The sequence below is a fragment of the Trichococcus alkaliphilus genome, assembly GCF_003008695.1.
Lineage (GTDB): Bacteria > Bacillota > Bacilli > Lactobacillales > Aerococcaceae > Trichococcus > Trichococcus alkaliphilus.
In genome coordinates, this window is sequence record NZ_PXZT01000002.1 from 171,675 (window position 1) to 229,345 (window position 57,671).

A 57,671-nucleotide genomic window follows, 5' to 3' on the forward strand; every position below is an offset into this window, starting at 1 on the left:
ATGAATGCACCAAAATTTGTAATCCCTGTAACTTTTCCCGATACTTTATTCCCAACTTCAATTGACATAAAAAAAAAGTTCCTCCTTCATTTTTGCTCAACTAATTATAACACGGATTATGCAGAAAAAAATAGAATCTTTATTCATCGCTGTATTCATGAATCCAAATCTGCCGCATTCTCTTGTTTCTCGGCCATTTTTGTTTGATTATCTTCAGGCAAACTGAAGATGATCTCGCCATCTTTGCTCAAATAATATTTACCGCGCGCCAATTTGGCGATGTATTCATCATCCTGCAACAATTTGACTTCATAGGTCAATTGCGTATTTTCGTCCTCAGCCTGCTTTTTCTCTGTTTGGGCCAAAGCGATGGCAGCATCCAGATTACGGATTTCCAGCCAGTTTCCGACTGTTTTCCACAGACAAGGCACAATCAAGGCAGCGCCGAAGAAAAAAATCAGGGACAATCTTCTCATATGGGCTTTCTTTTCCCTCTGAAATATACGTTTCTGACTGTGCTGCGCCTTCGTAAACTCATTTTGCATCACGGTTACGTTGTCAGCTGTCCTTTTCTTCGTCTTTTCCTTCACTCTGATCGCCTCCTTGAAAACTTCCACACCCGCATTATCTCCGAATAGTTTTACTCATGTAAAAGTATAGAAGAAACAGCGCGGATTGTCCATGGCCTTTCGCTTCATCAGAAGCGATTTTCTTCCGTTCTGGGTGCAACCGTTTCGCTGATGAGGGTATACATTTCCTGCGCCTCATCCTTTTTGGTCGTTTCCACAATTTTGTCGACGCGCACGACGACGGTTTTGTTCCCGAATTGCAGCGTCATTTCATCTCCGGCTTTGATAGTCGAACTCGATTTTGCTTGCTTGCCGTTGATCAGGATGCGCCCTTTGTCCGCCACTTCCTTGGCTACTGATCTGCGTTTGATCAAGCGGGATACTTTCAAAAATTTATCTAGTCTCATCGGAATTCCCCTTTTCTTTTGCTTTTATCGCTTGCCACATCTTATCGATTTCCTCGATCGTATCAGCCTTCACCCCGTCAAAAACATGCGGATGGCGTCTGCGCAATTTTTTGTTCAATGTTTCCAGGATATCCTCCATCGTGAAAAAACCTTCCCGCTCGCCGAATGAGGCATGATAGAACACTTGGAGCAGAATATCGCCCAACTCTTCGATCAGGTTATCGATGTCATCGTTCTGGATCGCTTCGGCCACTTCTTCGCATTCTTCCTTCAGATAGGGCAACAGACTTTCGTGCGTCTGCGATTGCACCCAAACATCTTTTTCTACGATGGCATCCATGTAGGCTTGGGTCAACTCAAAGCTTTTGGTGCGCTCATCTTTCTCAAGCGGCGGAACATACAAAGAAAGCAAGTTATGCACGCCCTCAAGCCTGTCCATCTCGTACAGCGGGCACCAGGTCACTTTCTGCATCTTTGTCCCTGCCGCATCGACCAAAGCCACTTGGTGCTCATCCGGATATTTCTCCATCAGCTTCAATTTAACATCACTGGCCACAAATTCATTGAAAACCTGCATGATAATCAGGTGATTGCCTAAGCTCAGCTGGTCCTGGTGGAAGGACAACCCATCCAACAATTGGAAACCCTCGATCGGATCGATGGCCACCGCCTGAAAGAAGTCGTCGATGAAACTCTTCCCTCCGACGATTTCCACTTCGATCCCCGCCTCGTTCTGCATCAGATGCTTGACGGAATCCTCCGCAACCAACGGGTGTCCCGGCACTGCATAAATCAGATCCTGCGTTTTTGCTTTTTCCAATAACTGATCTGCGATCTGACGGTATACGTCATCAAAATTGTCCTTCGATTCATATATGTCATCAAAACTTTCAAACTGCACGCCTGCAGCCTTCAGATTCTCAACGACAGGATGCTCCTTGGTCCGCAGATGGACGAATTCAGCTGCCAGCAAGCGACTGTATACGCCATACGGCAATTGTTCCAAATCACCGGCTCCAAGCCCCATTATTTCAATTTTACCCATATATTTCTCCTTCTGGAAATCTTCCCTATTTTAAGTCGCTTGTTTTATCCGGCAATTTGCGCAGCAGTTTTTTTCCGAACGGAATACTTATCCACTCCCGCAAAGTAAAGAGCCTCACTTTTAGAATATACCATAAGAATACGCCCACACCAGCACAAACCGTCACTGCAGCTATCACAGAATCCGTCAGCCGGTCTCCATCCGTGAAGAGATACCTTTCCAGACCGACCCGCAACGCCCCTACTGTAACAAAGAGGACAACGCAGCCAACCATAAGTTTGAGGAAAAAGCGATCCCTGAACCAGACTTCCCGCAAGGCGCGTTCACTGTTCAGCCAAAGCACAAACAGCATGGCAGCCAGACCAGCTATCAAGGCGATGCTTGCCCCCATCGTACCCAACGGTTCCACCAAAAGCATATTGCCGAAGAACTTGACCGCAAGACCCGCTGCCAGGGCAATCAAGGAAATCTTGTATTGACCCAGACTTTGCAGGATGGAATGATAGGCGGTCATGATAGAAGCCGCAAAAATGGCCAAAATATACACGGACAAAACCGCGATGCCTTCCCGGTCCCCGAAGAGCATGTTGTTGACGTTCGGCAAAATAGCCAGCAGCCCCGTCACCGCGGCTGCTGAAAAGACACTTGTCATCCGCAGCAAAGATAAGGCGGATCGGGTGAATTCGCCTAGGCGATCTTGTGCATGCGCTTGGCTCATCATCGGAATGAAGCTGGCCGAAAACCCGGTCCCCACAACCATGCCCAACTGCACAAGCGGTTGGCCACGGTCATAGATGCCCTTGACATTTTTTGCCAATTCGCTGGCTGTACCGCCATCCAGCAAGCCGTTGTAGAGCGTAAACGAATCGATCAGTTGGAACAGCACCAGGATCGCGCTGAGCAGGCAAATCGTCGCCCCTTCAGTCGCATAACGGCGGACTAGGCTTCCCCATTGTACGGCGGGCGCCTCTTGTTTTGACTGTCGATCATTAAGTGGTGTCGAATCATGATTTCGTCTTTCTTTGTAATAGGCAACCAACAGGATCAGGCTGCCCAGGACCGCACCGACAGTAGCGCCGCTCATGGCATTTGCGCCCATCGCATAAAGGTCGCCTTTTGTTTTCGTGTACAGATAAGCCGCAAAAAGGATTGCACCGACGCGCACCAGTTGTTCCGATACCTGCGAAATCGCTGTCGGTCCCATGCGGTAGTTACCTTGGAAGTACCCCCGCAACGTTGCCAGTATCGGCATCCATAAAAACATCCAGGATACCGACTGCAAAATGGATTTCAAGTCCGGGTCCCCCATCAGCAGCGCCAGTTGACCGGAAAAGCCATAGATACCCATGAACAGGAGGAAGCCGAAGACGCCCAGTATGACCAAGCTACGCCTCACCATCACCCTGCGGATCCCGCTGTCCGGTGTTTCCGCAATCATCTTGGAAAGAAATACCGGAAAGCCTGACAACGCGAAAGTCATACCGATGCCATAGATAGGATAAACTTGCTGATAAACGTAAAAGCCTGTATTTCCCACCATGTTCTGGAACGGCACTCGGTACACCGCGCTGAGCACCTTGCTGATGAAAGCAGCCAAAGACAGCAACAACGCACCCTTCATCATCTGCTTCAAGCGATTATTTTCCATCTGTTGCTCCCGTTGTTTCGTCTGTTTCGGCGACGCACGCTTTGACGAATGCATTGAGATGGTTCAGCCATTGGCGGTTCGGTAATTTCCCGATGACAAGACTGACGACCAATTTGGCATTATTCAAATTGATTTGGGCCTTCAACGGTATTTTGCTGAGGGCTTCAAACACTGCCGGCCCCTGCAAGCGGACTGTCGCTTCCTGCGAGAAGGTGATGACAATTGTTTCGCCTTGGCGTTTGATTGTTTCAATCTGGCTCTTTTCTGCATAATTTTTGATCAGCCCGACCTCCAACAGATCAGAAACCTCTTGCGGGTAATCGCCGAAGCGGTCGATCAGATCCGCATCGATTTCATCATGATCTTCAACGCCGTCGATTCGTTGGATCCGTTTGTAGAAGTCGATTTTCTGGCGCTCGTCCTCTATGTATTCGGCAGGTATGTACGCGTCGATGCTCAGGTCGATTTCAACGATGGAACGCTTCGTTTTCGCTTTCAGGCCACGCTTGGCCGCAACTGCCTCTCCCAGCATCTCGGAATACAGATCGAATCCGACCGAGTCGATGAAGCCGTGTTGTTGCGCACCCAAAAGGTTCCCTGCTCCGCGGATGGACAAGTCACGCATGGCAATTTTGAATCCTGCACCCAGTTCCGTGAACTCCTTGATGGACTGCAGTCTTTTCTCGCTGACTTCAGTCAGCATTTTATTCGGCTGATACATCAAATAGGCGTAGGCAATCCGATTCGTCCTGCCGACACGTCCGCGCAGTTGGTAGAGCTGCGACAATCCCATCCGGTCGGCATTTTCTATGAAAAGTGTGTTGACGTTCGGGATATCCACACCCGTTTCGATGATGGTTGTGGTGACAAGCACATCGTAGCGGCCTTCGATAAAATCCATGATGACATTCTCAAGCTGGACTTCGGTCATCTGGCCATGCGCCACTGCAACACGGACATCAGGGACGAGCTCGCGGATCTCTTCGGCTTTCTTCTCGATCGTTTCCACCCGATTGTAGAGATAGAAGGCTTGACCTCCGCGGGCCATTTCCCTTTCGATCGCATCCCGGACGGCTCCGTTATTCTGTTCCATGACATATGTCTGAACCGGATAGCGGTTGGCCGGCGGTGTTTCGATGACAGAAAGATCTCTGACCCCCAACATTGACATATGGAGGGTACGCGGGATCGGTGTTGCCGTCAACGTCAAGACATCCACTGAGGCTTTCATCTGTTTCAAGCGCTCTTTGTGCTTCACACCGAAACGTTGTTCTTCGTCGACCACCAACAATCCCAGGTCAGCGAACACGACGTCCTTCGATAAGATCCGATGCGTGCCGATGACGATGTCGACCGTGCCTTTCCGGATGCCGGCCAATGTTTCCTCTTGTTGTTTTTTCGTGCGGAAACGGCTCAGCAAACCTATTTCAAACGGGTATTCTTCAAACCGTTGCGTCAACGATTCATAGTGCTGTTGCGCCAAGATGGTCGTAGGGACAAGGAACGCGGCTTGCTTCCCTTCTTGCACCGCCTTGAAGATGGCGCGCATAGCCACTTCCGTTTTGCCGTATCCGACATCACCGACCAGCAAGCGATCCATCGGTTTGACGTTCTCCATGTCCGCCTTGATTTCAGCGGTACTGCGCAGTTGATCGTCGGTTTCGGTATATGGGAAGGCATTTTCGAAGTCGAGTTGCTCCGGTGTATCGGGTTGATAGACGTAGCCTTTTTCGGATTCCCGGTTGGCGTAAAGCTCGATCAATTCATCAGCGATATCTTCGATTTTCGAGGCGACTTTCTTTTTCGTTTTCGCCCATTCCGTTCCGCCCAACTTGTGCATTTTAGGCGTTTTGGCATCAGAAGACACATATTTTTGAATCAAATGGATTTGCGTCACAGGAATGAATAATTTGGCGCCTTCCTGATAGGCGATCGACATGTAATCCTGGTGGACGCCACCGACCTCGATGGTTTCCATTCCCGTGTAGAGACCTATCCCATGATTCACATGAACGACGTAATCACCAGGATTCAGTTCCGTGTAGCTCTTCAATCTCTCCGCATTCGTCATTTTTTGGCGGCGCGGTTGCTTCTTCGTAACTTTGTTGAAAAGTTCCTTTTCGGTGACGAACACGACTTTTTCCTGCGGCAATTCAAAACCGTTCGCCATTCCGCCGACCAGGATGTTCACTTTATTCTCGATAAACGGATCGTTGCCTTTGACGTAGCTATGGATGCCGAAATCCGCGAATATCCGCTGCACCTTTTCGGCTCGTTCGACAGAAGGGACCATCACGAAAATCGTCATATGCTGCTTGAGCCAACGCTCCATTTCCAATTTGACTTGCGGCATCTGACTGAAGAAGTTATTCAGCGTGCGGTATTGGAAAGGATAGACTCCGTGGAACCGCATATTTCCGAAGCCTCTGTGGAACAGCGCATAATAGATGCGATGCTGTTTGGATTTTTTAATCACCTCGCGGATATCGGCGCTGAAATCCTGTGAAGGCAGGCACACGCCTTCCGACACTTTTGCCATTTTCCATTCCGATGATTCACTTTCGATTGTCCTTTCAACCTCAAGGATGCGGCTGTAATCGTCCACGATAAGCAGCGCGTCTTCAGCGATATAGTCCAAAACCGTAGGCTGTTCCGGATAGACCAAACTTGTGTAAAGTTGCGGATCCCTCGATAATTCGCCGCGCTTCATATTATCCGTCAGCTCGGAGAATACACGTGTCATGCTTTCTTTGACCTCTTGATTTTTGATGCCTTTGATGGCCTTTTCGGCCTTTTTCTCTACCGCACTGGCCTGCTTGACGATCTCCGCTTTCGTGAAGATCGTGTCATGCGCCGGCAAGATCCGGACGGTTTCGATAGATTCGCTGGACTTTTGCGTGTAGGCATCAAAATAGCGCAATGTGTCGATTTCGGTATCGAACAGTTCCATTCGCAAGGGATTCTCTTCGTTCAGGGAATAGATGTCGATAATGCCCCCGCGTATACTGAACTCGCCCGGGCTGGCAACCATCCGTTCACGGGTATAGCCCATTGCGACCAACTTTTCAGGCAAGCTGTCCAAATCCAACTCCATGCCGACGGAAAAATCAAGGCAATGTGTTTCCCAGATCGAAGCTGGAGAGAGGATTTTTTTGAATCCGGCAGCCGGGATCACGACGATCCCTTTTTTGCCGTTCTTGAGAAAATCCAACGTTTCGACCCTTTGGCTGCGGTATTCCGGTGATGAAAAAGCCAGTTCCGCCGCGACCGATTCCTCCACAGGGAAGATATGGATGGGAACATCGGGTGCCATTTGACTGATGTCCTCATACACTTGGGTCGCTTGGAGCAGATTGGGGGTCAAGACGATGACCGGTTTCTGCAATTCTGCGAACAGGATATTCGTCAACAGATTGCGGCCTGATCCGGAAAGCCCTGCTACCAACTGTGGCAATTCTGCATTTATTTCAGATAATACTGTCTGTATATTTTTTGTGCTTTTCAAATATTTCTCTATTTCTTTCATGAATATTCTCCTCGTTCATGGTATGTTCTGCAGAAAAAAGGTTATCGCTTTCATCTTGATTCACCTATGCAGGCTGTGCGGCAGACACAAAAGAGGTCCAGCTAAAGCTGAACCTAACCTTTTTTATTGAATTGATTCATTGTCTCCAAAAAATTGTTCCCTTTGATGAAATGGTCGATCGCATCCACGCTTTCTTTTACGGAGTGCAACATTTCGGCGTGGTCGTCCTTCGGAAAAGGGCTCAGCACATGCTGAATGACCGTCATATTATGTTGGGGCCTTCCGACTCCGATGCGGATCCGGTTGAAATCCTGTGTGCCTAAGTGCTGGATCAAACTTTTAATGCCATTATGTCCGCCAGCCCCACCTTTTTGGCGAAGCCTTATTTTGCCTACCGGCATATCCATATCATCGTACACGACAACCAGATCTTCGATCGGAATGCTGTAGTAGTCCATCAGCGGCCTGACAGCTCTTCCCGAATCATTCATGAAAGTCAGCGGTTTGACGAATAAAACTTTTTCACCGTTTACGGTCGTCTCTATATATACCGCTTCAAATTTATTTTTATTGTATTTCTCTTTATTCTGAAAAGCCCATTCATCCAAAGCAATAAAGCCGACATTGTGCTTCGTGTCGGTATACTTAGGACCTGGGTTCCCCAATCCAACGATCATTTTCATTTATATTCCCCTATTGTTTCCAGTCATAGTTATGTTCGCTAGGGAGCAAGCGTGTGCTTGCCTGCTCTTTTACGCCAAAAAAGGCCGCACGGATGCCATCCGCACAGGTTACTTTCGAACAGTATACCACATTCATCGGAGAATCGTAAGAAATCGGATTGGGACCCGGTAAAAAATATTGTGAACAAAATCGCAATTCCCCATTGAAAACAGCAGTGTTTTATTTTATAATATTTTTATATAATATTTCACAGGTTGTTCACTGTCTATCACTTTCGCGCAATCATCGCTGGTTCTGAAAATCTTTGCCGAGTGGGATAGGCCCAAAGAGTAATCACCTTTGTTTAGTGTTATAATAGAATCAGCAAATAGCGAGAGGAGCATTATAATGGCAGAATTGAGTGGAAATACAGGACAAAAAATTATTTTAGTCGGTGACGGCGCTGTAGGGTCAAGTTATGCGTTTGCATTGGTTACACAAAATATTGGTCATGAGTTGGGTATCATTGATATCAACAAAGCGAAAACAGAGGGAGACGCCATCGATCTTTCCCATGCTCTAGCTTATACCTCACCCAAAAAAATCTATGCAGCATCATACGCAGATTGCCACGACGCTGATATCGTTGTATTGACTGCAGGAGCTGCTCAAAAACCTGGTGAAACACGTCTCGATCTAGTCAGCAAGAACTTGCGCATCTTCAAGTCAATCATCGGAGAAATCATGGCTAGCGGTTTCGACGGCATTTTCTTGGTAGCATCCAATCCAGTGGATGTCCTCACTTATGCGACTTGGAAATTTTCAGGACTCCCTGCTAACCGCGTCATCGGTTCCGGTACTTCCCTGGACAGCGCTCGATTCCGCCAAAGCATCGCTGCGCTAGTAGGCGTAGATACCCGTAATGTTCACGCCTATATCTTAGGGGAACACGGCGACACCGAATTCCCTGTATGGTCCCACGCTAACGTTGGCGGCCTGCAGATTTACGAATGGGTGAAACAGACTTCTGCTGTCGATGAAAAAGCTTTAGTCGATGTCTTCTTCAAAGTGCGCGATGCCGCATACGAAATCATCGAGAAAAAAGGAGCGACCTTCTACGGTATCGCTGTAGCCTTAGCCCGCATCACAAAAGCGATCCTGAATGACGAAAATGCGATCATGCCTTTATCCGTCTATCTGGATGGGGAATATAACCACAAAGATATCTTCATCGGCGTGCCGGCAGTCATCAACCGTACCGGTATCCGCAACATCATCGAAATTCCTTTATCTGATGCAGAACAGGAAAAAATGGATCTATCCGCTAACACATTGAAAAAAGTGTTGGAAGAAGGATTCGCCAGCCTGGAAGCAGACGCAAAATAATCTTATCCGATCTCAAACACCCGCCAGTCCCTTTTGGGGAATGCGGGTGTTTTTTTGTTGCGGGTTTCGGTGATGTGAGGTTTGGGGTTGGGGTTATGTGGGGGCTCGGGGTCCCGAAAACATGGATTCTTCCGAGTTGTTCATCTTTTCCAGCCCCACCAGCCCACCCCACACTACCCCTCTCCCAAACAAAAAAAGCCCTCCAAGGGAGGACTTTTTTCAACTAACAGTTTCTTAGTCGATGATCACGAATTTTTCTTGGAACAACGGGCTTACTGAGCGGTTTTCGTGGATACGTTTGATTGCTTCGGCGATCAATTGTGACACGGAAACCATTACGATCTTATCGCTGACTTTGTCAGCAGGGATATTAATCGAATCAGTAACGATCAATTCTTTGATTACGGAGTTGTTGATGCGGTCCATGGCTGGACCTGACAATACAGCATGTGTGCAGCAAGCATAGACATCCAACGCGCCTGCATCCTGCAGTGCTTGGGCAGCCAATGTGATTGTGCCGGCAGTATCGATCATGTCGTCGATCAGGATACATTTTTTGCCTTCGACATTGCCGATGATGTTCATGACCTCGGCAACGTTCGCTTTCGGTCTTCTCTTGTCGATGATGGCGATCGGCGCTTTGATGAACTCAGCCAGTTTGCGGGCTCTTGTCACGCCACCGTGATCAGGTGAAACAACGACTACGTCATCACGCAAAACTTCATGATCCAAGAAGTAGCTTGCCAATAACGGAGCTCCCAACAAATGATCAACCGGGATATCGAAGAAACCTTGGATTTGAGGAGCATGCATATCAAGTGTCAACAATCTGTCAGCGCCAGCATTGGTGATCATGTTCGCCACCAATTTCGCCGTTATCGGCTCACGTGATTGTGCTTTGCGATCTTGGCGTGCATAACCATAATAAGGCAATACGATGTTGATGGTTTTGGCACTCGCACGCTTCAAAGCATCGATCATGATCAAAAGTTCCATCAAGTGGTCGTTTACCGGAGAACTTGTCGATTGGATGACGTAAACGTGGCAACCGCGGATACTTTCGTCGATGTTGATTTTGATTTCACCATCGCTGAATTGGGATGAAGAAAGGGTTCCTAACTCGACACCAACGTCAGCCGCAATTTTCTCAGCCAAAGGGCGATTTGAACTTAAGGAAAAAATCTTAAGTTTTGGATCTTTGTAATGTTCTGTCATGATAATCCTCCGTTAATCTTTTGTTTTTACCAAATTAAACACATACTGATATTGTATTTTCAAAATCATTCTACCATACATGTATAAGGTTTTGCTTTATTTTTTGGCTGGCGGCAATTTTTCCCAATAGCCGGGTTTGTTCTCCTGGCGGCTGCGGGCGATGCCCATCGCGCCTTCAGGAACATCTTTTGTGATGGTCGAACCTGCAGCTAGGAATGTGTTGGCCTCGACTTTGACAGGCGCCACAATGTTCACGTTGCAGCCGATGAACGTATTGTCACCGATGCTGGAACGGTGTTTGTGCTTGCCGTCATAATTCACGAAGACAGTGCCGCAACCGACGTTGATGTTTTTACCGAGATCCGCGTCTCCCACATATGTCAGATGTCCGACTTTTGTGTCTTCGTTCAATACCGCGTTCTTCACTTCCACAAAATTTCCGATGTGGACGCGTTTTCCGATATGGCTGTTCGGTCTCAGGTGGCTGAACGGACCGATGTTGCTGTCCGATTCCATTACGGAGTCCTCCAGATTTGAACTTCTGACCTGGACACGGTCACCGATTGATGTATTGCTCAGTTCTGAGCCTGATCCGATGAAACAATCTTCACCGATGATCGTTTTCCCTTTCAGGAATACGTTCGGTTCAATGACTGTGTCGCTTCCGATGATCACATCCGACTCGATGTAGGTATTATCCGGGTCAATCAAGGTAACGCCGTTGCGCATGTGTTTTTCATTGATGCGTCTCTTCATGTAGACAGAAGCTTCAGCCAAAGCCACACGATCGTTCACGCCCAAAGCTTCGCCCATGTCGCTCATCTGATAAGCCGTCACGATTTCGCCTTGGTTCTTAAGGATTTCGATGACATCCGGCAAGTAATACTCGCCTTGCGCATTGTTGTTGCCCACTGATTGCAGCGCAGCAAACAAAAACTTGTTATCGAACGCATACGTACCGGTATTGATTTCCTGCACACGCACTTCTTCCGGAGAAGCGTCTTTTTGTTCCACAATTTTTTCTACGTTATCTGAAGCATTTCTGATGATGCGGCCATAGCCGTTCGGATCAGCAGCATGCGCAGTCAGGATAGTTGCTCTCGCTTTTTTCTCTTCATGGTATTGCAACAAGGATTCCAACGTCTCTGCAGTCAGAAGCGGTGTATCTCCGCAGATGACCAACGTAGTGCCCTCTTCGTTCTCCAGCACAACTTGCGCTTGCAGGACAGCGTGCCCTGTTCCCAATTGTTGCGCCTGCAATACATATTCCGAACGATCCCCCAAGCATCCTTTAACAGTATCCGCACCGTGCCCTACAATTGTCACTACCTTCTCAATTCCAGCAGCCTCTACTTGATCCACGACGTGCTCTACCATTGGTTTTCCGCAAACTGCATGCAGTACTTTATAAAGCTTACTTTTCATGCGCGTTCCTTGACCAGCAGCAAGTATGATTGCAAAACGATTAGCCATAAGCAACTCCTATCTTTTCATTTTATTCCTTCAACTAAATTATCTTAGCGTAAAAACTTGCTTTTTTCAATATGATGTCGTACATAAATACCGACTTCTTTTCATTTTCTAATGGAAATACGAAGAATGCGGATACATTGTTTCTTATTGACCGGTTTTTTGGATATACTTGTAGACAGGAAGACACACTGAGAGGATTGATCCCAATGACAAAACCGACTGCATCATTTTGGATACACGAACTGTTGCTTCAGCCACATGCGGAAGGCGGCTATTTTCGTGAAACCGGCCATTCCCCCGAACTGATCGTTACCGAAGATCGGAGAGAACGCTATCTCTACAGCAACATCCTCTTCTTGTTGACTGCAGACAACCCTTCGCATTTTCACCGCTTGAAATCCGATGAAGTCTGGTATTTCCATGAAGGCAGCACGTTGACGATCCATCTGTTGCATCCCGACGGCCGCTACGAGGCGATCAAGATGGGGCGCCATCCCGATAAAGGCGAACTTTTCCAATTTACGGTTCTGAAAGGGGTCATCTTTGGGAGCAGCATCGAAGGATCATCCGGAGACTATGCGCTCGTGAGCTGCATGGTCTCCCCAGGATTCGATTACCGTGATTTTGAATTGCTGCCTTATGATGCGTTGCTGAAAGACTATCCTGATTGCGGGAGCATTCTGGAAAAATTAGCCTACAAAAAGCTGCCGGGTGATGCTTTCAGGAATGAAAAAGTCTGAACTACACCCAATCCCACTTAGGGAATCGCATTTTTCCTTCCCAACACACCAAAGAGCCGGCCCTTAGTCTTAAGGTCCAGCTCTTTTTCATGCTTATTATCAATCAGTGCTTGAATCGAAATAATTGCCCAAGCCCACGCTGATGGAATGATCTTTCAAGTCGATATTGTTTACGCGGATCAGTGACGTATAATCGAACACTTCGCGCTTGGAATTGTAACCAGCTTCAGCGAATACCGTCACGCCGACTGTCTCCGATTCGAATTCGGAAATCATGCTGCGCATACCGTTGATGGTACCGCCGCCTTTCAGGAAATCATCGACGATGAGAACTTTTGAACCGCGCGGCAAACTGCGTTTGGATAGCTCCATTTTTTCAACACGATCGGATGAACCTGAAACGTAATTGATGCTCACTGTGGAGCCCTCGGTAATTTTCGAATCACGGCGCACGATGACGAACGGCACATTCAGATAAGTGGCTACTGCTTGCGCGATCGGAACCCCTTTAGTGGCGACAGTCATGACTGCATCGACTTTTTTTTCTACGTATTGAGCCGCGATGACACGCCCGATTTTCTGCAGGATTTCCGGATTGCCCAACATGTCGGAAAGATAAACGTATCCCCCTGGCAACAGACGATCTTTGCTGTTCATGATTTCGCACATTTCTTCTATAATTTCGCGGGCATTTTTTTTGGTGATTGTCGGAATATATTTGACGCCGCCTGCTGCACCCGGAAGCGTTTCGACAATCCCTGTTCCCCGATCTTCAAATGTTTTCTTGATGATGGATAAGTCTTCACTGATGGATGATTTCGCTGATTCATAACGTTTAGCGAAATAGGTCAATGAAATCAACCGATGCGGTCTCTCTAATAAGTAACGGGTCATATCGACTAACCGTTCACTGCGCTTTATTTTCAATCCAAATCTCTCCTCATATTGCGTTCTTTTCCCTATTATATAGTTGATTCCTGAAAAATGGAAGCTTTTAATTGTTGATTGTTCGTTTTTAATCGAATTTAAGTCAAAAAAACAAGAGCAATGTTCTGCTCTTGTCCATATATCTTATTGTTAAGATTCTACTTCTTTTCAGCGATGACCTTATAGATGCTGGTCAAAATGAACATGGCCACGAAAACCAAGGTGATTGTGGCACCGGGAGGCGTCCCGTACTGATAGGATGCGAACAAACCTCCGTACATTCCCGTCAAACCGATGCCTATCCCAAGCAGGATGACGCCGTTGAAGGTATGCACCAATCTCATCGAGATGGCTGCCGGCAGAATCATGATTGAGGAAACCAGCAATGAGCCGGTAATCGGCATCACCACACTGATTGCGACCCCTGTGATTACAGAAACCAACAACGACATCATGCGGACCGGCAAGCCCGCTGTATGGGCCGTGTCTTCATCAAACGTCAACACATACAACGGTTTGCGGAAAATCAGATACAATAAAACGACTATGATTGCCAATGCCAACAAGATAACGATCTGCTCATCATTTATGGTGATGATCGACCCGAACAGAAACTGCTCGACACTAGCGTTCTGTTTCCCGGATACGAAACTCATCAAAACCAATGCTACCGCCATTCCCGTAGCCATCAGGATTGCGATGGATATTTCCGAATAGCCTTTGAAGATGACACGCAAATATTCGATCCCGATCGCCGCCAAAATGACGACGGCTAATGTTGTAAGCGTCGGATTGATGTTGAGGAGCATACCTAAAGCAACTCCGGCCAAGGAAACATGCGACAGCGTATCCGCCATCAAGGATTGCCGGCGCAAAATCAGCAGCAGGCCCAAAATGGGTGCCATGATTGCGATCAATGTTGATGCTTGGAAGGCTCTTTGCATAAATCCATAGAGAAACATCTCCACGGCGAATCCTCCTTTCTGACCAACTGAATATGGGTATCCATAAATTCTTTGATATCTTCGTGCTCATGCGTAACCATGATGATTGCTTTGTTGTGGACTTGTGAATTGTGTTTCAGCAAGCGATAGAAACGCTCGCGCGATTCCTTGTCCATTCCGGTTGTCGGCTCATCGAGCACAAACAAGTCCGGATCGGTTGCGAAAATGCGGGCCAAAGCGATGCGTTGTTTTTGCCCACCGGATAGTTCACCGATTTTTTTGTTGCGCATCTCCCACATTCCCACTGATTCCAAAGCTTTTTTTACATGGGTATTATCTTCTTCATCCAATTTTTTGAACCATTTGCCTTTTTGGTATCTGCCCGACTCCACAAACTCAAGTACCCTGCTCGGAAACCCGATATTGAACGACGAAATTTGCTGCGGTGCATAACCGATCGTAAGCTTTTCCCCACGATAGTTCACCTTCGAAATCGTCGCGCTGCCCTCCCGGGGATTCAACAGGCCCAGGATGCTCTTCAACAAAGTGGATTTCGCCGCGCCATTCTCGCCTGTAAGGATGACGAATTCCCCTTCGTGCACTTGGAATGTGATATCCTGCAGGACAGGTTCATCATCGTAATAGAACGACAGATGCTGTACATCGATATATTCCACTTGAATTCCCCTCTTCTCTTACTGGATCACTTTTTTCAAAGCTGTCAAATTTTCTTCCATCACACTCAGGTAATCTTTGCCCGCTTCTTGGTCTTCATCGGTTATCCCTTCAAGCGGACTCAGCACTTCCAGTGTAGCACCTGCTTCTTCGGCAAGCGTTTCTGCGGTTTTCGAAGAGGCGCTGTCCGAGTAATAAACGGTAGTGATCTGATTATCGATCATAAATTGCTGCAGTTCAGCCAGTTTGGCAGGATTCGGTTCCGCATCGGATGACACATCGGATACCGCCACTTCAGTCAATTCGTAGCGGCGGGCGATATAGCCGAAAGCTGCGTGCTGGACGACGAATGTGCGGTTTTCGGCACTCTCAAAGGCAGTCTGATAGGCTGCATCCAGTTCCGCCAACTTTTCGTTAAAGGCAGCTGCATTCGCTTCGTAACTCTCTTTGTTGGCTTCATCCGCCTCAAGGACTCCGGCCAAAATGGCGCTCACAAGCTCTTGTGCATACACCGGATCCAACCAGACATGCGGATCGACGTTGTGGGCAGCTTCGCCTTCTTCATCACTGTGCTCTTCTTCGGCAGCCTCTTCCAACTCAAAAAGCGCGATATCCTCGGCAGCCTCGACGACGATCACATCGCTCGATTCAATGGATTCCAGCACGCTGGGTACCCACGTTTCCATTTCATCGCTGTTGTATACGAACACATCAGCGTCAGCAATGGCCGCGATATCCTGTGGCGTCGGCTCATAGCCATGCGATTCTTGTCCGGCATCCAACAAAACGGAAACTTCGCCATTATCGCCTACCACATTTTTCGCAAAGTCATACATCGGATAGAAGGTTGTGACAACCTGTATCCCATCTTCAGAAACGGCTGTTTCATCGCTTCCGCTCGTTCCGCAACCAACCAGAACAAGGGCTGCTGCAGACAGAATGCCTGTCAGTTTCAATCTATTTATCATAATTTATTATTCCTCCAAAACGTAATGATTCCTGTTTAAGTCCCGATAGACACTTTATCACAATTGGATGCAACGCGTCAACCATTCCGCTTCCGTTTCACAAGCAAAAACCGCGAAACCCTTCAGGGGGTTTCGCGGTTTTGATTAATCAATCTTCATTCAGCAGTCGGACCATATAAACTTCTTCGCAGAATCCTCGCAGACTGTTGTAGACTCTTTTGATGCGCGACGTGTTTCTGCTGAATCCGATGATGGTCGGGCCGCTGCCGCTCATCGTCACGCCATCAAGTCCGTACTTCTCCATCCGGTCCTTCAATTGGCGCAGTTCCGGATGCTTATTGAAGGTCACTTGTTCCAAAGCATTCCCAACATTCTGACACATCCGCTCGTAATCACCCTCCTCGATGGCTTGCGCTACGATGCGGGAAGTCGGTTTGTGCTGCAGTTGCTCGACAGCCAACAGCCGGAAAATCGTCTTCGTCGAGACGCTCAGGCGCGGTTTCGCCAAAATCACCCAACAGGATGGCATCGGTCGCAGTTTGCGGACGATTTCCCCTCGGCCTGATACGAAGGCTGTGCCGCCAACTATGCTGTAGGGAACATCCGAGCCTACTTGGTTGCCTATCGCAATCAACTCCTCAACAGAAAGCTGCAGATCCCAAATCTTGTTCAGCGCGCGCAAAGCTGCAGCCGCATCCGTGCTGCCGCCGCCCAATCCGGCAGCTACAGGGATTTTCTTGTCAATTTCGATTTTGATCCCCTTCTTTATCCCACAACGGTCTTTGAGAAGCTTCACTGCTTGATAGACATGATTACGCGTATCCACGGGCAGAAACACTTTGTTCGTGTAGATTCTGATTTCATCTTTTTCGAGAGGAGTAAACGTAAGATGGTCCGCGAGGTCGACTGAAGCCATCACCATTTCGAGTTCATGATAAAGGTCATCCCGCTTATACAATACATCTAACGCCAAATTTATTTTTGCCGGTGCACGTTCAATCCATTCCATCGCTCCACGCTCCTCTCCACTGTCCTTATACTACAATACTAGCGTAAGCGTGCCGTTTTTAAAAGAATTATATGCCAATAACCAAGAATTACTTTCTGAACAGTCATTATCGCCTGAATCGGTGACCGGAACCGGTTTGTTCCGCAAACGATTCGGCCTGCAGCATGCGATTTTTCCATAAAAAAAAACAGACATTTCGATGTCTGTTTGATTTATTTGGAATAAGTTCTTACATAATTTAAGCGTACTGGCATTTTTCTTCATCATAAAATAAGATCTCTACAGCTTCGGTTAAAACATCTGCATAACTGTATGATACACGTTCAAATGCATTTTCGTTTTGGTCTAGATCAACCACAAATACAGCATGATACGTTTCCCGTAAAATACCTTTTCGTTCTGTCTTGCGTTTGCGTCCTGCTTGCGCAGTCAGCATAACTTTCTGCCCTAAGTGACATTCCAGTTGTTCCTTAATCTGACTCAAATTATCCGGCATTCTGTTTCACCTCACTGATTCACAGTATAACACAGATAAATTAAATTAACAAGTATATCACAGAGGACGTATGCACGCAACTATGAAACGAATAAATTTTTAAAGAAATCTTATCAACTTTTTTTACTTTTTTTTAGTAAAACTGCTGATTGGAAAATTGCACCGCAGATGCATCAACTTCCCTTCGCAATGGGATCCGGAAGGTGATGCATCCGTACCGATGGTGCCTCTGGACGCGAAAACATCAGGTTATTTTTTGATGATTTATTGAACGTCCAAATATTTGACCAAAGCATTCGCTAGGGCCGCAAATTGTTCAATGCTCAGGGCTTCTCCACGTTTTGAAGGCTCAATGCCGGCTTCTTCAAGTCCGGCTGTCAAAGCTGCCTTGATCTCTTCCGTTTTGCCGTAGCGGGATTGCAGATTGTTCCAGAGCGTTTTTCTGCGTTGATTGAAACCGGCGCGCACCAAATCAAAGAAGAACTTCTCATCGGTAACTTTGACTTTAGGTTCCGCTCTCCGCTGCAGCTTCAGGATTGCCGAATCGACATTCGGTTGCGGTACAAAAACAGTTTTCGGAACGATGAAGGCAATCTCGGCTTCGGTATAGTAGTCGATCGCAATCGTCAATGAGCCGAATGCTTTCGTTCCAGGTTTGGCTGTCATGCGCTGCGCGACTTCTTTTTGCATCATCATCACAAACGTGTCTATCGGCAAATCAGTCTCTATGAAATTCATGATGATTGGCGTCGTGATATAGTAAGGCAGATTCGCTGCCACCACTAATCGTTCGGCCGGTTCAAAATGCTCTTCGATGACTTGCGGAACATTTGCCTCCAGAATATCCTGAAAAATGATTTCGATATTATCGTATTCCGCAAGTTCCGTCTTCAGGATCGGTGCCAAACGTCTGTCCACTTCAAACGCCACTACTTTTTTGGCTTCTCTGGCAAGGCGTTCCGTCAAGGCTCCGATACCGGGCCCGATCTCGATGACATTGGTGTTTTCATCTATGCCGGCTGCATCAACCATCTTCGTCAATATATTCGGGTCAACCAAAAAGTTTTGGCCCAGGCTTTTCTTCATGGTCAAATGGTATTTTTTTAAGATGGCGTTCGTTCTGCTCGGTGTTGCTATATCCTTATGGTATTCTAATCCACTCATTTATTTTCCTCCTCCTGCCGCAAAGCGGTCAGGCTATCCTTTTCATCCAGTTCTCTCAAAATTGCCGTCATCGCTGCATCAACATCTTCTTTTTCCAATTGGAACATGCGCAGACGTTTCAACAACTGTTTACCGTTCGTATGGCCGATCCCAAGTGCATCCCCCAGCAACTCCCGGTAACGGCCTGAGTCAGCATGTCCGACCAAGTGCCATTCATCCAGGAATTTCCTGTCGATGTCGCTCGTTTCTGCTTGACGTTGCGTGTAGATATTCTTCAGCGCTTCCCTGATGATTTCCGGAGAAGCATGCTCGATTCCGAGGCTTCCGCCTTTCGGGGATTGCGCATCATCCTTGCGCAAGAACGCATGCTTGACGCCGGGGATACGTTCCACGATCGTTGCCCGGATCTTCCCGCCCGGATAATCCGGATCGGTGAAGACGATGACGCCGCGTGTCGCTTGCGCATGGGCAATCAGCTGCAAAGTTTCTTCGTTGATTGCCGATCCGTTCGTTTCGATCGTATCAGCCTCCACCGCCAGCTTAATCCGTCTGGTATCGTCTTTTCCCTCAACCACTATGATCTCTTCTATTTTCATCTATCATCCAACCCAAATAACGTATTTGCGTTTTTGGTTGTCTGCAGCGCAATCTGTTCGAATGTCTGGTCGCGCAGTTCAGCAATCTTTTCGGCTACATAGCGTACATATGCCGGCTCGTTTCGCTTTCCGCGGAAAGGAACGGGAGCCAGATACGGCGCATCGGTTTCGACCAAGAGTCGCTCGAGTGGAACAGCTTTGGCCACTTCATGGACTTCGGTCGCCTTTTTGAAAGTGACGACGCCGCTTATTGAAATGTGCATGCCCAAATCCAAAAACTTCTTCATGTAGTCCACGTCACCGCTGAAGCTGTGCATGATGCCGCCTATGTCGCGCACACCCTCTTCCTTCAAAATACGGTACGTGTCTTCGATAGCATCACGCATATGGATGCTGATCGGCAGTTCCAATTCTTTTGCGATCGCGATTTGCCTTCTGAACACTTTCGCTTGGACGTCATGCGGCGCTGTGTCCCAATGATAGTCCAGCCCCATCTCGCCCATGGCAACAACTTTTTTTTCTTCAAGCAATGCCATCAGGCTGTCTTCCACTGCCGCAGTATAGGTCGCTGCTTCTGTAGGGTGCCAGCCGATGATGCTGTAGATTTCGGGATATTTTGCGCTCAATTCGAGCGATTTTTTTATTGTGTCCACATCGAATCCCACGACCGCAAATCTTCCGACACCGGCTTCATGGGCCCTTCCGATGGCCGCGTCCGCATCATCCGCAAAAGCGTCCACATTCAAATGCGTGTGTGTATCAAATAATAGTTTATCCATAGATTCCTTTCCGGTTCCTGCGGGAAGGCCATTGCCTGCCCTGATTCTTCTGCATCTAAAATGGACAAAGGAGTCCAGGACAACTGTCCCAGGCTCCTTGAATCACAAAAACCTTTATGCCACTGTCGAACCATTTGCTGCCGATTCAGGTGCGAGTATGACTTGCAGCACGCCATCCTTTTCAGCAGAAAGGATCATCCCTTGGCTGATTTCACCCTTCATTTTGCGCGCTTTCAGGTTAGCGACGATGATGACTTTCTTGCCGATGAAATACGCAGGATCCGGATACCATTGCGCAATGCCCGACAGGATTTGGCGATGACCTTCGTCACCCGCATCCAGACGGAATTTCAGCAATTTGTCCGCGCCTTCGACCTTTTGGCAATCGATGACTTCTGCTACCTTCAGCTCGACTTTATCGAAGTCTTCATATTTGATTTGTTTTTCCTTTTCGGAAGTCAGTACGGTAGTCGTCGGATCCCACTCGGCCGCGACGGTTTCCTCTTCCGCTGGGGCCGTTCCGCCCATTTGTTCCTTGATGTAGGCGACTTCTTCTTCCGTAACCAGACGAGGGAAGATCGGTGTGCCCTTTTCGACTACCTTCACTTCCGCCGGGAACGTTCCGAAGGCTACATTTTCCCAAGCACCTTGTTTTTCGAAGTCCAATCCAAGTTGTTCATACATTCTGAACGGCGCTTGCGTCATGAACGGAGACAAGAGAATGCCGACGACGCGCAAGGTTTCCGCCAAATGCGCCATGACGCTTCCCAACTCCGCTTGCTTGGACTCGTCCTTCGCCAAGACCCATGGAGCTGTCTCATCGATGTATTTGTTCGCGCGTGAAATAAGGCGCCATGTTTCGGACAAGGCCGAACTGAACTGCATGTTGTCCATTTCCTTCTGGTAATTCTCGGTCACTTCCGCTGCCATCGCTTTGAGTTCCGCATCGAAAGCCGTTTCCGCTGCAAGCGCCGCAGGGATGTTCCCTCCGAAATATTTATTGATCATGGCAATCGTTCTGTTCAGCAAGTTGCCCAGATCGTTCGCCAGATCATAGTTGATCCGGTTCACGTAGTCTTCCGGCGTGAAGATGCCGTCGCTGCCGAAGGTCACTTCGCGCATCAGATAGTAGCGCAAAGCATCCAAACCGAAGCGGTCCACCAACATATCCGGATACACAACGTTGCCTTTTGATTTGGACATTTTGCCTTCCTTCATCAACAACCAACCGTGGCCGAAAATTTTCTTCGGAAGCGGCAGATCCAGTGCCATCAGCATGATCGGCCAATAGATGGTGTGGAAACGGACGATTTCTTTTCCGACCATATGCACATCAGCCGGCCAATATTTTTGGTAAAGCGAATCATCAGCCGAACCATACCCCAACGCAGTGATGTAGTTAGCCAATGCATCGATCCAAACATAGACCACGTGCTTCGGATTGCTCTTCACGGGAATCCCCCAGGTAAAGGTCGTCCGCGATACAGCCAAATCCTCAAGGCCTGGTTTGATGAAATTGTTGACCATCTCGTTTTTGCGCGACTCCGGTTGGATGAAATCGGGATGCGCTTCGTAATAAGCCAACAGGCGATCCGCGTATTTGCTCATGCGGAAGAAGTAGGACTCCTCTTTCACCAACTCGACTTCATGGCCGCTTGGAGCAACCCCGCCGATGATTTTTCCATCGGCATCGCGGTATACTTCAGCCAATTGTGTTTCCGTGAAGAACTCTTCGTCGGAAACGGAATACCAGCCTTCGTATTCGCCAAGATAGATGTCGCCTTGTGCCAATAATTGTTCGAAGATCTGCTGAACAGCCTGCACATGATCATCATCAGTCGTGCGGATGAACTTGTTGTTGGAAATGTCCAGACGTTTCCATAAATCCTGCATATCCTGGGCCATACCGTCCACATATTCTTTCGGTGTGATGCCCAATTCTGCAGCTTTGTTCTCGATTTTTTGTCCATGCTCATCTGAACCGGTCAGGTAGAACACATCGAATCCCATCAGTTTTTTATAGCGCGCCATTACATCGCATGCGATTGTAGAATACGCATTTCCGATGTGGAGCTTACCGCTCGGATAATAGATTGGAGTAGTGATATAAAATGTATTTTTGTCTTTAGCCACGAATGAGTGCCTCCCTGAATTCTAAGTTGTTTGCGAATGTACGCAACTTACCGTACCATTCTACCACAAATGTCAAGGGTTGGGGCGCGAAATTCGAAACAAGCGGCAACCTCCCGCTATTGCCCGCACCACCAGATCCACGCGCAAAAAAGCCGAAAGCAACGTTCCGCTCCCAGCCTTTCCAATGTCATTCAGCTTTTTCAGTATAGTTGTGGATCGCGTCCCGCAAAAAGACAGCAGCGCCTTTACCGGATGCTTTGTCGTAGTATGCCGTGAATCTTTCGTCATCGACGTACATCTGAGCCAGTCCGCGATGCGCTTCCGAGGAGTAGGTCGGCCAAGTATAGCTCAACCACTGTTTATGCAACGCAGCAACAGCCAAGGCAGCCTCTCCGCCGGCATCCCCGGTAGCCATCGCTTCCGTCAGCAGCTCTTGCAAGCGCACGGCCAGCTCCTGCATCGCGTCAAAATCCGCTTCACTCATTCCTGCAAATTTTTTGTTTGATGCAACAATGGTCTTTTCACCGTATTTTCCGCGGATTTCCTGCCCGTAGCGGGATTCATTCTCGTCGAGCAGCTCCTTCTTCATTCCTTCAAATTTCTCTTTGTCGCTCATTTTTCTGCCTCCTCTTTTTTCATCCAGCGTAGCATCGACCGTTTTGATCAGCAATTCGATTTCTGCCTTTTTCTCCAGCAGCGCCTGTTTATGCGCGACCAACGAACGTTCCGCGTCATACGCCGGATCATCCATCGCTGCTTTGATCTCATCAAGCGAAAAGGACAGTTGCTTGAAGATCAGGATCTGCTGCAGCCTGTCCACCTCCGCTTCTCCGTAGATGCGATAGCCGGAGGAACTGGTGCGTTTGGGCTTCAGCAGGCCGATTTCGTCATAGAACCGCAACGTCCTCGTGCTGATGCCGGCCAGCCGGCTCAATTTTTGGATCGTATATTCCATCTAATCCCCTCCGATGATTTCATCATACACCTTGACGCTGCGTCAAGGTCAACAAATTTCCTCCGTAAAGACAAAAAAAAGACAGCCCCGGAGGACTGTCGTGAATTTTGGATTATCTTGCAACACGTACAGCAAATGATGCGCCGGAAAGGTTGTAAGAAGAATAAGTAACTGTTTGGCCTGGCGCTGGAGCGTGGATGTATTGTCCGCCGCCTACATAGATAGCTACGTGATAAGTCGCGCCTCTTGAACCCCAGAAAATCAAATCTCCCGCTTGTGCGGCTGATACAGCAATCTGCGTACCTGAGTTTTCTTGAGGAACTGTGTAGCCACCGATTTCGATGCCGTATGCCTGTCTGAAGACATAAGACGTGAAGCCTGAGCAGTCAAAACCAGACGGTGTTTTTCCGCCCCATACATAAGGAACGCCGATGTATTGTGCAGCAATGGAAACAACATCGCCTGTTGGTGCTGATAACGCCGGTGCAGTCACGACTGGTGCGGCCACTACAGGTGCGCTGACGACTGGTGCAGCTGCTGCAGGAGCAGTCGCTACTGGCGCACTCTCAACAACTGGTGCAGCGGCAACTGTTTGAGCAGGAGCCGAGCTAGCAGTTGCTGCTGATTCGGAACTTGCAACTGCGCTTGATGCAATGTCAACAGATGATGCAGCGGTAGAAGACTCTTCTGAACTTGCTTGTGCGACTGTTGCAGCTACAGTAGCTGAGGCAGCTTCAGCGGCAGCAATGGAAGCAGCCTCTGCGGCAGCTCTTTGATCAGCTTCTTCTTTTTGCGCCAAGAACATTTCGCGGTCAGATTCAGCTGTTGCTTTTTCAGCAGCCAAAGCGGCAACTGCGCTCTCTTGTTCGATTCGCTTCACTTGCAGATCGCCTTTAAGTTGTTCCAACTCCATGGCCATTGCATTGATTTCATTTAAGTTATCTTCAGTTTTATTTTTCTTGTCTTCAACAGCTTTTTGATCTGCAACTTGCTGTTCTACCAATTCTTTATTAGCGGAAACCATTTTTGATACCACATCGATGCGGGATACTAAATCTGTGAAAGATTCTGATGCTACGATAAAGTTCAAATAGTTTTCGTTTGAACCGTTCACTTGAACAGATCTTGCTTGCTCATCCAATTGCTCTTCGCGTTGCGCGATGACAACTTGCAATTCGGCAATATCTTCTTGTAAAGCAACAATCTCATCTTGTGTCTTTACGCGGTTTGCCAATAGAGTCTCTGCTCTTTGTTCGGCTGCATCAACTTCCGCAGTGATTGAAGAAAGATTTTCTTCTGCAGAGCTTTGTTTGCTGTCCAATTCAGAAATTTTAGTTTCTTGTTGTTGGATTTTTGTTAAGATTTCATCTGCTTGTGCTGTAAAAGGCGTTACTATACTTGTTGCAAGGATCGTACCTGCTAATGCGATAGCCACTAATTTCTTCTTCAAGTCTAATTCCTCCACTTACATTCGATTGTCGTTAGTTATAATTCTTATATATCTTTTAACTTTTTATAGTTTTTCTTAAGATTCATCAACATAATGAATCATAACATAGTTTTTTTTCGTTTAACCCGGTTTCGACAAGTTGTAGCCTAACTGTAACATTTCTGTAAAACGATTCGCTTAATGTGTCCGAATCCGCGCCATCAGCAATATTTCATACACCTCCCGACTTTGTAACATTTCTGTAGCATTACTTTTTTTGTTGTCATGGTTGACATTTAAAGTTTTGCTGCGCTATACTTACGGCAATTAACCAATACAATATAAAGCGATGAAAAAGACAGTAGAATCGGGATTTTGTCCTATAGAGAGTCAGCGGTTGGTGGAAGCTGATGCAAGCCTGGATTCGAATTACACTTTGGAGCTTTCTTATGCGCATAAGCGGTCGGCATACGATACATGTCAGAGTGGCAAAGTCTTTCCGATTTCGGGATGATTCTGCAAGCTGGGTGGTAACACGGTAACTATCGTCCCTGTTCAAACAAGTATTTTCTTGTCTGGACAGGGATTTTTTTGCATATAAATTTATGAGAAAAGGAATGAAGCACATGAATATCATCGACGAATTAGAATGGCGCGGCGCCATCAACCAACAAACGGATGCAGAAGGTTTACGCAAATTAACAGAGGATGAGCAGATCGGCCTTTATTGCGGCGTCGACCCTACCGGTGACAGCCTGCATATCGGTCATCTGATTCCCTTCATTGTATTGAAGAGATTCCAACTGGCCGGGCACAGACCCGTAATCCTGATAGGCGGCGCAACCGGCTCGATCGGCGACCCAAGCGGAAAGAGCGAGGAACGGGTTCTGCAATCGATGGATCAAGTCGTCGAGAATGCGAATGCTTTGACCTCTCAAATGAAGAAACTGTTCCTTTCCGACAGTTCAGCTGACATCCGGCTCGTCAACAACTATGACTGGACCAAAGATTTGACGCTGTTGGATTTCCTGCGCGACTTCGGCAAGAATTTCAACATCAATACGATGCTGGCCAAAGATATCGTAGCCAGCCGTCTGGATACCGGCATTTCCTTCACGGAATTCACTTACCAAATTTTGCAGTCCATGGACTTCCTGCACCTTTTCCAGAATGAAGGCGTCAACCTTCAGATCGGCGGCCAGGATCAATGGGGCAACATCACTGCCGGTTTGGACCTGATCCGCAAAAAAGAAGGCGCGGAAGCAAAAGCTTTTGGTTTGACGATTCCTTTGATGCTGAAGGCGGACGGCACAAAATTCGGCAAGACTGCCGGTGGGGCCGTCTGGTTGGACCCGAAGAAAACAACCCCTTACGAGTTCTACCAATTCTGGGTGAACCAGGACGACCGCGATGTCATCAAATACTTGAAATACTTCACTTTCCTTTCGAAGGCAGAGATCGATGCGCTGACTGAAAAAGTGGAAACAGAGCCGCACAAACGCGAAGCCCAAAAAGTTTTGGCATCCGAAATGACGCGCTTCGTCCACAGCGAACAAGCCCTTCAGGACGCTCTAAAGATCACCGAAGCCTTGTTCACCGGCGAAGTGAAGGAATTGACTGCCGACGAAATCGCGGAAGGCTTCAAAAATATGCCGACATTCGAAGCCGACCTGAAGGAACAGGATTTGGTCACTTGGCTGGTCGATCTCGGCATCGAACCGTCACGCCGTCAATCACGCGAAGACATCCAAAACGGCGCCATCTCCATCAACGGCGACAAAGTTACGGATCTGGAATTTGTCATCACTGCCGAAAATTCTTTCGAAGGCCGCTTCATCTTAGTACGCCGCGGCAAAAAGAAATATTTCCTGGTTAAATTGGTGGCTTGACATGACAACCCCACAACTCTTTTCGCGCGAAGCCGCACTCCGGTTGGAACCGGTCGAGAGCATGGAGCAGATCAACGAACTGTCCCGCTTGGCCGACATCATCTGGCATGAGTACTATCTGCCGATCCTGGGACCAGCACAGGTAACCTATATGTTGGAGAACATCCAATCCAGAGCTAATCTGGAAGATGACATCGAAACAGGCAAATTGGATTATTTTCTCATCAAAAGCGAGGGGCAATCCGCCGGTTACTTGGCTATCCAACTACAGGAAGACAAGTTGTTCATCAGCAAGCTCTACCTGCTGCAGGAAGCCCGCGGACAAGGCTATGCCTATCAGATCATGCAAAAAATGGTCGATCTGGCCATCAAGGAACAGAAAAAAGTCCTGGAGCTTACCGTCAACAAATACAACGAAGGTTCGATCGCATTCTACGAAAAATACGGCTTTGTGCGCACGGAATCCATCGTCTCCCCCATCGGAGGCGGCTTCGTGATGGACGACTACGTCTACCAATATCCACTCACATCAAAATAACAAACAACGCAAATAGAGGACAGCTGAACATTTGCTCAGCTGTCCTCTATTTTTTTGTGCTTCCTAATTCGACCACTCTTTCGGGCTCCACATCCGCCCGTCCAGTTCGCCCTCCATCTGTTCCATCCGTTGATGCTGCTCCTGAAAAAGCTTTTTCGTTTCCTGAAAAAGCGCTTTTTGCCGATAATCCTTGCTCGCTTCCACTAAGTGGTCCAGTTGTTCCTGTACCCAATTTTCAGTCTCCATTATTGCCCCTCGCTTTACATTAACCTTTACCCAAGCTGATTGCCTTCCATCTGCGCCAATGTCCACGCCAGATCATCCAAGTGTTCGCGGTTGTCATCCAAAACGGCGAGCAGATGCTCCACCAGTTGCTGATCCTCTTCGGACAGTCCCGCTTTCCCGAGCGACTGCAGTTGGAGTTTGAACCAGTTTTCTGAAGTCTTGAGACTGGCGTCATTGTCTTTGGTCAGGTATTGCTGATAAGCGATCAGCAATTCTTTCTGCTTGGTGTCGCTCAGATAATCGAATTTCGAAACGACGAGCGTCGGCAAGTACACCATGCCGCATTTCATTGCCATCGCCTGATACGGCCGGGTCAGTTCCGAAATCGTGAAGCCTTCCCTGCCCCCCGCCTGATATTCGCGTTCATTCACACCAAGAGCCAGAACGAGGCCGAATTCTTTCCCCGACAGCCTGCTTCCGTCAGCTCCGTAGGCGAAACCTTCAGTCAGGACGACATCCTGCCATTGTTTCAACAAAGCAGGCGAGCTGTACCAATAGAACGGGAATTGGAAGATGATACGGTCATACTGGAGCAATTGCTGTTGCTCGGCCTCCCGATCGATCTGTCCATCCGGATAAACCGATTCGAGATGGTGCCAAGTCACCCCTTCTGCCGGGAGACTTTCCCACAGAAACCTTTGTGCATTCGAATCAGTCAGCGTCGGGTGGCTGACTATGATCAATGTTTCCATCCTTTCACCTCATTTTCTCAATAGTTCTTCTTCCGCATCATAACAAGCTGCCGGCCAGAGTTCAAGTTGCACGCTCACTCATCCCGAAGCCAACGAAAAAAACCTTCCTTCGCCATCCGGGTCATCCGGAAACAAAGAAAGGGATAGTGTTTTATAGATTTCCTGTAATGTTCAGTGCTTGCTCCTGAGCTTTCAGGCATAATTCCTGCGCCTTGAAGATATGTTCCTGCGTCATCGCATTTTCGGTGCGGTTGACGCAGTCCAAAATCATTTCGCCGAAGAACGGGAATCCGACTTCACCAGTCAAGGAGTAGTGCTCTTCGCCATCTTTCGTCACCAAGAACAAGTGGTCACCCGTCTGTTCCGTCGCCACATTAATGTATTTGCGGATTTCGATTGTTCCTTCCGTTCCGGTGATGAATGTTCGGCCGTCACCCCATGTTCCGAGTCCGTCCGGCGTGAACCAATCGACTTTGAAGATGAAGGTTGCGCCATTGTCACCGACCAACGTGGCATCGCCGTAGTCCTCCAATTCGGGCGTATCCGGGTTGTTGTAGTTTCCGACCTTGCTGTGGAGCACTTTTGCATCCACATTCCCTGTATAATGGAGGAATTGCTCGATTTGGTGGCTGCCGATGTCGGCCAAAATGCCGCCGTATTGTTCCTTTTTGAAGAACCAATCGGGACGTTTCTCTTTATCGAGACGGTGCGGCCCAAAGCCAGTCACTTGGATGACGCGGCCGATCCTGCCTTCTTCGATCAACTGGCCGGCAAATACAGCGCCTTCCACATGCAGCCTTTCGCTGAAGTAGACCCAATATTTCTTGCCGGTTTCTGCAACCACTTTTTTGGTTTCTTCCAATTGTTCCAGCGTCGTGAAGCCAGTCTTATCCGTGAAGTAGTCTTTCCCTGCGCGCATGACCCGGTTCCCCAAGGCACTGCGCAAATTAGGGACCGCAGCAGCGGCGACCAAATGGATTTCAGGATCTTCCAGAATCTGTTCCAAAGAATCCGCAACCGTAACATCCGGAAATGACTCCAGATAATTGGCCACTTTTTCAGTATCCGGATCATAAACGTATTTGATCGTAGCGCCGGCTTCGATCAGTCCATTCGTCATGCCGTTGATGTGTCCGTGGTCCAGTGCCGTTATCCCGACATTGAACGCCCCCGGTTCCACAACCTTATTGATTTTACCTTTCGGCGCATAATTCATTCCATCTTTATTTCCCACTCTTACGACCTCCTTCATTATTATAGGAAGAAGTCCGAAGAGAATCCTCTCCGAACTTCTTCATCCGTTTTATCAGAACAGGTTTCCGTAGCCCAATTCCAATAGGTGCTCACGGGATATTTTCAGGCTTTCGAAGGGATCCACTCCATAAGTGTCGTCCTGTTCCACCAATAGGTAGCGTACGCCTGATGAGATGCTTTCTTCGATGATTTCCTTCAATGGCAGGCTGCCTGTTCCCAATTCAGCGAATTGGATGACATCAGTGAAAGCCGTCATGAATGTCGCGTGATCGCCATTATACAGCGCATCGAATGCTTCATCCGGAATAGCCGCGATACGGTAGTCTTTCAAGTGGATCAATTCCACTTTTCCCTTGTAGTCTTTGATGACTTCCAATGGATTGGCGCCGCCGCGTTGCACCCAGTGGACATCCAATTCAAAGCCTAATAACGGAGCCTTTTCGCGGATGATGTCCAGCAGGAATTTGCCGTCATATTTGCGGAATTCGATATGGTGGTTATGGTAGTACAAAGTGATGCCGTCTTCTTTCAGTTTTTGCGTCACTTCGTTGACATCATGGCAGAATTCCAGCACTTTATCCAGGCTGGCCATCGCGTCGAAAGGCAGGATGCCGATGCGCAACAAGTCAGTTCCCACGGCTTTGCAATCCGCTACGATTTTGTCATAGTGTGTCGTCAAAGATTCGCCGTCTTTTACTTGCGGCTTCAAAGCAGCGGTCATGGACGCCACTTCCATGCCGAAATCCGCTGTCGCTTTTTGGATTTGGGCGATATTCTCTGGCGTTGTCGCCACCTGCGAGATTTCGATCGAGTTGTAGCCGATTTCGTGCAATTTCTTCAACGTTTCGTAAGGCCCTACTTCTTCAAAACTTTTTTTGACCGTTGACGCTTGTACACCTATCTTAACTTTCGACATTTATGATTTCCTCCATTTCGATTGTACGCTTTTCTTTAGACGATAATTTCATTGCATCGATCATCAACATGGCCGGCAAAGCCTCGCGGACCGTCACATAATCATCCGTATCCGCTTCGATCGCGTTGTAGAAGCGCTGAATCAAGGCAGAATGGCTTGGACCGTAATAAAATTTCGTCCCTTGCATCGGCGTGTCCTGCAAGTGCAGTTCTTTTTCGCCGGAACTGTTCGAACGGTACAGACAGTTATCCTTAATCGTGAATTTTTCCTTTTCGGTGATGACCTGCAATTCTACGCTGGAATTCTCGACGTAGGCATTGGTCGACATGTAAAAGCCACGTGCGCCGTTCTTGAATGTGAAATTCGCGACGGCAGTATCCTCGACTTCGATGTCATAGTCTGTGATATTCGACAAACTGGCTTTACAGCGGTCGATTTCCCCGCCCAAGACCTGCATCAGATCAAGCGTATGGATGGCCTGATTGATGATGGATCCTCCGCCGGCAAATTCCATCTGTCCGCGCCACGGTTTGGTTGTGTAATAGGTTTCAGGCCGATGCCATGCCACCAATCCTTTCACCGCCGTAACAGCCCCCACGTTCTCCTCTGCGAGTACTCTTTTGAGTTCCAAAAAAGTTTCATTGTAGCGATTTTGGAAACACACGCCGATTTTCTTGCTGCTTTCCTCCGCTAACGCGAGCGTCTTCAACCCTTCGTCATAATCCAAAGCCAAGGGTTTTTCCTGGAAAACGTGCACGCCTTTTTCAACACAAAGTTTCGTGATCGGATAATGCAGATAGTGCGGCAAGCAGATATGCACAACATCCAAATCCTCTTTTTCCAACATCGTTTCTACGTCTGTGTAAAAAGGCACATCAGGATATTTTGTCTTCAAGGCTTCATTTACGTCGCAGACTGCAACCAATTCACCGTTGTCGCTAGCGTCGATAGCATATTTGTGGACAGGCGATACATCCCCTAATCCAATTATTGCCGCTCTTAACATCTCTGATCACGTCACTTTCTTATTTTCTTTGTTCAAATTTTCCTTCTTCAGCGATGCGTTTGTTCAGCTCTGCCAAATACAGGTCGCCGTCCACATTGTAGTCCACTTCTTTATCCAACCAAGAGGACAAGTGCATCGCATTCGCTAGAGTAACACCATTGATACCTTCTTCGCCGTTGGCCAATAAAGGCTCCCCTTTTACGATATGATCGGCAAAATTATTCAACACAGAAATGTGCTGCAGACCTTGTGGAGTAACAAACTCTTCTTCGGTGACCTTAACGTAATCTTCCATATTGATCTGTCCCATGAAGAGTCTCATGACATCCTGCATATCCATGTTTTCGGATAGTTCAGCTTCAGGAGCAGTCAATTGTTTCACGATCAGTTTTTTCGAATCTTCGACGATGATTTTCCCTTTCGTCCCAAAGATTTCGAAGCGGTCAGTGCCGACAATGTCGTTTGTGCAGGTGATGAATGAACCGGTAGCGCCGTTGCCGAAGTCCAAAAGTGCATTCACTTCATTTTCCACAACAATGTTACGGCCTGCGCCATATTGCAGTTTCGCGTATACTTTTTCAGGCTTTCCACAGATCCATTGCAGCAAGTCCAATTGGTGAGGAGCTTGGTTCACAAGGACACCGCCGCCTTCTCCGCCCCAAGTTGCACGCCATGCGCTTTGGTTGTAATAGCCTTGCGGTCTCCACCAAGTTGTGATGATCCAAGTTGCGCGCTGCAGATCGCCGATCGCTTTTTCATCCATCAATTGTTTTACTCTGCGGTAAAGCGGATTTGTGCGTTGGTTGAAGAAGATCGCAAAAGTCGTTTCTGGGTGTTTCTTCGATGTTTCAATCAATCGTTCCACATCTTTCGTATAAACACCTGCCGGCTTTTCGCCCAATAAGTGGATGCCGCGTTCAAGTGCAGCGATCCCCATCACGCAGTGGTCATAGTGTGGGACTGTCGTTACGATTGCGTTTACAATACCGGATTCCAAAAGATCCAGGTAGTTGTCGAAGAAAGGCAGTCCAGGAAAATCTTCAGCAATTTTCGCTTTTTTAGCTGGATCGTTGTCGCAGATCGCTGCCAACTCGATGTTGTCGTTCAGGCGCTCATCGTTGTTCTTGAAGAACCCTGCGTACATGCCGCCTTCTGCACCATATCCAATAATTCCTAATTTCACTTTTTCTGTCATTCTCATCATTCTCCTTTTTGTATGCTGATTCTATTGTTTTTTCTGTAATTACTGGGTGTACTGCCCATATTATGTTTGAAATATCTGCTAAAATGGGCATCGCTTTCAAAACCGCATTCGCCGGAAATCATTTTGATCGATTTGGATGGCTCCATCAATAATGCCGTGCATGCTTGGGATAACCGGTATCCCATCGCATAAGCCATGATGGTGTTTCCTGTGATTTCTTTGAAAGCATGCGACAAATAGGATTTGCTCAAATTAAGGGCTTGGGCGATATCATCGATATTGAACGAGTCACGGTAATTCTTGAAAATATATTCCGAAACCTTCTCCGCTATCTGTGTCTTTTCATCGACATAAGCCTGTCCTTTTTCTACGATTTTATCCGTTGAAGAATCTATCATCAGAAGCAACTGGACTAAAGCCAGTTTGCGTTTCGCTTCATTTGCATAGGATTGGTCCAACTGCTGCAAATGATTCATTTCCCGGATAGCATTTTCTAAAAGGAGTTCATCCTTCTTTCGGAAAGTCCGAATGAGGCCATTGCGATTTTCAGTAAAGAACCGCAACAAATAGTCAATGTTCATGTCAGTCAGTAAAGGGGTAATCCAGTCGGCATCGAAATGGACGATGCTGCGTTCATAGGCATCCTTGTCTCCAATTACGTAGGCACGGTGAACCGTCATCCCATCCATCATCAGTAAGTCGCCAGGCTGAAGATAATAGATTTTATTACCGACCAGGAACCGACAATTTCCGCCGTGGAACAGGAATATTTCATATTGCGGATGTGTATGGAAATCTAGGGCATATGCTTGCCCTTTGACGTGATATCCGATCAACAATTTTTCAATGATACGTGTCACCTCCCTCTCTTTGACACTTCAAAGTATAAAATAACAGCGGTTACAATTCAATGTCCTGAAATGCTTACATTTTCCAAATAATTGACCGAGAGTGCTTTTCGTTGTTCAAAAAAACAAAGTCGAGAAAAATACTTCTCGACTTTACTTGGTACAACAGCGTTTTGGGTGATTTGTGAACAAAATGGTACATTAGTTGGGTACCTTCTAAACGCAAATCATCGTATCCTTATAGAACGGTTCTGAATCCTAGAGTTCTCCGCCTAACGCTGTTAAGGCCCACTCAGCCAAGATCGGGCTGCTTGGTCCTTAACCTCGTTAGTGCTCAAACTCTGAGCTCAGGATTCATCACACACTGATTATAATTTAGCTTGCCATTTGTCGGTCCAGACTAGATCGTTGTGGCCGCCTTTAAATTCGGATTTGCCTTCCAGTTTGTCGATGACTTGTTTGATTGTTTCTTGGTTGTTGTGGTAGGCATTGATGAATGTTTTCACCATTGTCGCATCATGCAGATGTGTCGTGAAGTTCAATGATACGAATGCATGCGGAACTTCCCAAACAAACCAAGGAACTTCGTTTGCCATGGCAGTGCTCCATTGGATGCGGTAGTTGTTTTGAGCGCCGTAGCCGACGATATCAGAAACTTCCAAAGCGAAGTCCACTTCATCACGGTATTTCAAAGTAGCGCCTTTCACGCGGGATCCGCGTTCGTTGACGGTCACTTCATAGCCGCGGCTTGTCAATTCGTCAATGAACAATTGTTGCGTTGCTGAACCGGCATCATTGATTCCGCCTTTTTCGCCTTCCAAAATGTACAAGCGGATGCGTTTGTGATCAACAGGGTTGATTGGCAAGTTATTTTGGGTATCTTTGATCAGAGAGATCCCTTTATCAGCAGCTTCCGCTCTCCATTGCAGATGCTCTGCATTGCCGATGACTTTCAAGTCTTCGCGTGTGCGCAACAATGTGCCGTTTGCTTGTTTTTCAGGCAAGTGCAATTTAGCTTTCAAGCCCAAGATACGACGCAAAGCATCAGTCAAACGTTCTTCAGTGATGACGCCGTTTTGGTAGCCTTTCAACATGAAACCGAAGTCCTCTTCAATGTTGTTGAAGAACAAGAACATATCGCAACCAGCAGCGATTGCTTTTGGAACATAATCTTCGCGGCGCATAGCCGATGTCATGCCTAGCATGTGCGTTGCATCAGTGATTACAAGGCCGTTGAAGTTCAGTTCGCCCTTCAATTCATCTTGGATCAATTCTTCAGCTAATGTTGCCGGCATGATGTCTTTGTCTTCTAAAGCAGGGTTCAATTCTTTTTGCAAAGCAGGGACTGCAATGTGTCCAGCCATGATCATTTCAACACCGCGGTCGATGTGGTTTTGATAAACTTTACCGAAGGAAGCGCGCCATTCTTCAGGACTCAATTCATTGATGCCCAACACCAGATGTTGGTCGCGTTCTTCCGTTCCGTCTCCAGGGAAGTGCTTGATGCATTGGATAACGCCGTCTTCCATGTTTTCGCCGTTTTCAGCAGTCAAGCCATCTAAATACGCATTCGTATATTTGATGACAGTTTCTGCATCCGTACCGTAAGCACGCGTATTGACGATTGTGTTTCTCCAGTTGTAAAGGATGTCTACACATGGGTCGAAGTTGACGTTTACGCCCAATGCTTTTTCTTCACGGGCAGAAACCAGCCCGGCATGATAAGAAACTTGTGGGTCGCCTGCAGCTTCACACTGTGCACCAGAAGCGATGTATGTTCCTTCGCCGCATGCGCCGTTTCCGCCTGCATCGCAGTTGGCAGCTACCAATAAAGGAATTTTGGACATGGATTGCAATTCGTTCAACAGATCTTGGATATCTTCTTTTGAATTTCCGTGATAGCGTGCGCCACCGATGTGGAATTTTTCGATGATTTCTTGGTTTGTGAAGTCATTCCCTGAGAAGGCATCATTTCCGAAGAAGAAAAGGTTCGTGAACAATTGACCTACTTTTTCCTCATCCGTCATACCAGTGATCGTTTCGTTTACCCAAGCGACCTGTTTGTCGTTAAGATTGTACGGTTTTGCTTTTAAATCAACTAATTTTGGCACTTTTTTTCCTCCTGATAACGTAATGTTTCTAACTTGCAAATAGTGAAAATGAGATTAATCGAATTGAGCCAATAATGCATGGAATTCCCCAAGCACTTTTTCTTGGTAAGCTCCTGCATATTCTTTGTTCAGGAATTTCTCGATCGCTTCATTGCTTAGACGTTCCCAAGAGAATTCTTCTTTTCCGAAGAGGATCGGATAATAGAATACTCCATTCACCGCTGCCGCTTGTTCATCTCCTGGTGCGTCGCCGACCATCAAAATTTCGTCAGCTGCATAGCCTTTCGTCAACAGATCAGCGATAGCGTCCGCTTTGCTGCCTACTTCCTGGCCGTAGACTACGTCAACTTGCGGCATCAGATTGTGTCTGTTCCATTCGCTGTTCAAAGCTTCACTGTTGGCTGAACTCACGATTGCGACATCCGTCAGGCCATGGATTTTTGTCAGCCCTTCGAGAACGCCGGGGAATGGCTTGTCTTCGCCAGCCAACTCGGTTTCGATGCCTTCGTTGACTTTCTTGCTCCATACCAAAGCTTTTTCCAGATCTTCGGAAGAAGCTTTCGCGATCTCCGCTTCAAGTGAGGCATTCGATAATGATGGCGCATTGTTTGCCCAATCGGTCAGTGCCGTAATATCGCCGATGTCTTCGCCTTTTTCCTGCGCTTCGATCAACGTCAAGACCAATGCTTTGAAGCGATTGATGCCGCGTGTGCTTGAGAACAGGTTGATGCGGTTCCAGTCAGCCAAGAAAGTTTTGCGATCTTTGATGCCATACTCATCCGCTGCCAAAGGACCGAAGAAACGTTCATGCTTCACGTTCATCGTATCCATTGCGCAACCGTCCGAATCGACACAGACTAGGAATTTTTTTTGTTTCGTGAATTGTGTTGGGTGTGTAGACATATTTTTCTCTCCTAACTTGATATCAACGTGAAAAAAAGACAGATAGAGAAGAACTGTGCAACACATTTCGTTCTATCTGCCCTATTCAATTACTTAAACTTATACGCCTGAATACGCGTTGAAGCCGCCATCGATCGGCAATACGACGCCGTTCACAAAGCTTGCAGCTTTATCGTCAGCCAAGAACAGCAAGCCGCCGATCAATTCATGCGGTTCGCCGAAACGGCCCATTGGTGTGCCGTTCAGGATTTTGCCTGTACGAGGAGTCGGTGTGCCATCTTCATTGAACAATAGCGCTTGGTTTTGTTTTGAAACCAAGAAACCAGGAGCGATCGCATTGACACGGATGCCTACGTGAGCAAAGTGGACAGCCAACCATTCAGTCAAGTTGGAGATAGCAGCTTTTGCGCCTGAGTAAGCAACGATTTTGGTCAATGGTGTGAAACCGTTCATGCTTGAGATGTTGATGATGTTAGCGCCTGGACGGCCAACCATGTCTTTAGCAAAAACTTGTGTAGGCAATACTGTACCCAAGAAGTTCAAGTTGAAGACGAATTCGATGCCGCTTTGTTCCAAGTCGAAGAATGTTTTTGTTCCTTCAGGCAGATCAGTTTCGTGGTACTCGTTGTCAGTCGTTGCGCGCGCGTTGTTGCCGCCTGCTCCGTTGACCAAGATATCCACTTCGCCTAATTCGGCTACGACAGCTTCTTTAGCTGCTTGCAGACTTGGCAATTCCAATACGTTGGCTTTGAATGCTTTAGCGATACCGCCTGCAGCTACGATTTCGTCAGCGTATGCTTGTGCGTTATCCAAGTTTAAGTCCAAAAGAGCTACTTTAGCGCCTGCTCTGGCGAATTCTTTCGCGAAATAAGAGCATAAAACGCCGCCTGCACCTGTTACTACTACTACTTTATCGGTAAAATCATGTACGAATGGGCTTGTCATGGTGATTTTCCTTCTTCCTTATTGTTGTTTTTTTATTGTTGTTTTTGAGCTTTCAAGTTTTTCTTCACTGCTTCTTCCAAACCATTCAGGTAAGTTGCACCTAGCGCACGGTCATACAAACCATAACCTGGTTTGCCAGTTTCTCCCCAGATCATACGGCCATGGTCTGGACGGATTGCACCTTCAAAGCCGCCTTCAACACATGCTTTTACTACTTCATACATATCAATGGATCCCATTTCGGACAAGTGAGCAGATTCTTGGAATGAACGTCCGCCGACCAATTTCACGTTGCGTGCATGCACGAAGTTTACGCGTTTTTTAGCAAGCATATCTTTCAGGATAGCCACTGCATCGTTTTTAGGATCTGAAGCGAATGAACCTACGCATAATGTAACGCCGTTATATTCGCTGTCGTACAATTTGATGAAACGGTTCAATGCTTCTCCGCCAGTGATAATACGCGGCAATCCGAAGATGCTGTATGGAGGATCATCAGGGTGAATAGCCATCTTCACGCCGGCTGCCTCAGCTGTAGGCATGATCGCTTTGATGAAGTATTCTAGGTTTTCCCATAGTTTTTCTTCGTCAACTTCTTTGTATTCATCCATTAAAGCGTTCAATTCTTCAGAAGTGTAGCTTTCGTCCCAACCTGGAAGAGAAAGCGTACGTGGGTCCATTTTGTTTACTTCTTCTTCATCGAAGATCAACGCATTTGAACCATCCGGTAATTCGTATGCCAAGTTGGAACGAGTCCAGTCAAAGATTGGCATAAAGTTGTAACATACAACAGGAATTCCTGCTTTGCCTAAGTTACGTAAGGTTTCTTTGTATGCATCGATGTATTGATCACGGTCTGGACGACCCAATTTGATGGATTCGTGAACCGGAACAGATTCAATAACAGAGATGTATAGGCCTTCAGCTTCAACGTCCGCTTTCAATTTTTCAATTCTTTCCAATGGCCAAGATTGACCAACCGGGATATCGTAAACTGCAGTAACGATTCCTTTCATACCAGGGATTTGACGGATATTTTTCAGTGTAACAGGGTCCTCATGACCGTACCATCTGAATGACATTTCCATTGCAATACACTTCCTCTTCTTTTTTTATTTTTTTATTTTTTAAAATCAAAGTATGCTACAGCGTTGTTGTAGCAGATGTTCGTGATCAGCTTTTCAAGTAACTTGGCATCATTCGGGATTTCTCCACGTTCCACGAGATCACCGATGAAATCACAAAGGATGCGGCGGAAATACTCATGACGCGTATAGGAGATGAAGCTTCTTGAATCTGTCAGCATGCCGACAAAATTCATCAACAACCCTGCTTCGGATAAGGATTTCAATTGTTTCAGCATGCCGTACTTGGTGTCGTTGAACCACCAACCGGAACCCATCTGGACTTTGCTCTTGATGCCTTTATCGTTCACTTGGAAGTTCGTGATTGCCGTTCCCACTAAGTCGAAATAAGTAGGGTCAAGGTTATAGGCGATGAATTTAGGCAGTTCATTCGTCAGGTCCATTGCACCAAGAAGATTGTTCAAAGCGTAGGACACGTTCGGTTGATCCTGGATGGAATCGAAGCCCGCATCCGCGCCTAATTCAGCAAACATGCGCTTGTTGTTGTTGCGGATGGCGCCGAAGTGCAATTGCATCACGAAGTCTTTGGCAGCATAGATTTTGCCTAGTTCCACCAACAGGCGTGTTTGATATTTTGCATATTCCGCTTCCGAAATGCTGTCTCCTGCGATCGCTTTAGCGTAGATGGCTTCAATCTCTTCATCCGTGGCTTCAGCATAGTAGATTTGGGATAAACCGTGGTCGGAAACGTTCGAACCATGATCCGCAAAATATTGGATCCGCTCTTCCATTCCTTCCAGCAACTCAGCGAATGTCGCCATTCCCTTGCCTGTCGTTTCTTGCATTTTTCCAATGAAACCAGCAAATTTGGCTGCGTCTTGGATGGCAAAAGCTTCATCCGGACGGAAACCAGGAACGACGGCGACATCAAATGTCTCGTCTTCAGCGATTGCTTTATGCCATTCCAACGTATCCGTTGGGTTGTCCGTCGTGCAAATGAAGGTGACGTTGGAATTTTGGATCAATTTACGCGCTGTCAGCTTTTCTTCTTTCAACACGCGGTTGCATTCCGCATAGATTTCCTTCCAGTTGGCGCTGGTTAGTGTTTCTTCTATATGGAAATACTTTTTCAATTCCAAGGCTGTCCAGTGGAACAACGGGTTCCCTACTGCATTCTCAGCAGTGTAGGCCCAAGCTTCAAATTTTTCTTCAGGAGAAGCATTGCCGGTGATTTTTTCTTCCGGAATTCCCATCGCACGCATCGCGCGCCATTTGTAATGATCTCCGCCCAACCAGAGTTCCGTGATGTTTTCGAACTCATAGTCTTCAGCGATTTGTTGTGGGACCAAATGGCAGTGGTAATCGAAGATGGGCATGTTTTCCGCATATTCGTGGTAAAGTTTTTTGGCCGTTTCGGACTGTAACATAAAGTCGTCATGAATAAATGACATGTGAAGAAATCCCCTTCCGAGCTTTATTTTGAAATACTATTGATTATTGCGCTTTGATTTCTGCCAAGCGATCGGCGAATTCTTTAGCTGCAGCCGCCACACTCGCGTAGCCGCCTTCTTTAAGGTTGCGTGTCAAGGCACTGCCGACACCGACCGACCAAGCTCCGTTTGCGATCCATTTGTCCATGTTCTCAATGCTTACGCCACCTGATGGCATCACGTCAACCCAAGGAATAGGACCATGAACGTCTTTGATGAATCCAGGACCCAATAAACCACCCGGGAAAAGCTTGACTACTTCGCAGCCAGTTTCCAAAGCCATTTGAATTTCTGTAACAGAACCGCATCCAGGCAAGTAAGGAACCGTGTATAGGTTGCACATTCTTGAAATTTTTTCATTAAAGGAAGGGCTTACGATAAATTTCGCTCCGTTCATGATCGAAATTCTCGCAGCAACTTCATCCAATACCGTACCTGCACCTACAACCATATCCGTTCCTGCGAATTCATCAGACAGCTTACGCATAACATTTTCAGCACCCGGTGTCGAAAATGTCACCTCGATGTTCTTGATGCCTCCTTGATAAGCTGCTTTTGAAATCTCGTAACCTGCCTCTTCGGAAGCTCCGCGCACTACTGCAAACAGGTAATTCTCTTGTAATTGAGCCAGGGTATCTCTCTTGACGCTCATTTGTCATCCTCCATTCATGGTTTCGCATTGTGGAACTCAGTATCATAACTCGAGTTCATTATAGAATTTACCATCTTTTATGTCAACGATATTCCATCAGAAATATAAAAATGAATGGCCAATTGTGAAAAAAATGTGGCGTACCCTTGAATGGCTCCATAAAAAACAAAAGGATATACAAAAAACTCCCCACAAACGCATGTATCATGCGGTTCGTGGGGAGGCCCTGCTGTATCGGCTTCAGATCTTAAAGGATCAAAAGTGACCGAGCAACTGCGAAATTTTTGTGGAGTACTCCAAAATTTTTCCTGTGTAGAAGTCTTTATCAACCATATCGGACAATGGCAAGGAGATGCTGATCGCTCCTGCGGCAACTTCTCTTGCGCTCGAAAACGCTGCAGCGATGCAGACGATGCCCTCTTCAAACTCTTCATCGTCGAGGGCGTAACCATTCCTTCTGATTTCATCCAGTTCATTGACGAGTTCTTCATAAGTGGTGATTGTGCGTCCGGTCTTCTGTTCCGGAACGATACTCTCCCAATATTCACGGACGGCAGCATTTTGACGGGTGCTCAGAAGCGCTTTTCCGACCGCAGTGCAATAAAGCGGCGCTTTTGTACCAATCTTTGATTGCATCCGCACGCCGCGGGACTCACCATACTTATCGATATAGAGTACTTCATCATTGTCTTCCACAACCAAATGCACGGTCTGTTTTGTATCATCCGACAACTGACGGATCATGCTTTTGGCCACATTCAAAAAGTCGATGTTGTGGACACGTTTGTTCCCGAGATGGAACATCTTCAAGGAAATGCGATATTGCTTAGTATAAGGATTGCGGTCGATATAGCCGTTTTCCATCAGCGAGTTCACCAAGCGATGGGTCGTTGCTTTATGCAGATGGACTTTTTCGCTCAACTCCATCAGGCTGAGACTTGGATAGTCCGCCAAAGTTTCCAGGATCGATAAGGCCCGATCTATCGATTGCACTTTTGGGCTTGTGTTTGACTCTTCTTTTTGTACCATTTTTCTGATCATCCTTTTTTCGAATATAGTCTCAAACCTTACAAAATCTTTGTATACCATTCCATTTTCCATACTTATCTAATCAAAACTCAGCATTTAGATTCATTAAACGGGAAACCGTTTCACATTGTGATATTATAGCAAATAAAATGCAGCATGATAAGCCCCTGAGTGATATTTCCATAAATATTTATATGTGGGTACAGATCCACACATTCACGACGACAGCTTCTGTGTCTTCTTATGGAAGCAAACGCTGAGGATTATGTCAGAAATTTGACAATTCCGCCTTCGTATTTGACTATTTCATCTGATCTTCTTTGACTTGAATACGTTTTCTCACTATACTCTTATCAGATTAAGAAAATCGGTTTCATATTGTGATATACTATTCCCGTTATTATTTTCGCTCTTCTGATCAAAAATAATCTTTTTAGGGAGGAAGTTTAAAAATGGCTCAAAATCAGGTAAGAGGCGCTGTAAAGCGTCCGTTCGGATTCCGTGACCTACTCGGATACTTCATGGGCGACTTCGGCTGCAACATGAGTTTCACGTTAATTTCCAGCTACATGTTCATTTTCTATACACAGTACATCGGGATTTCATTGGCTCACTATTCCATAATCATTCTGATCACAAAGATCTTTGACGGCATCAACGATCCCATCATCGGCGCGTTCGTCGACCGCATGGGCGCAAACAAAAAAGGCGAAAAATTCAAGCAATGGATTCTCCGCGGCGCACCTTTCTTGGCATTGGCAGCGACTATCATGTTCATCGATGCAGCTGACTGGTCCTATCCTGCTAAGCTGGCCTTGTGTATCGGTGGCTATATCTTATGGGATATCACTTATACGGTCGTTAATGTTCCTTACGGCGCCCTGAGCTCTGTTATGAGTTCCAAACCTTCACAACGCGCGGCTTTATCCAATGCTCGTTCTTGGGGATACATCATCGCCGGTGTTCCTCTAGGCATCCTGATTCCGTTGTTCGCTTATGAACAAGTCACAAAAAATGGCCAGACAGCAAGTATTTTCCGCGGCGAAAGAATGTTCCCGATTGCAATCATTTTGGGTGTTGTTTCCATCGTTGCTTTCGCGCTTCTCTATCTGAATACAGAAGAGCGCATCCAGCACGTGGAGGTTACAGGCGAAGAAGTGAAATTCAACTATTTTAAGACGTTGCGCGATTTTTTCCGCAACCGCGCTATTCTGGGTATCGCTCTTGCCTCCATCGCACAAATCCTGTTCATCATGGGCGGAACCCAATTGCATCAATTGACTTACCAGATGTACTTCGGAGACGGAACCTTGAGTTCTTACTCCATCCTGACGCAAGTTATCCCATTATTCGTAGGTACTGCTATCGGTGGTGCATTGGTCGGAAAACTTGGTAAAAAAGAATTGTCGACTTGGCCGTTAGTTGGTTCCATCGCTGTATACGCTTTTGTTTACTTTACCGAAATCACAAATCCGATTCTTTGGATCACGTTGCAGATCCTCGCGAACAGCTTCGCCTTCGGTTTGACGATCTACACTTGGGGTATGGTTGCTGATGCGATCGATTATCAAGAGTGGAAGACCGGCACCCGCAATGAAGGTTCCGTTTACGCTACTTACTCTATGTTGCGTAAAGTCGCACAAGGTTTCGGCCAATCCTTCATACCTGCAGCCATCGCTATCTTGATACCAACACTGGATGTTAAGGATGCTGTGACTTGGACCGCTGAAAATTCATTGGCTATCCGGGATATGGCTGCCCTGTTCCCGTTGATCGGCTACATCCTCATCTTCATCTGCTTCAAGTTCATCTTCAACCTGGACAGAAAAACAGTTGCTGAGATGCAAGTCGCTCTAGGCCGCGACGAAGAATAAACCGTCCGCAGCAAACGAATGAACTGACTTCCAGAACAAAAAAAATCCCAATCGGATCATTACTTCCGGCTGGGATTTTTTGTATTATTCGAATTCTGCAAAAAGTTCTTCCGGTGTCTTCAGAACGCCACCGGTATTGGCTGACGTAACCAAAGCCGCGTAACGTGCCAACCAGCCTGTCTTCACTTTCGGCATGAAGCGTGTCTGTTTTTTCTTTCTTTCTTCCAGCACTTCATCAGCAACGCTTACGTTGATCGTACGGTGCTCCAGATCGATGACGATTTCATCGCCATCTTCAATCAAGCCGATTGGGCCGCCTGAAGCTGCTTCAGGCGAGATGTGTCCGATCGCGATACCGCGAGTGGCACCGGAGAAACGGCCATCCGTGATCAGGGCAACATCGCGGCCTAAGCCGCGTCCCACGATGGAAGAAGTTGGAGCCAGCATTTCCGGCATTCCAGGTCCGCCTTTAGGGCCTTCATAGCGGATGACGACAACATGACCTTTTTTGACTGTGCGGTTATCGATTGCTTCCACTGCCTCATCATGGCTGCTGAAGCAGATCGCTTTTCCGACGAATTTTTTGATGTCGGCATCCACGCCGCCTACTTTGATGACGCCGCCGAAAGGAGCGATATTCCCGTTCAGGATGGACAAGCCACCGACTGGGGAATAGGCATTCTCGTATTTATGGATGACTTCTTCGTTCTTGATTTCATGGCCCGCGACATTTTCACGGATTGTTTTGCTGGTGACAGTGATACGGTCCGGATGCAGGTTGCCGTGTTTGATCAATTCATTCATGATCGCCGGCACACCTCCCGCCTCATGCACATCATGCATGGAGTAAACAGATGATGGTGCTATTTTTGATAGATACGGAGTTGTTTCCGCAATCTCGTTGATACGGTTCATGTCATAGTCGATTCCGGCTTCTTTCGCCAAAGCCAATGTATGCAGCACCGTATTCGTCGAGCCGCCCATCGCCATATCCAAAGCGAAAGCATCATCGATCGCATCAGCAGTGATGATGTCAAGCGGTTTGATGTCTTTTTTGACCAAGTCCATCAATTTGAAAGCCGCTTCGCGAATCAGTTCTCTTCTCTCGTCGCTGACTGCCAAAGCAGTACCGTTGTACGGCAATGCCAATCCCAATACTTCCATCAAACAGTTCATCGAGTTGGCGGTGAACATCCCCGCACAAGAACCGCATGTTGGACAAGCGTTGGCTTCCATATCGAAGAATTCTTCCTCGGTCATGTTACCTTCTTTGAAAGTTCCCACCGCTTCAAACATGGATGACAATGTCAGAGCCTGTCCAGTAGCGGAAAGTCCAGCCTTCATCGGGCCGCCCGAGCAGAAAATCGCCGGAACGTTGGTGCGGACAGCAGCCAACAGCATACCCGGTGTAATTTTATCGCAGTTCGGGATGTAGAAAACACCGTCGAACCAGTGTGCGTTGATGACCGTTTCAGCGGCATCGGCAATGATTTCGCGTGATGGCAATGAGTAACGCATCCCGATGTGTCCCATCGCGATCCCGTCATCGACACCGATAGTGTTGAACTCAAAAGGAATCCCGCCGGCTTCACGGATCGCTTCTTTGGCGATATCACCCAATTCTCTCAAATGCACGTGACCAGGCACGATATCTGTATAGGAATTGCAGACAGCTATGAACGGTTTGTCCATGTCCCCTTCTTCCCTGATTTGTCCGGTCGCTCGCAACAAGGAACGATGTGGCGCTTTATCTATTCCTTTTTTGATTATATCACTACGCATTGCTGTCTCCCCTTTTTCCCTTATATTTATAAAAAAGAAGCCCTCATGTAATATAGGGCTCCAGCTTACGTCGAGCCCTGATTCACAAAGAATAGGACTCAACTAATTGAATAGTTTGAATCCTAGGGCATAATAATGACTAATAAAGTGTTTACAGCATGGTAAGCTGTCGTGTTAAGTGCGTTCATTCTTCTCATCATACTGCAACTCCTTTCATTATCTTTCTTTAAATATTAAATCTAAATTAGAAAAAAGTCAATGCTTTTATTTGTCTTTCATAATTCCATTCGCCTGTCTTCATGCATCCTTACAACTAAAGGACAGGGACAGGCGAGAAGTTTTCCGGAAAGCAGAGGTCAGCACTGTCCGGATCGATTGAATCGATGATCAGCTCATTTTCATATGCCAAGCTTTGCTCGCCCTCACCCATGGACATATCATTGAAATGACAAAGAATCCCTTCATACAAAGGCACAAACGGCAATGCTTCCAAAACATCTGTCGGTCTCATCAGTGCCACGGGCTTGTTGGCTTGCAGCACGTCCCCCTCCACTAATACAGTCGAAATAAAATGGGAACAAAAATAATAATTTTCCCTGTCCCATACCTTATTGAATAGAGCCGGCAATAGCCCCAGCAGATTATAATGGTATTTTTCTTTGTCCTTCTCGAATGAAGAGACATAGCCTCTCATCACAGCCGCCTGTTCCTCTGACACGGTCAACTCATAAACCGCGCATTTTGCCCGGCTGTAGAAATCGGATGTCACATCTTCTTGTATAAACCCACCGATAAAAGGGTTATTGGCTTTTTTGCGGCCGAAACTGAAGGTATCCGCCAGTTCTGCATCAAACGCCAAGGATACGTGGTTATATTTTTTTCTCGTGAACAGTTTGATGATCCGAGTCAACATCGATCCTGTATCCGTCAATAATAAATAAATCTTCTGATCTGACATCCTTATGCTCCTAAATTGTTATTACAAAATCTGACTTCCACACCTATCATTCAGGTCACTGACAAGGTAGGCCCTCCCGTTGCTGCAAATGAAAAGTCGTTCTGTTTTTGTACCCATCCTTTCATTATACCAAAAACATTCTGGCTGAATGCAACTTTTCAGAAAATTATCTTTATCTTCCTTTTTTACTTTCATCGGTACCCATATCCGCCGTTTCCCCCGTTCCCGACACTAGGATAGTCGAAGATTATTTGATAAGATAGAAGAAAAGTTGATTAGAGGGAGCAAACATACATGTACCATTGGTCTGAATTATCCAAAAACTATCCTGCATCCAGCATCCGAAAGATGGCAAAGCTGGCCGCCCAATTTGATGACACGCTGATGCTGACGATGGGCGAACCGAATTTCGAAACTCCGGAATATATCAAAAAAGCAGCGCAGGATGCCATCGCCGCCAATCATACGCACTACGGTCCGAATGTCGGTGAGCTCGCTTTCCAGCAAGCCGTCGCAAAAAAATACACGGACCAGACCGGCATCCCCTTCGATCCGAATGAAGTCATGGCGACTTTCGGCGGAACGGAAGGCATTCTGCATGTGATGATGTCAATCCTGAATCCAGGCGACGAGGTGATCATCGCCGACCCGAGCTATCCGAATTATCTCGGCCAAATCATGCTTTTGGGAGCCAACGTCGTCCCAGTGCCCGTCTACGAAGAAAATTCGTTCAAGATGCAAGCTTCCGACATCGAGCAGGTCCTGACCGACAAAACGCGCCTGATCATTCTGAATACGCCGAATAATCCGATGGGTTCGATCCTTGATCCGAGCGATATGGAAGCAATCGTTGCCTTGGCAGACCGCCATCAGATTGCAATTCTGTCGGATGAGGTCTATGAAAGCCTCATTTATGATGGAAAGAAACATTTCAGCCTGTTCCAGATACCCGGCGCAAAAGAAAATCATTTCGTGGTGAACAGCTTATCGAAAACCTATGCGATGACGGGCTGGCGGATCGGTTATGTCGTCGGCAATACGGAGGCCATCGATCGCATGGCCGAGTTTCGGGAAGGCATCGGGTTCTGTGTCCCTCCTTTCATCCAGGAAGCCGCAATCGCTGCAATCACAGGACCGCAGGATGATGTCCGTTATTTTCTGGACCAATATGACCGTCGCCGCCACATCATCGTCGATGGCTTGAACCAGATCCCGGGCTTCCATTGTCTGAGTACGGAAGGTGCCTTCTATGCCTTTCCGAACATCAAGGCATTCGGCAAGTCCTCCTATGATTTTGCGATGGAAATCTTGACGGAAACCCACGTAGCGCTGACGCCGGGCTCCGCTTTCGGGAAAATGGGCGAAGGCTACTTGAGGATCCCTTTCGCCGAATCGGAAGAAGTCCTGCAGGAAGCCGTTGACCGCATCAAAGCCTATATCATAAAAGCTTATCCACATTTATAGGACAAAAAAACGACGAGGCAACTCGTCGTTTTTTTTGATTGCTAAATATCGATTTTGGCGGATTTATTTTTTTTCCATGCTTGCCAGACATGGTAGGCATACTGGGAGAAGGTGATGACAGCCAATCCTCCGACGAACAGCTGCAGATAGACCAGTCCCGGCAGGCGGAACAAGGAGAGCAGGATCGTGGCAAAAATCAGGACGGTCGTGGCCTTCCCGAATACATTCGCCGGCACGATGATTTTCGGCTCGACATTCAGTAAAGCCACGCCCAGCACTATCTGTAGGCCATCTTTTATCAATACGATCAGGAAAAACCAGTTTTCGATATACCCGATGTCCATCAAGGTGTACAGAACCGAAATCTGCATCACTTTATCCGCAAAAGGGTCAGCCACCTGTCCGAATTTCGTGATGGCATCATATTTCCTGGCGATATAGCCATCGATGATGTCGGTAAGGCTGGCGACCAGAAAAATGATCATCGCCCAACGGACTGGGTGCGCCGCATCCGAATAGAAGACCATCAAATAAAAAGGGATCAAAAACAGGCGTATCAGCGTCAGGATGTTCGGTACACGTTTCATAAGTTAAGCCTCCCAGCTACCATTGGCGTTCTTCTTACCTATATTTTAATCTATGGCGCGTTCTTTAGCTATTTTTAGCAGAGTTGAACGCAAAAAAAAGTTCAGAAACCCACTAACCGGATGGCAGCAGGTTTCTGAACGATTTTCAATAATGCATCACGTTGTCTTGATAATGGATGCCTGTCCCCGCCAGGAAGACGATTTCATCAAAGAAATATTGCATTTTCTGGGAAGAGGCCAGCATAAATTCCGGATGCCACTGCACCGCGAAGATATTTTGGCTTCTTTCTTTTGCTTGGAAGGCTTCAATCAATCCGTCGGAGCTCCAAGCGATGGCCTCAAAAGGCTCCGCCAATTCCTTGACGCCCTGATGATGGAAAGAGTTGACGAGATGCTTCTCACCTAAAAAGGAACGCAAGAAATTATTCGGGGCAATCGAAATCGAATGGGAAGCATACTGGATGTTCGTTTTTTGGTCATGTTGGACATCATACTCTTCCAGCTGGCTGATATCCTGATGCAAGCTTCCGCCAAAAGCGACATTGATCAACTGCATCCCGCGGCATACTGCAAAAATCGGTTTGCATTGATTGTACGCTTCTCTGGCCAAAGCAATCTCGAAAGCGTCCCTCGCCGGATGCGTGACACCCAACCGGTGCGTCGGCTCCTCATCATAAAGAATCGGGGATACGTCCTGCCCGCCTGCCAAAATCAATCCGTCCACAGCATTGATGTAATGCTCTGCATCCATCGGATCGCTGATGGGAATCACGAGCGGAATCCCTCCTGCTACTTGTACACCATCGATAAACCCTTGCGGTGTGTATGTTTTTTCCATCTGATTGCCGAGTTCAGCACTCAGATGGTTGCCCCCAATTCCTATAATCGGTTTCATCCATTATTCCTCCCGTCACATTATTTTCTAATGAAGTGCGGTCATGATCTGCAGACACTTCCCAAAAAGGCTGTTCAAATGAGCGCACGACGTACATGCTTAACTTTTCTGCAACACATATGCATGTCCATATAGCCGTCCATCATTCTCATTCCTCCGCCCCTATTATTGCTATTCGATAAACTTTTTCACCAAATTCACATTTAAAAATAAATTAATGCTATTGTAACGTGCTGTCCCCCCTCTGTCAATGACGAATTGTGGCGTTTTTCATTGCAGCATCTCATTTTAATTCTCAATTTTTCATGAATATCCTTGATTTCCCTTGCTTTTTGGATGCTTTTGCTCTAGGATTCAATATAGAAAATAAAATTAAAAAAGAATGAGAATACTTCTGCTGGCATAATTTTTAAGGAAAGAGTAGCATTAAAAATGGACAGATTATGCGCAATTGCAAAAAGGGATTGAACTCGCGTTCGAAACAATTGTACAATTGACAGAAGCAAAAGAAAAAAGCAGTAATACTGAAGCGTATTAAAATACTATCGAAAAGAGCCAGGGCTTGCGATGTGGTCATCCACATCAAGACAAACACCCTGCCGAGGAGGAAATTATGGCAATTTGGTCAAATAATTATCACGGTTCCATGAATGAAAAGGCATTTGAATTCAATTCATCCATCGATGCAGATGCCCGTCTGGTCTATGCGGATATCGCCGGAAGTATCGCTCACGCAAAAATGTTGGGCAAAACCGAAATCATTCCCCGCGAAGAAGCGGATGCACTCGTCAATGAACTGGGCAAAATGAATGATGAACTGCAGGATGGCGATCTGACCATCGATTTCTCGGAAGAAGATATCCACAGCTTCTTGGAAGCGGAATTGACGCGTCGTCTTGGCGCTATCGGCAAAAAGGTCCACACCGGAAGAAGCCGTAATGATCAAGTAGCGACTGCTTTGAAGTTGTATTCTGTTTCAGCGTTGGAGCATCTTTCCAGCCTCACTGCCAACGTTGCCCTCGCATTGAGCGAAAAAGCCGAACAGCATCTGGAAACGATCATGCCTGGTTATACCCATCTGCAACGTGCACAACCCATCACTTTTGCCCATCACCTGATGGCTTACACGGAGATGTTCCTGAGGGACAAATCCCGTCTGGATGATGCCAAAGAACGGGTTCTGCATTATATGCCGCTGGGCAGTGCCGCTCTTGCGACAACTACCTTGCCATTGGACCGCGCCTTCACTGCTGAAGCACTTGGATTCAAGGATTTTTCCCGGAACAGTTTGGATGGCGTATCCGATCGCGACCATTCCTTGGAAATGCTGGCGGATATGTCGATCATCATGGTCCACATATCCCGTCTGGCTGAAGAAGTCATCATCTGGTCATCGCAGGAATTCGGCTTTGTGAAAATCCGGGATACATTCTCTTCCGGCTCCAGCATCATGCCGCAGAAGAAAAATCCGGACATCGCGGAATTGCTGCGCGGCAAATCCGGCCGTGTCTTCGGCGATTTGATAGGCGTATTGACTTTGATGAAAGGACTGCCGCTCGCATATAACAAAGATATGCAGGAAGAGAAGGAATTGTTGTTCGAAGCGATCGATACGGTCACATTCTGTCTGGAAATCCTGCCTGCAATGCTGAACGATATGGACGTGATGGAAGAAGCCATGCTGACGGCTTCGCAAAAAGGTTATCTGAATGCCACCGACTGCGCCGACTTCCTTGTCGAAAAAGGCATCCCTTTCCGTGACGCTTACCAGATCACCGGAAACATCCTGAAAGAGTGCGAAGAACACAACCTGACGCTGGAAAACTTCCCGTTGGAGATGTACAAAAAACACTCTGACGCTTTTGATGAAACCATCTACAAGAAGGTTGACCTGAAGGAATGCGTCATCCGCAGAAATGTAGCCGGCGGACCTGCACCGGAACGAGTGAAAGAGCACATCGAGTCAGTCAAAACAAAATTAGAAGACTACCAGATCATTTCGTGATCAATCAGCAACAGAAAGAGGCAGCCTCGAAAATGAGGCTGCCTCTTTCTGTGGTTTGGCGGTGGAATTCCCCGCCAAAAGTGGTTTTGAAGGGGAATCTCTGAGTATAAATTCAATCCCTATACAAAAAACCTTTCTACCAACGTGCTGAGCTCACTCGGGGATCCGTTCGATTTTCATCAGATTGGTTGTGCCGCTTTCTTTAATCGGCGTCCCGGCAGTAATGACGATGGCTTCTCCAGGTTGCGCAAAGCCCTTCTCTTTCGCCAAGGCGGTTACCTTTTGCAGCATATCATCCACATTTTCCGGCTCTTGGATGACGAAAGCCTGAACTCCCCAGACAAGCGTCAGCCCTTTCTGCACCCTTTCGCTGTAGGTTGCCGCCAAAATATTCGCTTTCGGCCGGTATTTGGAAATCATGCGGGCCGTATGCCCGGAACTGGTTGCCGCTACGATGGTTTTGATGCCCAGATTCATGACCGTGCGCGCTGCAGCTTGGCTGATTGCTTCGGTAACGGATGCCTTATCGAACAAAGCCAACGTGGACAGGTTACCGCCATTTGCCTCTAAAGCTTCTTCCGTCCGTACCGCAATCCGAGCCATCATCGCCACGGTTTCGACGGGGTACTGGCCGACAGCGGACTCGCCGGAAAGCATGACTGCGTCTGTTCCGTCAAATATCGCATTCGCGACATCGCTCGCTTCTGCCCGTGTCGGCCGCGGATTCCATTGCATGGAGTCCAACATCTGAGTGGCGGTGATGACTTGTTTTCCGGCCAAATTGCATTTCCGGATCAGATCTTTCTGGACGATTGGTACATCGCCCCCGTTGATTTCCACACCTAAATCGCCGCGCGCAACCATCAAGCCGCTGCACACCTTGAGTATTTCTTCGGCGTTCTGGACGCCTTCCTGATTTTCGATTTTGGCGATGATCTGCGTGTCCGTCGCATCCATTTCTTCAAGTATTTCGATAATTTCCAGGATATCACTGGCCCTGCGGACAAAGCTGGCAGCGATGAAGTCCACCCCGTTCTGGACACCGAAGCGGATATCCGAAGCATCCTTTTCCGTCAGCCCCGGCATACTGAACTTGGCTTCCGGCACATTGATGCCTTTTGAATTCTTCAGGATGCCATCCACTTGGACTATGGCTATGATTTCTTTGGTTTCATAATTGATATCCGTGATTTCCAGAACCAACAGTCCGTCATCAATCAGGATATGCATCCCGATCGTCACATCATTGACCAGTTCCGGATAGGTGACAGAGAATTTTTCTTTTGTCCCCAGCACAGGTTCCATACTGATGGTTACCGATTCCCCGGAAACCAACGTGACGGCGTCATCCGTCATTTTGTTTGTCCGGATTTTCTGACCTTGGATATCCATCATGATGCCTATGTTTTTGTTCGCCAACCGTGCAGCTTCCCTGACATTATTCAGACTGACCATATGCGTATCATGTGCGCCGTGCGAAAAATTCAGCCGCGCCACATTCATGCCGCTGTTCATCATCCTTACCAGCACATCGACGGAATCGCTTGCCGGTCCGATCGTACAGACTATCTTCGTCTTTTTCACCATTAGCCCCTCATTTCTGAATTGCCCATCTTCTTAACCTGACATTTACCTGTCTATATTATAGAACAAATGCCCATATTAAGAAATTATGACGCTGTGGAAAGCAAAAACGTGATGCTTTTCGGCACCACGTTTTTGCGATATTCAGATATTCGGTTCGGTTTGGAGAGCCTCGCTTGATTTCACAGGTTTAGATTTCAGCGTCAACAGGAACACGGTTGAAAGAATCGAGGCGATACCGAGCAGATCCGTCCAGTGAAGACTGGTCCCGAGCCAAAAAACAGAAAGGAACGTCGCAGAAAGCGGCTCGGCTGATGAAAGCAGGCTTCCGACTGTTGCGCCGATGCGATGCACGCCTTCCAGATAGAGGCTGAAGGAAATGACCGTACCCAACAGGATGATGACCATCAATGCAACAAATGCTGCAAGATCCCAAGTTCCGATGATCCGCCAAGGCTGGTACACGATTGAAAGCAGAACGCCTCCGATCAGCATCCCCCATCCCAACGACAGGAGCGTCCCATACGTTTTGATCAGTCGGGCAGGCTGGAGGTTGTAGATGACGACGGACACAGCCGACAAGAGCCCGTACATCAATGCCTCTTGCGATATGGCCAGGCTGTCAAATCTACCATGCGTGGCCAACAGGAAAATGCCGGCGACCGCAAAGACGATGGCTGCCATTTCAGCCGCCCGCGGTAATTTTCTGTTCTTCACGGAAAGGTAAATCATGATCAGGACAGGGGCCAAAAATTGCAGGACTGTAGCCGTTCCCGCATTCGAATGGCTGATCGTCGCAAAATAGGTGTATTGGCAAAAGGACAGCCCCAAAGCCGCGAACAGGAACAAATCCCTGCGGTCCCATTTTTCTTTCCAGACCCGAAAGATGGCATCCTTTTCTTTTTTGTAGCACAGCACCAACAAAATCAAGCCGGCCATCAGCATTCGGACGGCTACCAGCCAGCCGGAGGTCAAATCGCGTTGTTGCAGCAAAAACTGCCCGCTGGTTCCTGAAATCCCCCACAAGAGAGCCCCTACAACAGTGAATAGCACGCCGGATTTATATTGAGACATTTCATCCCTCCATTCCTTTACATTTTTCAAATAACATCATTATATGCGATGGCCGAACAAATAGAAAGCTGATATTTTTGCTTTGTTTGAAAGGCGATTTTGTGGGATACTGATAAGCGTGAACGAAAACGGAGGTTGAAAAAATTGATACGCATTAAAGAAGCCATTTTACACATTTTGGACATCAACACGAATGAACCGATTTTCTCCTATGCCGGACTGGATACGTCAGAGCGCATGATGATCGAATATATCGAAGCGATGGTCGCAAAGGTCGAAGATTCCGACAGCATGAAAGACGGGATTTTGGAAGAGGACAATCAGATGACTGCCCTGTTCAAGAATTGCCAAAGCGATTTTGTCGAAGGCACGAAAGCCTTGTCGGAAAAATTCTTCAATGTGACCAAATTGAATCCCGAAATCCCACCCGCAGATCTGCTGATCGCGCATTTTGAATTGGATGAAGTGCCCTGCCTTGGGGTATTCAAATTAAATTACTCAGACAGCTATACGCACTTTGTCTCCTACGAAGGGGACGTTCTGACCAACCAAATCATCTTGAACCGCGCCATCCTGCCTTCGCAAAGGCAAGCCATCCAGGAAGGCCTCGTGGTGAATCTGGAGCAGATGGTATACCATGTCATCGAGAAAAAACACATGATCGCCGAGTTGGGTGAAAAGGTAAATTACTTCACGGAAATGTTCCTTGAAGACACGCCGAAACCGAGCCTGAAGGAGAATATCTCGATCATCAAGAAAGCCGTCCAAAAGACAAGCAAAGCCTTCAACGATGAAGAATTCCATGTATTGGCCGAAACGAAGGAAGCTATCGTCACGAGCATGCAGGAAGATAACCTCATCGATAACGAAAAAATCGCTGAAGCCTTGTTCGGCGATAACTTCGCCAAGAAGCAGAAATATTTCGAACAGGTCGAGGAATTGGGCTATGTCGATCGCGCCCCTGCGGAAGCGGCAATCGCTGGACCGAAATATTCCAAACAAAAATTCAGGCTCGATAACGGCATCGAAATCAGCATTCCGTTGGAGCTTTACAAAGACCCTGATGTGGTGGAATTCATCAATAACCCCGACGGCACAACATCCGTCATCATCAAAAATATTGAGAAAATCAAAAACTTATTCTAATTTAAAGAACCGATGGCGCTCAATGCGAGGCCACCGGTTCTTTGTTCATTTCGCTTTTCTGGAGATGTTCAGGATGGACATGCCGTAGAGCAACAGCGCGGTGCCGATCAGGATAAGGATGCTGGTGAAGGGAGTCACTGCCGTTTCCCCGAAGCGGATGGTATGCCCCATCATCAGTTTAAAGGCATCCAACCCTTCAACCGGAACCCCTTTGAACGAGATTTTCAAAGGTTCCTCCATCATCACTTGCCTCATCAGGGAAGCCGAATAGGTCATCGGGAACAGTTTGATGATCGTCTGCACACTATCCGAGAACTGTCCGATCGGCACATAGACCCCGGCAAGGAATCCGATGATGGTGCCGAGGATCGTGCTGGCGGTCGCAAAAGCGTTCTGGCTTTGGAAGAAGGAAGTCAGGAAATAGACCATCGCACTGCTCGTCAACACGGTGAGCAGGATTAGACCGATCATCTTCAGCATGGCCCCCGGAGCCAGCAGCTCCCCGCCGTTCAGGAAGATGTACGCTTCCGCCAACACGAACGTAACCAGACTCATGATGAACCCCACAACAACCGAACTCAGGATATAACCTGCCGCCAATCTGCTCGAACGTATCGGCGAGACCGTAAAGTCCTTCAATATTTTATTGGCCCGGTCATCGATCATGACGGCGAATGCCCCCATCGTTGTCGTCACTCCGGAAACCGAAATGACACCCGACATGATCCAGCTGTCCATGACGTACTGCGCGCCTACTGTATCCCCCAGAGAGCTCGTCAAATTTTTACCCAAGAAAAAGACATAGAGTCCGATGATGATCAGCACTGCCAACAAGGAGAAGAAAACATTCGCCTTATCCCTGAAAAATATTTTGATGTTGCGGCCAACAATCGGTATCATTCCTGCACCTGCTTTCCTGTGATCGCAATAAAGGCATCGTCCATGGAACCAGCCACCACTTCAAAGTATGTCAGATATGGTTTGCATTGCTCCAGAATGGGCAGTGCATCCATCGTTTTGCCTAATTTCACACGGAAAAGATCTTGTTGCAGCTCATACTTCGCCTGATGAGCATCCAAAATGCGGATCACTTCGGAAACTGCTTCGGTACGCATCTTCAATACATCAGAGCTGTACCTTTCCCGCAGTGCATCGGGGGTCCCTTCGGCGATGATTTCACCTTCATCGATGATGACGACATAATCTGCGCTGGCCGCCTCTTCCATGTAATGCGTCGTCAGAAATATCGTCATTCCGTGTTCCGCTTGCAGTTTCCGGATGGTATCCCAAACATTCTTGCGGGTTTGGGGGTCCAAGCCGGTCGTCGGCTCATCCAAAAAGAGAATCTTTGGCGTGTTGATCAAGGCCCGCGCGATGTCAGCCCGCCGCTTCTGCCCACCGGATAATTTCCCGTAGGGCCTATCCAAAAATTCCGTCACACCGGCAGCCTGAGTCGCTCGAAGAAAAGCCGGTTCCCATTCCGATTTGGACAATCCATAAAAACTCCCTCTCACCTCAAGATTTTCCTTGACGGTCAGCAGTTTGTCCAACAAGTTTGTTTGGAAGACGACTCCAATATTGGAGCGGATCGCAAAGTCATCCTTCCCTATAGTGAATCCATTTATCGTGACTTCGCCACTGTCCGCCTGCAGCAGTGTGCAGATGATATCGATCGTCGTTGACTTGCCTGCTCCGTTCGGCCCCAAAAATGCAAAAAGCTGGCCGGCATTCACATGGAAATCGATGTCCTTGACCGCCTGCACATCTCCGAAACGCTTTGATAAGCCTTTTACTTCTATGATTTTTTCCAACTGAAAACACCCTCTCTGATAGCCAAGCGTTGCACATTAAGAATATGTAATATCTTCTTCATGTTCAGTGTATCAGAATGGCGAATGGAGACAAAATAATTGTGTGCCGGAGTACGGTATTCATTGGTTTTTGCATGTGTGCTCCGGTTAACTGCAGTTGCCCGCTCTCCTCCGGCGAACGGAGGCTTCGCCGGAGGTCGGCCAACATTCTGATTCCCTCCTCCGATGAGAAACGCTTGGCAGGAGGTGGGGCTGAAGGTTACCGGCGTACTCCGGTGGGCTGATCCCCGCCGGAGCTGGCGACAGCTCCAGCTGCTCGCCTCCGGCCAGCGGCTACCCACATATTGATGGCGGACAACAAAAAAGCAGAGGCCATCTCATCTTGAGACAGCCTCTGCTTACATTTGTTATGCTCTATCGCAAACGCGTTCTGGTCTGCAGGGGGTTGCGCTTAAGCTGACAAGCGCACATGGTCAAAAAGCGACCACTTTGCGCTTGTCCTCTTAATGCTCCCCCTACCGCAGACCATCACGCTCTCTTGCTCTATCTGCTCTTAACCAACAGATTGATTGCTTGTTGGACGCTTTCTTCTTTCGAAATGTTGTCTTTTTCCTGGTCGTTCACGCAGGCGACCAGATTTTCGGCAACGATGATGCCCATTGCGCGGTCGATGCTGGATCGGACTGCGGACAATTGCGTCACGACGTCGGAACAGTCCTTTCCGTCTTCCATCATGGCAAGGATACCACGCATTTGTCCTTCCGCACGCTTAATGCGGTTGATTATATTTTTGTTGTATTGATTCACACAACCTCACCCCTCCAGGCCGAAATGCCTCCCATTACGTTCGTTACTTTGTAGCCTTTTGAAGCAAGATATTGGCAAGCTGCCATTGAG

At 47.4% G+C, this 57,671-nt stretch carries 52 protein-coding genes, 1 pseudogene and 1 other annotated feature (2 of these 54 cut by a window edge); of the genes and pseudogenes, 8 read left to right on the top strand and 45 right to left on the bottom strand.

What is annotated here, in order from left to right:
- The 7 genes from C7R73_RS02445 to pth all read right to left on the bottom strand — a co-directional run.
- Positions 1 to 68 carry the 5' portion of a S1 domain-containing RNA-binding protein gene (locus C7R73_RS02445; RefSeq protein ID WP_068559014.1) on the bottom strand. 412 nt of this gene lie to the left of the window's left edge, so the window shows 68 of its 480 coding nt (coding positions 1-68); it begins with the start codon at positions 66 to 68; its stop codon lies beyond the left edge, outside the window.
- Positions 69 to 155: 87 nt separating this feature from the next.
- Positions 156 to 590, bottom strand: a complete 435-nt coding sequence (locus tag C7R73_RS02450) for an FtsB family cell division protein (RefSeq protein WP_205076450.1) — start codon at positions 588 to 590, stop codon at positions 156 to 158.
- 107 nt (positions 591 to 697) lie between these two features.
- The gene (locus C7R73_RS02455; protein ID WP_106448949.1) at positions 698 to 976 is read right to left on the bottom strand and encodes an RNA-binding S4 domain-containing protein; all 279 of its coding nucleotides are present in this window, start codon (positions 974 to 976) and stop codon (positions 698 to 700) included.
- Positions 963 to 2,021, bottom strand: a complete 1,059-nt coding sequence (locus C7R73_RS02460; RefSeq protein WP_106448950.1) for a MazG nucleotide pyrophosphohydrolase domain-containing protein — start codon at positions 2,019 to 2,021, stop codon at positions 963 to 965. The genes C7R73_RS02455 and C7R73_RS02460 overlap by 14 nt, the downstream gene beginning before the upstream one ends.
- Positions 2,022 to 2,046: 25 nt before the next feature.
- Positions 2,047 to 3,669, bottom strand: coding sequence for a putative polysaccharide biosynthesis protein (locus tag C7R73_RS02465; protein WP_106448951.1), 1,623 nt, complete (start codon positions 3,667 to 3,669; stop codon positions 2,047 to 2,049).
- Positions 3,659 to 7,195, bottom strand: coding sequence for a transcription-repair coupling factor (gene mfd, locus C7R73_RS02470; protein ID WP_106448952.1), 3,537 nt, complete (start codon positions 7,193 to 7,195; stop codon positions 3,659 to 3,661). Before mfd ends, C7R73_RS02465 begins: the two co-directional genes overlap by 11 nt.
- Before the next feature lie 113 nt (positions 7,196 to 7,308).
- Complete coding sequence (gene pth, locus C7R73_RS02475) at positions 7,309 to 7,878, bottom strand: aminoacyl-tRNA hydrolase (RefSeq protein WP_106448953.1); 570 nt, start codon at positions 7,876 to 7,878, stop codon at positions 7,309 to 7,311.
- Positions 7,879 to 8,266: 388 nt separating this feature from the next.
- Between pth and C7R73_RS02480 the strand changes: the two genes are divergently transcribed.
- A complete protein-coding gene (locus C7R73_RS02480; protein WP_106448954.1) occupies positions 8,267 to 9,244 on the top strand; it encodes an L-lactate dehydrogenase in 978 nt (325 codons plus the stop codon).
- 234 nt (positions 9,245 to 9,478) lie between these two features.
- Here the strand turns inward: C7R73_RS02480 and C7R73_RS02485 are convergent, their stop codons facing one another.
- Together C7R73_RS02485 and glmU are read right to left on the bottom strand one after the other, a co-directional pair.
- Positions 9,479 to 10,459: a ribose-phosphate diphosphokinase gene (locus tag C7R73_RS02485; RefSeq protein ID WP_106448955.1), complete on the bottom strand. Its 981-nt coding sequence runs from the start codon at positions 10,457 to 10,459 to the stop codon at positions 9,479 to 9,481.
- 96 nt (positions 10,460 to 10,555) lie between these two features.
- Positions 10,556 to 11,932: a bifunctional UDP-N-acetylglucosamine diphosphorylase/glucosamine-1-phosphate N-acetyltransferase GlmU gene (glmU, locus tag C7R73_RS02490; protein ID WP_106448956.1), complete on the bottom strand. Its 1,377-nt coding sequence runs from the start codon at positions 11,930 to 11,932 to the stop codon at positions 10,556 to 10,558.
- Positions 11,933 to 12,138: 206 nt separating this feature from the next.
- Between glmU and C7R73_RS02495 the strand changes: the two genes are divergently transcribed.
- Positions 12,139 to 12,672 (top strand): cupin domain-containing protein, encoded by a 534-nt coding sequence (locus tag C7R73_RS02495; protein ID WP_106448957.1) that lies wholly within the window; start codon positions 12,139 to 12,141, stop codon positions 12,670 to 12,672.
- Positions 12,673 to 12,771: 99 nt separating this feature from the next.
- Here the strand turns inward: C7R73_RS02495 and purR are convergent, their stop codons facing one another.
- The 12 genes from purR to C7R73_RS02555 form a co-directional block, all read right to left on the bottom strand.
- The gene (purR, locus tag C7R73_RS02500; RefSeq protein WP_106448958.1) at positions 12,772 to 13,599 is read right to left on the bottom strand and encodes a pur operon repressor; all 828 of its coding nucleotides are present in this window, start codon (positions 13,597 to 13,599) and stop codon (positions 12,772 to 12,774) included.
- A 158-nt stretch (positions 13,600 to 13,757) separates the two neighbouring features.
- The gene (locus C7R73_RS02505) at positions 13,758 to 14,567 is read right to left on the bottom strand and encodes a metal ABC transporter permease (protein WP_106448959.1); all 810 of its coding nucleotides are present in this window, start codon (positions 14,565 to 14,567) and stop codon (positions 13,758 to 13,760) included.
- Complete coding sequence (locus C7R73_RS02510) at positions 14,513 to 15,220, bottom strand: metal ABC transporter ATP-binding protein (protein WP_086626885.1); 708 nt, start codon at positions 15,218 to 15,220, stop codon at positions 14,513 to 14,515. Before C7R73_RS02510 ends, C7R73_RS02505 begins: the two co-directional genes overlap by 55 nt.
- Before the next feature lie 18 nt (positions 15,221 to 15,238).
- Complete coding sequence (locus C7R73_RS02515) at positions 15,239 to 16,186, bottom strand: metal ABC transporter solute-binding protein, Zn/Mn family (RefSeq protein WP_106448960.1); 948 nt, start codon at positions 16,184 to 16,186, stop codon at positions 15,239 to 15,241.
- Positions 16,187 to 16,334: 148 nt separating this feature from the next.
- Positions 16,335 to 17,195, bottom strand: coding sequence for a 4-(cytidine 5'-diphospho)-2-C-methyl-D-erythritol kinase (gene ispE, locus C7R73_RS02520; RefSeq protein ID WP_106448961.1), 861 nt, complete (start codon positions 17,193 to 17,195; stop codon positions 16,335 to 16,337).
- A 238-nt stretch (positions 17,196 to 17,433) separates the two neighbouring features.
- Positions 17,434 to 17,691 carry a Veg family protein gene (locus tag C7R73_RS02525; protein ID WP_068559042.1) on the bottom strand — a complete coding sequence of 86 codons (258 nt, stop codon included), beginning with the start codon at positions 17,689 to 17,691 and terminating at the stop codon, positions 17,434 to 17,436.
- Positions 17,692 to 17,955: 264 nt separating this feature from the next.
- The gene (gene rsmA / locus C7R73_RS02530) at positions 17,956 to 18,855 is read right to left on the bottom strand and encodes a 16S rRNA (adenine(1518)-N(6)/adenine(1519)-N(6))-dimethyltransferase RsmA (RefSeq protein ID WP_106448962.1); all 900 of its coding nucleotides are present in this window, start codon (positions 18,853 to 18,855) and stop codon (positions 17,956 to 17,958) included.
- On the bottom strand, positions 18,852 to 19,451 hold the full coding sequence (gene rnmV / locus C7R73_RS02535) for a ribonuclease M5 (protein WP_106448963.1): 600 nt from the start codon (positions 19,449 to 19,451) through the stop codon (positions 18,852 to 18,854). Before rnmV ends, rsmA begins: the two co-directional genes overlap by 4 nt.
- Entirely contained in the window at positions 19,448 to 20,230 is a 783-nt protein-coding gene (locus C7R73_RS02540; protein WP_106448964.1) for a TatD family hydrolase, read from the bottom strand. Before C7R73_RS02540 ends, rnmV begins: the two co-directional genes overlap by 4 nt.
- A gap of 114 nt (positions 20,231 to 20,344) precedes the next feature.
- Positions 20,345 to 22,363: a methionine--tRNA ligase gene (gene metG / locus C7R73_RS02545; RefSeq protein WP_106448965.1), complete on the bottom strand. Its 2,019-nt coding sequence runs from the start codon at positions 22,361 to 22,363 to the stop codon at positions 20,345 to 20,347.
- 187 nt (positions 22,364 to 22,550) lie between these two features.
- Positions 22,551 to 23,318, bottom strand: a complete 768-nt coding sequence (locus C7R73_RS02550) for a MerR family transcriptional regulator (RefSeq protein WP_106448966.1) — start codon at positions 23,316 to 23,318, stop codon at positions 22,551 to 22,553.
- Positions 23,319 to 23,430: 112 nt separating this feature from the next.
- Complete coding sequence (locus tag C7R73_RS02555; RefSeq protein ID WP_106448967.1) at positions 23,431 to 24,768, bottom strand: C40 family peptidase; 1,338 nt, start codon at positions 24,766 to 24,768, stop codon at positions 23,431 to 23,433.
- Positions 24,769 to 25,087: 319 nt separating this feature from the next.
- Positions 25,088 to 25,303: a binding site (T-box leader), on the top strand.
- A gap of 70 nt (positions 25,304 to 25,373) precedes the next feature.
- Between C7R73_RS02555 and tyrS the strand changes: the two genes are divergently transcribed.
- Both tyrS and C7R73_RS02565 read left to right on the top strand, forming a co-directional pair.
- A complete protein-coding gene (gene tyrS, locus C7R73_RS02560; RefSeq protein ID WP_106448968.1) occupies positions 25,374 to 26,636 on the top strand; it encodes a tyrosine--tRNA ligase in 1,263 nt (420 codons plus the stop codon).
- Between the two features lies 1 nt (position 26,637).
- On the top strand, positions 26,638 to 27,174 hold the full coding sequence (locus C7R73_RS02565; protein WP_106448969.1) for a GNAT family N-acetyltransferase: 537 nt from the start codon (positions 26,638 to 26,640) through the stop codon (positions 27,172 to 27,174).
- Positions 27,175 to 27,237: 63 nt separating this feature from the next.
- Here the strand turns inward: C7R73_RS02565 and C7R73_RS02570 are convergent, their stop codons facing one another.
- The 14 genes from C7R73_RS02570 to C7R73_RS02640 all read right to left on the bottom strand — a co-directional run bounded on the left by C7R73_RS02570 (position 27,238) and on the right by C7R73_RS02640 (position 41,594).
- A complete protein-coding gene (locus C7R73_RS02570) occupies positions 27,238 to 27,420 on the bottom strand; it encodes a hypothetical protein (protein ID WP_106448970.1) in 183 nt (60 codons plus the stop codon).
- 26 nt (positions 27,421 to 27,446) lie between these two features.
- Positions 27,447 to 28,151 (bottom strand): NAD(P)H-dependent oxidoreductase, encoded by a 705-nt coding sequence (locus C7R73_RS02575; protein WP_106448971.1) that lies wholly within the window; start codon positions 28,149 to 28,151, stop codon positions 27,447 to 27,449.
- 151 nt (positions 28,152 to 28,302) lie between these two features.
- Positions 28,303 to 29,385, bottom strand: coding sequence for a Gfo/Idh/MocA family protein (locus C7R73_RS02580; RefSeq protein WP_106448972.1), 1,083 nt, complete (start codon positions 29,383 to 29,385; stop codon positions 28,303 to 28,305).
- Positions 29,386 to 29,457: 72 nt separating this feature from the next.
- A complete protein-coding gene (locus tag C7R73_RS02585; RefSeq protein WP_106448973.1) occupies positions 29,458 to 30,321 on the bottom strand; it encodes a sugar phosphate isomerase/epimerase family protein in 864 nt (287 codons plus the stop codon).
- Positions 30,308 to 31,327, bottom strand: a complete 1,020-nt coding sequence (locus C7R73_RS02590) for a Gfo/Idh/MocA family protein (protein WP_106448974.1) — start codon at positions 31,325 to 31,327, stop codon at positions 30,308 to 30,310. The genes C7R73_RS02585 and C7R73_RS02590 overlap by 14 nt, the downstream gene beginning before the upstream one ends.
- Before the next feature lie 19 nt (positions 31,328 to 31,346).
- Positions 31,347 to 32,522 (bottom strand): Gfo/Idh/MocA family protein, encoded by a 1,176-nt coding sequence (locus tag C7R73_RS02595; RefSeq protein WP_106448975.1) that lies wholly within the window; start codon positions 32,520 to 32,522, stop codon positions 31,347 to 31,349.
- Positions 32,523 to 32,527: 5 nt separating this feature from the next.
- Positions 32,528 to 33,391: an AraC family transcriptional regulator gene (locus tag C7R73_RS02600; protein ID WP_106448976.1), complete on the bottom strand. Its 864-nt coding sequence runs from the start codon at positions 33,389 to 33,391 to the stop codon at positions 32,528 to 32,530.
- Positions 33,392 to 33,747: 356 nt separating this feature from the next.
- Positions 33,748 to 35,490 (bottom strand): glycoside hydrolase family 3 protein, encoded by a 1,743-nt coding sequence (locus tag C7R73_RS02605; RefSeq protein WP_106448977.1) that lies wholly within the window; start codon positions 35,488 to 35,490, stop codon positions 33,748 to 33,750.
- A 54-nt stretch (positions 35,491 to 35,544) separates the two neighbouring features.
- Positions 35,545 to 36,393, bottom strand: coding sequence for an HAD family hydrolase (locus C7R73_RS02610; protein WP_106448978.1), 849 nt, complete (start codon positions 36,391 to 36,393; stop codon positions 35,545 to 35,547).
- 99 nt (positions 36,394 to 36,492) lie between these two features.
- Complete coding sequence (locus C7R73_RS02615) at positions 36,493 to 37,338, bottom strand: SDR family oxidoreductase (protein WP_106448979.1); 846 nt, start codon at positions 37,336 to 37,338, stop codon at positions 36,493 to 36,495.
- 32 nt (positions 37,339 to 37,370) lie between these two features.
- A complete protein-coding gene (gene uxuA, locus C7R73_RS02620; RefSeq protein ID WP_106448980.1) occupies positions 37,371 to 38,426 on the bottom strand; it encodes a mannonate dehydratase in 1,056 nt (351 codons plus the stop codon).
- Positions 38,427 to 38,458: 32 nt separating this feature from the next.
- Positions 38,459 to 39,874: a glucuronate isomerase gene (gene uxaC / locus C7R73_RS02625; protein ID WP_106448981.1), complete on the bottom strand. Its 1,416-nt coding sequence runs from the start codon at positions 39,872 to 39,874 to the stop codon at positions 38,459 to 38,461.
- A 43-nt stretch (positions 39,875 to 39,917) separates the two neighbouring features.
- The gene (locus tag C7R73_RS02630) at positions 39,918 to 40,565 is read right to left on the bottom strand and encodes a bifunctional 2-keto-4-hydroxyglutarate aldolase/2-keto-3-deoxy-6-phosphogluconate aldolase (protein ID WP_086626862.1); all 648 of its coding nucleotides are present in this window, start codon (positions 40,563 to 40,565) and stop codon (positions 39,918 to 39,920) included.
- Positions 40,566 to 40,820: 255 nt separating this feature from the next.
- A complete protein-coding gene (locus C7R73_RS02640) occupies positions 40,821 to 41,594 on the bottom strand; it encodes an IclR family transcriptional regulator (protein ID WP_106448983.1) in 774 nt (257 codons plus the stop codon).
- A 452-nt stretch (positions 41,595 to 42,046) separates the two neighbouring features.
- Here C7R73_RS02640 and C7R73_RS02645 point away from each other — a divergent pair, with 452 nt between their 5' ends.
- Positions 42,047 to 43,468, top strand: a complete 1,422-nt coding sequence (locus C7R73_RS02645; protein ID WP_106448984.1) for an MFS transporter — start codon at positions 42,047 to 42,049, stop codon at positions 43,466 to 43,468.
- 84 nt (positions 43,469 to 43,552) lie between these two features.
- Here C7R73_RS02645 and ilvD read toward each other — a convergent pair whose 3' ends face one another.
- The gene (gene ilvD, locus C7R73_RS02650) at positions 43,553 to 45,250 is read right to left on the bottom strand and encodes a dihydroxy-acid dehydratase (RefSeq protein ID WP_106448985.1); all 1,698 of its coding nucleotides are present in this window, start codon (positions 45,248 to 45,250) and stop codon (positions 43,553 to 43,555) included.
- Positions 45,251 to 45,563: 313 nt separating this feature from the next.
- Entirely contained in the window at positions 45,564 to 46,208 is a 645-nt protein-coding gene (locus C7R73_RS02655) for a hypothetical protein (RefSeq protein ID WP_106448986.1), read from the bottom strand.
- Positions 46,209 to 46,502: 294 nt separating this feature from the next.
- Here C7R73_RS02655 and C7R73_RS02660 point away from each other — a divergent pair, with 294 nt between their 5' ends.
- Positions 46,503 to 47,672 carry a pyridoxal phosphate-dependent aminotransferase gene (locus C7R73_RS02660; RefSeq protein ID WP_106448987.1) on the top strand — a complete coding sequence of 390 codons (1,170 nt, stop codon included), beginning with the start codon at positions 46,503 to 46,505 and terminating at the stop codon, positions 47,670 to 47,672.
- A 41-nt stretch (positions 47,673 to 47,713) separates the two neighbouring features.
- Here the strand turns inward: C7R73_RS02660 and C7R73_RS02665 are convergent, their stop codons facing one another.
- Both C7R73_RS02665 and C7R73_RS02670 read right to left on the bottom strand, forming a co-directional pair.
- The gene (locus C7R73_RS02665) at positions 47,714 to 48,259 is read right to left on the bottom strand and encodes a CDP-alcohol phosphatidyltransferase family protein (RefSeq protein ID WP_106448988.1); all 546 of its coding nucleotides are present in this window, start codon (positions 48,257 to 48,259) and stop codon (positions 47,714 to 47,716) included.
- 145 nt (positions 48,260 to 48,404) lie between these two features.
- Positions 48,405 to 49,154 (bottom strand): gamma-glutamyl-gamma-aminobutyrate hydrolase family protein, encoded by a 750-nt coding sequence (locus C7R73_RS02670; protein ID WP_106448989.1) that lies wholly within the window; start codon positions 49,152 to 49,154, stop codon positions 48,405 to 48,407.
- A 613-nt stretch (positions 49,155 to 49,767) separates the two neighbouring features.
- Between C7R73_RS02670 and argH the strand changes: the two genes are divergently transcribed.
- Positions 49,768 to 51,159, top strand: a complete 1,392-nt coding sequence (gene argH / locus C7R73_RS02675) for an argininosuccinate lyase (protein WP_106448990.1) — start codon at positions 49,768 to 49,770, stop codon at positions 51,157 to 51,159.
- A gap of 162 nt (positions 51,160 to 51,321) precedes the next feature.
- Here argH and pyk read toward each other — a convergent pair.
- A pseudogene (gene pyk, locus C7R73_RS02680) lies at positions 51,322 to 52,743 on the bottom strand (pyruvate kinase); the annotation flags it as partial.
- A gap of 144 nt (positions 52,744 to 52,887) precedes the next feature.
- Entirely contained in the window at positions 52,888 to 53,817 is a 930-nt protein-coding gene (locus tag C7R73_RS02685; RefSeq protein WP_106448991.1) for an EamA family transporter, read from the bottom strand.
- A 144-nt stretch (positions 53,818 to 53,961) separates the two neighbouring features.
- Between C7R73_RS02685 and C7R73_RS02690 the strand changes: the two genes are divergently transcribed.
- Entirely contained in the window at positions 53,962 to 54,963 is a 1,002-nt protein-coding gene (locus tag C7R73_RS02690) for a nucleoid-associated protein (protein ID WP_106448992.1), read from the top strand.
- 45 nt (positions 54,964 to 55,008) lie between these two features.
- Here C7R73_RS02690 and C7R73_RS02695 read toward each other — a convergent pair whose 3' ends face one another.
- The 4 genes from C7R73_RS02695 to C7R73_RS02710 all read right to left on the bottom strand — a co-directional run.
- Positions 55,009 to 55,863 (bottom strand): ABC transporter permease, encoded by an 855-nt coding sequence (locus C7R73_RS02695; protein WP_106448993.1) that lies wholly within the window; start codon positions 55,861 to 55,863, stop codon positions 55,009 to 55,011.
- Positions 55,860 to 56,774, bottom strand: coding sequence for an ABC transporter ATP-binding protein (locus C7R73_RS02700; protein ID WP_106448994.1), 915 nt, complete (start codon positions 56,772 to 56,774; stop codon positions 55,860 to 55,862). The genes C7R73_RS02695 and C7R73_RS02700 overlap by 4 nt, the downstream gene beginning before the upstream one ends.
- A gap of 543 nt (positions 56,775 to 57,317) precedes the next feature.
- Positions 57,318 to 57,581, bottom strand: coding sequence for a metal-sensitive transcriptional regulator (locus C7R73_RS02705; protein ID WP_086987260.1), 264 nt, complete (start codon positions 57,579 to 57,581; stop codon positions 57,318 to 57,320).
- Positions 57,578 to 57,671: the final stretch of a rhodanese-like domain-containing protein gene (locus C7R73_RS02710; RefSeq protein WP_106448995.1), read on the bottom strand. The gene runs 203 nt beyond the window's last position; the window shows 94 of its 297 coding nt (coding positions 204-297); its start codon lies off the right edge, out of view; it ends in the stop codon at positions 57,578 to 57,580. The genes C7R73_RS02705 and C7R73_RS02710 overlap by 4 nt, the downstream gene beginning before the upstream one ends.

Coding starts and splice junctions, on each gene's coding strand:
- C7R73_RS02540 (WP_106448964.1), bottom strand. CDS start 20,230: ATGGATAAACTATTATTTGATACACACACGCATTTGAATGTGGACGCT.
- C7R73_RS02485 (WP_106448955.1), bottom strand. CDS start 10,459: ATGACAGAACATTACAAAGATCCAAAACTTAAGATTTTTTCCTTAAGT.
- C7R73_RS02495 (WP_106448957.1), top strand. CDS start 12,139: ATGACAAAACCGACTGCATCATTTTGGATACACGAACTGTTGCTTCAG.
- C7R73_RS02465 (WP_106448951.1), bottom strand. CDS start 3,669: ATGGAAAATAATCGCTTGAAGCAGATGATGAAGGGTGCGTTGTTGCTG.
- uxuA (WP_106448980.1), bottom strand. CDS start 38,426: ATGGAAATGTCATTCAGATGGTACGGTCATGAGGACCCTGTTACACTG.
- C7R73_RS02695 (WP_106448993.1), bottom strand. CDS start 55,863: ATGATACCGATTGTTGGCCGCAACATCAAAATATTTTTCAGGGATAAG.
- C7R73_RS02590 (WP_106448974.1), bottom strand. CDS start 31,327: ATGTTAAGAGCGGCAATAATTGGATTAGGGGATGTATCGCCTGTCCAC.
- C7R73_RS02665 (WP_106448988.1), bottom strand. CDS start 48,259: ATGAAACGTGTACCGAACATCCTGACGCTGATACGCCTGTTTTTGATC.
- pth (WP_106448953.1), bottom strand. CDS start 7,878: ATGAAAATGATCGTTGGATTGGGGAACCCAGGTCCTAAGTATACCGAC.
- C7R73_RS02645 (WP_106448984.1), top strand. CDS start 42,047: ATGGCTCAAAATCAGGTAAGAGGCGCTGTAAAGCGTCCGTTCGGATTC.
- tyrS (WP_106448968.1), top strand. CDS start 25,374: ATGAATATCATCGACGAATTAGAATGGCGCGGCGCCATCAACCAACAA.
- C7R73_RS02570 (WP_106448970.1), bottom strand. CDS start 27,420: ATGGAGACTGAAAATTGGGTACAGGAACAACTGGACCACTTAGTGGAA.
- C7R73_RS02480 (WP_106448954.1), top strand. CDS start 8,267: ATGGCAGAATTGAGTGGAAATACAGGACAAAAAATTATTTTAGTCGGT.
- C7R73_RS02565 (WP_106448969.1), top strand. CDS start 26,638: ATGACAACCCCACAACTCTTTTCGCGCGAAGCCGCACTCCGGTTGGAA.
- C7R73_RS02515 (WP_106448960.1), bottom strand. CDS start 16,186: ATGATAAATAGATTGAAACTGACAGGCATTCTGTCTGCAGCAGCCCTT.
- C7R73_RS02585 (WP_106448973.1), bottom strand. CDS start 30,321: ATGTCGAAAGTTAAGATAGGTGTACAAGCGTCAACGGTCAAAAAAAGT.
- C7R73_RS02615 (WP_106448979.1), bottom strand. CDS start 37,338: ATGACAAGCCCATTCGTACATGATTTTACCGATAAAGTAGTAGTAGTA.
- argH (WP_106448990.1), top strand. CDS start 49,768: ATGGCAATTTGGTCAAATAATTATCACGGTTCCATGAATGAAAAGGCA.
- C7R73_RS02610 (WP_106448978.1), bottom strand. CDS start 36,393: ATGTCTACACACCCAACACAATTCACGAAACAAAAAAAATTCCTAGTC.
- C7R73_RS02575 (WP_106448971.1), bottom strand. CDS start 28,151: ATGGAAACATTGATCATAGTCAGCCACCCGACGCTGACTGATTCGAAT.
- ispE (WP_106448961.1), bottom strand. CDS start 17,195: ATGGAATGGATTGAACGTGCACCGGCAAAAATAAATTTGGCGTTAGAT.
- C7R73_RS02640 (WP_106448983.1), bottom strand. CDS start 41,594: ATGGTACAAAAAGAAGAGTCAAACACAAGCCCAAAAGTGCAATCGATA.
- C7R73_RS02525 (WP_068559042.1), bottom strand. CDS start 17,691: ATGCCGGATAATTTGAGTCAGATTAAGGAACAACTGGAATGTCACTTA.
- C7R73_RS02670 (WP_106448989.1), bottom strand. CDS start 49,154: ATGAAACCGATTATAGGAATTGGGGGCAACCATCTGAGTGCTGAACTC.
- glmU (WP_106448956.1), bottom strand. CDS start 11,932: ATGGCTAATCGTTTTGCAATCATACTTGCTGCTGGTCAAGGAACGCGC.
- C7R73_RS02455 (WP_106448949.1), bottom strand. CDS start 976: ATGAGACTAGATAAATTTTTGAAAGTATCCCGCTTGATCAAACGCAGA.
- C7R73_RS02685 (WP_106448991.1), bottom strand. CDS start 53,817: ATGTCTCAATATAAATCCGGCGTGCTATTCACTGTTGTAGGGGCTCTC.
- rsmA (WP_106448962.1), bottom strand. CDS start 18,855: ATGAGTGGATTAGAATACCATAAGGATATAGCAACACCGAGCAGAACG.
- C7R73_RS02630 (WP_086626862.1), bottom strand. CDS start 40,565: ATGAGCGTCAAGAGAGATACCCTGGCTCAATTACAAGAGAATTACCTG.
- mfd (WP_106448952.1), bottom strand. CDS start 7,195: ATGAAAGAAATAGAGAAATATTTGAAAAGCACAAAAAATATACAGACA.
- C7R73_RS02655 (WP_106448986.1), bottom strand. CDS start 46,208: ATGTCAGATCAGAAGATTTATTTATTATTGACGGATACAGGATCGATG.
- C7R73_RS02595 (WP_106448975.1), bottom strand. CDS start 32,522: ATGACAGAAAAAGTGAAATTAGGAATTATTGGATATGGTGCAGAAGGC.
- C7R73_RS02550 (WP_106448966.1), bottom strand. CDS start 23,318: ATGGAATATACGATCCAAAAATTGAGCCGGCTGGCCGGCATCAGCACG.
- ilvD (WP_106448985.1), bottom strand. CDS start 45,250: ATGCGTAGTGATATAATCAAAAAAGGAATAGATAAAGCGCCACATCGT.
- C7R73_RS02460 (WP_106448950.1), bottom strand. CDS start 2,021: ATGGGTAAAATTGAAATAATGGGGCTTGGAGCCGGTGATTTGGAACAA.
- uxaC (WP_106448981.1), bottom strand. CDS start 39,874: ATGTCATTTATTCATGACGACTTTATGTTACAGTCCGAAACGGCCAAA.
- rnmV (WP_106448963.1), bottom strand. CDS start 19,451: ATGAAAATAGAAGAGATCATAGTGGTTGAGGGAAAAGACGATACCAGA.
- C7R73_RS02660 (WP_106448987.1), top strand. CDS start 46,503: ATGTACCATTGGTCTGAATTATCCAAAAACTATCCTGCATCCAGCATC.